Raw genomic sequence first — 56,893 nt, 5'->3', positions numbered from 1 at the left:
CCTCGATCTCGCCGGTGGACTGGTTGAGATAGCTCGACTGATAGCCTGGACGGGTGCCGCGCGCCGCAGCGAAGGTCGTTGAGAAGCCGTCCGTCCAGTTAAACATCACAGACGCCTTGGGAGAGATCAGGGTCTGTTCGAAGGTGGAGTTGGTATCTCCGGCTGTGCGACCGATCGCAGTCTCGTTTTCAAACCGTTCGACGCGCAGGCCGCCGCCGACCGTGATGAACTCGTCCATTAGCGGGAAGAAGATATCGCCATAGGCGGCCGCGATAGTGATGTCCTTGTTCCGGCTGGAAATGCTGCCCTGACTGACCGGGAAAGGATTGTTGTACGGATCCGAGACCACACCGAAATAGTGCAGGTTATAGGTGGAATCCATGTGGTCGTAGTACAGACCCGCCGCGCCGTAGAAACGCTCGAAATCAAACCGGCCCCGCAGTTCGGTTGCGAAAATCTGCTCGTCCGGAAATTCGCGATAGGTGCGGCCATAGGTGGGCTCGTTTGAGTAATCGACCTCGGCATAGGTGTCTTCCGCCGCGTCGGTATAGCCCGCCATGAAGCTGAGATCGAAGTGCTCGTTGACCCGGTAATTGGCGTTCAACTGAGCCGTGGTCATGCGGTATTCGCGGTCTTCGATGGTGTCCACGATGGATTTGCGACGATCGCCATGGTCTTCCATCAGGAAGATTTCGAGCGGTACGGAATCAAGGCCGGTGTCGAAATTGTAGGAGGCGAGGGAGATCGTGGCGTTGAAGTCCGGCGCGAACTCAGGCTGCCAGCGCAGCTTGCCGCGCACGTTCAGAATGTCGCGATAGTCCGGGTCATCCACATTGCGGGTCGTGTTCTCGATGGTTCCGTCCGTATGACCGGCTTCGAGAGACAGGCGACCGGTCAGGCCCAGCTGTTCGGAGATCGGGCCGCTGATCGCGAAGGCGCCGGAATAGGTATTGTAATTGCCGGCGATGACGCGGGCTTCGGCTTCGAACTCATCCGTCGGATCCTTGGTCTGGATGAAGACAGACCCCACCGGCGTCTGACGGCCGCGGGTGATCTGGACCCCGCGATAGATTTCAAGCTGCTGCACGTCCCAGGTCGATTGCGCCCCGGCGAACAGGTTCAGGCTGAAGGCGTCAGCGGGCACGATCAGGCCGTCGATATACACGCCCGACACCGGCTGGCCTGCGGTGGATGCGCCGCCGGTCTGGTTGGTGTTGTTGTTGATGCCGCGAATGTTGAAGTTCAGCTCGCCATTATTGGACGAGACGTTGGCGACCCGGCGCAGGGCGTCGAAATAATCGTCGAAATTGCCGTCTTCCAGCGTCAGGTCGCCAATGATGGCGACTGAGGTCGGTGTTTCCTGAACTGTGCGGTTCAGGCCCTCGCCATACACCGTGATGACATCGTCAGATGACCGGTTCCGAGCGGGTGCGGAGTCCTCGGTCTGCGCGGCGGCGGTGCTGGCGGCGAGCGCAATCAGCGCGGCCGAGCCAATGAATTTTTGGAACATGATCTACCCCTGTTGAGTGCGGCCTGAGTATCAGGGCTGCACAAGGGCAGTTAGCGAGTCTTCATGTCAGATTTTCAAAGTGCGGCTCATTGAATATTGAATAGATTAATGCAAAAATCCTGCAAAGGGAGTTTATCTCTATTCGGGGCACCCGTGGTTGGTTGTTGAAATATTTTAAACCAGTTTTGGTTTTCAGTTTTCACTTGCCAGTCTTGTTTCTTAACTTCGAGGTGTGCCGTATATCCCCCTTGCGGGAAGTGAGACGCGCCGATTACGACGCCATCATTATTTCATGATAGTTTGCATGTGAATGAAAAAATGAGTTCTAGCCGCTCGTTTTCACCGGCTTGATCAGGAAATGTCCGTGCAGATTGGCGATGGGCGCGGCGCGGCGGTCTTGCCAGGCGTCGACGCGGACATTGGCCACGCGGGAGCCCTGCCGGGTGATGGAGGCGCGGGCGTAAACGTCCTGAGGCTTGCCCGGACGCAGATAATCCACCGCCACATCAATGGGTTTGGGCAGGGCGGCGAGCTCGGTGAACGCCAGAAGCCCGGCCGAGGCCGTGATTTCCATGAAGGCCCCGATGACGCCGCCATGAAGCGCCGGGATCAGCGGGTTGCCGATCAGCCATTCGTCATAGGGCAGGATCGCGGTCAGCTCGTCGCCATGATCGTCAAAGCGCACGCCCATCCGGCTCACATAGGGGCTCGACTGAAGTTTCAGCAGACGCTCGTTCATGAGGATGCGCCTCCGGCTTTCGAAGCGGCGGCCTGTTGATCAAAATCGGCTTTGGCCCGCTCGGCGGCGGCCTGGCTGACCTTGCTCACCATGAAGGCGGCATGGGCGGTCGCCACAGGATCTTCCGTGTCGCCGTCATGGGCGATCGCGCTGACAAAGGCGATCAGTCCTGACACCTTGATGGTCTTGGCGACGGCGATCACGTCATGGCCCGGCTTGGCGGGGCGCATGTAATCGAGCCGCAAATCCAGCGTGGCGACCGCCTGGTCACCGCCGAGCCCGGCGAAGGCCGCGGTGCCGCAGGCATGATCAAGCAATGCGGTGACGACACCGCCGTGCATGACGCCGGTTTCAGGATCGCCGATGGAGGCCTCTTCATAGGGCGCGCGGATCACCGCTTCGCCCGCGCTGACGCTCACCAGTTTCAGGCCTAGCGCCACGGCGTGAGGGCTGCCATCGACCAGCAGGCCGGCCAGCGTGTCGAGTTTGTCTTGTAAAGGGTCGCTCATACGCCCGCTTGTAATCGGATGCGCCGGGGCTTTCCAGTCTGATCAGTCGCGGACCTTGCGTCGCACCAGCGTTTCCAGGCCTTGCACGACTTCCATGCGGGTGTTCATGGGTTCGCCTTGCATATCTGCAAGACGCCCCAGGGAGGCGCGGTGCAGCTGAATGATCTCGTGCTCACGTTCGCCAAGCGCCTCGACGCTGGACAGGAACCGTTCGAGCGAGCGGCCGATCCGGGCGGATAGCTCATCGCCCTTGCGCAGCATGTTGAAAATAATGGACTGGGCCTGTGCGCGGGCCGCCTGCAGCGGCGAGGTGAGGCCGGCGGCCACATCCATGTCCCGCTTGAACGTGCCTGCACGCTCTTCGCCGCGTACGCGGCGATCGGGGCCGTTATAGTTCAGTGTTTTCACGAAGGGGCGGGGACGCTGGGTAATTTCAGTCAGGCGTTCGGTCACGGCGCGCGGAGAGATCGGCCGCAGCGCCAGAGTGTCGGCGCCAGCGTCGCGCGCCGCCTCGATATCCAAAAGCGTGTTCTTGGTGGACAGGATCATCGCCGGGGTGCGGCTGGCGGCGGTTTTGGTCCGGCGCAGCTTGCGAATGGTGGTCGCGGCGTCCAGACGCTCGTCGCGCCAGTCCACCAGCATGACGGAATGGTCTGCATTTTCAGCAAACCAGATCGCAGAATCCGGTGTGGTGCAGGTCTGAATCCGCTCCGCGCCTGCATAGCGCAGGATGTCCACGGTCAGGCGGCGCGAGAAGGGAGTCGGGTCACAGACGATGACGGCGCGCTGGCGCCAGTCCAGAGCCTCGCCGGACTTCCCGTCGTCGAAATCAATGTCCAGTTCGGCCGCCACTTGTTCCCCCTCACAGGCATAGACACACATGCCTAGAGGAAAAAAGTGGATATTGTCTTATGAATTCGTGGGTTAGTCTTACCGGCGGGTAAACGCCCGGATCAGGTGAACCGCCAGCCAGATCGGCAGAACGATCACCGCGCCCAGGAAGAAATACCGCAAGGCCCAACGCAGGGACGCGCCGATGGAGTCAAAGAAAGACGCCCAGGCCTCGCCCACGGTCTGGAAGAAATCCACCCACAGATCAGCCGGGTCGACGCGAAACACCGCCAGGACCAGGCCCACCAGCACACACAGGAGAAAGACGACCATGAGGTCGGCGAACCGCACGCTCAGCACACGTTGCACCAGTGAATGGCGCTCTGAGGTCTTGGGGGTTTGTTCACTCATGATCGTCTGTGTCTCATGCAATTAGGGCGTAAACGCGGCGATCAGCCCTGTTTCTGGATTTCCACCTGGTGCGGATAGGGGATCTCGATCTCGTTGGTGTCGAACGCGATCTTGACCTTCTTGTTCATGTCAAAATGCAGGTCCCAGTAGTCTGACGCCTTGCACCAGGCGCGCACCACATAATCGACGCTGGACGCGCCATGGGCTTTGACTTCCACAAACAGGGCCGGTTCCGCCAGCACGCGGCTGTCCGCCTCGAACGTGGCGCGCAGAACGCCGATCACCTTGTCGATGTCATCATCATAACCGGCCGAGAACACGAAGTCGCAGCGACGGGTCGGGTAAGCGGAGAAGTTGGTGATCACATTGCCCCAGGACTGGCCGTTGGGGATGATGATCTGGCGGTTATCGGGGGTGTTCAGCTCGGTGTAGAACAAGGTGATGTCCTTGACCGACCCAGCGACGCCCGCCACCTCGACATAATCGCCGATCTTGTAGGGGCGGAAGAAGATGATCATCACGCCCGCCGCCACATTGGACAGCGTGCCCTGAAGGGCGAGACCAATGGCGAGCGAGGCGGCGCCGAGCACGGCGACCATGGAGGTGGTCTGAACCCCGAAGCGGGTCAGCACGGCGATGATGACGATCGCCAGCACCAGATATTTGGCGATGGAGGCGAAAAAGCTCGCCAGGGTCCGGTCCATTTTCGGATTGCGGTCCGGGATGGAGCGGATGGTGCGGCCGATCGCGCCGGCGATCATGAAGCCGACGATCAGGATGATCGCAGCCATTGCCACATTCATGGCCATCTGCAAGCCGATGGTGGTCAGGTATTCCTGAGCCCGTTGAAGATCAAAGGCGGAAGTGTCCATGAAAAGCGTCCCCGAATATCCAGACGAAAGTCTTCGTAGACGCCTTGGATATCACTGTTTCGCTGAAGGTGTGAGAGGTTTGGGAAGCATTTTTACAACCGTCTCGAGCGTATCCGCCTCGGCTGCAGGCTTGTCCCAGCGAATCCGGTGAATACGCGGAAAGCGCATGGCGACGCCGGATTTATGACGCGGCGAACGGTTCAGCCCTTCAAACGCGATCTCCAGCACCAGGCCGAAATCAGTCCGCGCGGCGACTGAGCGTACAGGACCGAAGCGTTCGATGGTGTTGTCGCGCACGAATTTGTCGAGCTTTTTCAATTCGTCGTCCGTGAAGCCGAAATAGGCTTTACCCACCGGCGTCAGAACCTGCTCGCCATCCTCCTCGCGCCAGACGCCGAAGGTGAAATCTGAATAAAAGCTCGAGCGTTTGCCATGGCCGCGCTGGGCGTACATCAAAACGGCGTCGATCAGGAACGGGTCGCGTTTGTGTTTCCACCACGGGCCTTTGGGCCGTCCCGCCAGATAGGGGCTGTCCTTGCGCTTGATCATCACGCCTTCAGCCTGAACATGGGGCGGATCAGCCCGCAGGGCGTCCAGGTCAGACCAGTTTGCAAAGGTCACTGTTTCAGAGAGGTCAATTCGCGCCGAACCGGTGCGCGACAGCATGCGCTCAAGCCGTTCGCGGCGCTCTGTCAGAGGCAGGCCGCGCACATCCTCCTCGCCCTCCACCAGGATGTCATAGGCCCGTATGAAGCCGGGAAGGCGGGTCATCATCGCCTTGGAGACAGTCTTGCGATTGAGCCTTTGCTGAAGATCAGAGAACGGCGCCACCTGGCCGTCCGGCGTGCGGATCAAGAGTTCACCATCGATCGCGCCCTCAAACTCCAGCGCGGCCAGCACGTCGGGGAAGGTGTGGGAGATGTCGTCCCCCGTGCGGGTGTAGAGCCGGCGCACGCCGTCTTCGCTGACGGCCTGGATGCGGATGCCGTCCCATTTGTATTCGGCGAGAAAGTCTTCGGGGGTCAGGCGCTCAAAGGCGCCGTCATCCACCGGATGCGCCAGCATGACCGGGCGGAAGGGCGCCTTGGCGGCGTTGACCGGTTTGTCCGCAATACCGTCGAGCCAGGCGAACAGGCTTTCATAGGGAGGCTCGAGCCCGTGCCACAGCTCTTCGATCTCGGTGATGTCCACATCGCCGAATTGCGCCAGGGCGGTTTTCGCGAGCCGGGCCGATACTCCGACGCGCAGCCCGCCCGTGACAAGTTTCAGAAGCGCCCAGCGGCTTTGCGCGTCCAGCGCATCCAGCCAGCTTTCAATCAGCGCCGGCGCGCCCGCGCGTGTCACCGTGCTTAACCCGTCGATGACCTCGACCAGATCGGGCGGACGGTTCGCGCCATGCTTTTGCGGCCAGATCAGCGCGGCGGTTTCGGCCAGATCGCCGACATAGTCATAAGACAGCTCGAACAGGACCGGATCGACCCGCTGGCTCACAAGGCTGCGGATCGCGGCCGCCTTGGCGGTCTTGAAGTCCAGCGCGCCGGTCAGCGCCGCCAGCGCGTAGCCGCGGTCAGGGTCAGGCGTCGTGCGGAAATGATCCGCCAACAGCCGCAGTTTGCCGTTGCGCTGGGGCGTATAGGACAATCGGTCCAGAAGGGTGGCGAAGCGTTCCATGCCCAGACCATATAGGATCGCAGTTCGCTTTTGCCGCCCGGCCGCCCATTCAGGTGATAACCCTATTCGCTTTGGGTTTTCGTTTGCGCCGAGGCCCTGTATCCCTGTTTGCAATGGATAAGTTTTGCGGCGCGCTCAGCGTAAAGAGCCGCTGTGGTGATGGGGAGCATCATGAGCGATCAAGAGCGCGCGAGCGCGCAGACCGAACACCAGACCGGCTTTCTGGGGCTGATTGAGCGAACGGGCAATCGCCTGCCGGACCCGGCCTTTCTGTTTTTGTATCTGATCATCGCCATGGTGGTCATCTCGGTGATCACCGCGATGCTCGGCCTGTCCGCCATCCACCCCACCCAGACCAATCCTGATGGCAGCGCGGTGATCGTCAACGCGCGCAGCGTGCTCAACTCTGAAAGCCTGCAACATCTGCTGGTCGAAATGCCGGAAATTTTCACCGGCTTCCACCCGCTCGGCTATGTGCTGGTTGTGATGCTGGGCGCGGGCGTCGCGGAACGTGCGGGCCTGTTCGGCACGGCCATGCGCGCCGCCGTGCGCGATGTTCCCAAAATGCTGCTGACGCCGGCTGTGGCGCTGGTGGCGATGATGGGCAATCTGGCGGCGGACGCGGCCTATGTGGTGCTGATCCCGCTGGCGGGCGTCATCTTCGCCGCCGCCGGTCGACATCCGGTTGCGGGCATCACGGCGGCTTTTGCGGGCGTGTCCGGCGGGTTCTCCGCGAACCTGCTGCCCGGTCAGCTCGATGCGCTCCTGTTTGGCGTGACCGAGGCGTCTGTGATCGCGCTGGTGCCTGAGTGGACCATGAACATTGTCGGCAACTGGTATTTCATCGCCGCGATGACCTTCGTCTTCATGCCGGTGATCTGGTATGTCACCGACCGCATCGTCGAGCCGCGTCTGGGTCCGTGGACCGGCGGCGCCTCGACCGCGGCTCAGGAGGGCGATGACGATCCCGAGGCGCCGCTGACCGAGGGCCAGAAAAAGGGTCTGTGGCGCGCGCTCTGGGCCGTTCTGGGCGTGTGTTTCCTGTGGCTCTTGATGGCGGTCGACCTGGTCGCGCTCTTCAGCTTTGGCGCGTTCTCCATGTATGGCGGCGACGTGCCGCTGCTGAACGAGGCCGCGCTGGAGGCGGGTCAGGGCGTCGCCATCGCCATGGTGCCGTTCTTCCAGTCTCTGGTGGCGGGCTTCATGATCCTGTTCCTGCTGGCGGGCGTCGCCTATGGCCAGGCCGCAGGCACGGTGAAAACCCATCGCGACGTGGTTTCGATGATGGCCGAAGCCATGAAGGATATGGGCTATTATCTCGTGCTCGCCTTCTTCGCCGCCTATTTCGTGGAGATGTTCAACCAGTCGAGCCTGGGCATCATCACGGCGGTGAACGGCGCGAACGCCATCGAGCAATCGGGCCTGCCGCTGCCGCTGGTCCTCGGACTGATCGTGTTGTTCTCGGCGGTGCTGAACCTGTTTGTGGGGTCGGCCAGCGCCAAATGGGCGCTGATGGCGCCGGTTCTGGTGCCGATGCTGATGCTCTTGGGCGTCAGCCCGGAAATGGCGACGGCGGCGTACCGGGTGGGCGACGGCTCCACCAACATCATCACCCCGCTGATGGTGTATTTCCCGCTGGTTCTGATCTTCTGCCGCCGCTGGGTGGACAATTTCGGCATCGGGTCGCTGACCGCCAGCATGCTGCCCTATTCGATCTGGCTTCTGATCTCGGGCATCATCATGACCATGGCCTGGGTCTTCCTCGGCCTGCCGCTGGGGCCGGGCGCGGAAGTGGGGTACGTCCTGCCGGTCGCCAACTAATCAGACAAACGCCGGGGGCTCAGCTCCCGGCGTTTTCATTTCAGTCCGGAGGCTCTGATGCCTGTTACGCTGCACCATCTCGAACTGTCCCGCTCCGAACGGATCATCTGGCTGCTGGAAGAGCTGAACGCGCCTTATGAGATCAAGCGCTACAAGCGCGACCCGCAAGTGCGCCTCGCCCCGCCCGAGCTGGCTGAGAAGCATCCGCTGGGCAAGGCGCCGCTGCTGGAGCTGGAAGACGGATCAGTGCTCGCGGAAACCGGCGCCATCGCGCAATACCTGCTGGACCGGTTTGACCCCGACCATGCGCTGCACCCTGCGCCGGACGCGCCGGGGCGCTTGAAATTCCTTGAATGGATGCACGCCTCTGAAGGCGCGGTCTTCCTGCCCTTCCTGATGAGCACCTATTGCGAGGCGACGGGGCTCAAGGACTCGCTGCTGGATCAGTTCATGGAGGGCGAGCGCGCCAAGGCCTTCGCCCATATCGAACGTCATCTCAGCCAGAATGATTATTTCGCAGGCGAACAATTCAGCGCCGCAGATTGCCTGATGGGCTTCCAGCTCGACGCGATCTCAAAACGGGGCGGCGTCAAGGACGGCTCGGCCCTCAAAGCCTGGCTTGATCGGGTGCAGCAACGCGAGGCCTACAAGGCGATGCGTCAGGTGACGGCGGAGGATTAGTCTGCGTCTGTCTCCGCCCAGGGCGCGGGAACGGGTGGTGTCGACCAGCACGGTTCCAGAGCCGCTATAAACGCATTGAAGCGGTTCGCGGGATTCCCCTCTGCTAGCCAACCGGTGAACTGCGCCTTTTGCAAATAGGTGTTGAGCGAAACCTCGATCGTGTCCGCATGGAGGACAAGTGTCAGTTCATCACTGGAATTTACAAAGGGGTGGTCGGTCGGAACCCAGGACACGTTGCGGAGGGCGTCGAATGCTTCTTGCGCAACAGGGCAAGTCGATAGACGCGCTTCACGCCAGATCAATCCGGCGTCGCGGGCGACCGCGTTCACATCTGCGTCCGCTTGCAGGCCTTCCTGCACGCGCCGAGAGAGTGAGGATCCGTTGTGTCTCGGGCGCGTACTATTTTCGACCTGAGGCGCCGCAGCTTGACGGATCACCCAGTCGCGTTGATCTGGCGCACAAGCATTAGGGTGCTCCATCCCATCTGGTGCCGGGCATATGAAACGACCAGCCACGGCCCAGACCGGCCAGTGATAATCATCGCCAAGATAGCGCGCCGTCAGGTCCGGTTCGCCAGGCTGCTCGGGAAAGAAAGTTCCAGTGTTAAATGGACCTTCCCATATCGCAGCGTTGGAGTCTGACAACGATAATAGTGGACCTGTCTCCTGAAGCCCCAACGTGATTGCAAGCATGGCTGAAATTAGCATGAGGGTCCCCTTCCTGTCCCTGCTGAAGGGTGCCTCTGAGGGGAAATGTCAGCAAGTTAATTGTATGACGTGTGATCATAGCGTCATCGCCTCAGCGATCAGGTCCTCGCTGGCGTCTTCTAAAATGGCGTCCATCGCCTCGCCGTGACGGATGGGCTCACGGCCCACTTCCAGCATGACGGGGACCGCCAGCGGGCTGATCTGATCCAGATGCACCGCCTCCACATGGCCCGCCACGCGCACCAGTGCGTCTGACAGGCGGCGCACGTCCAGCAGGCCCGCGGCCGCGTCCGCCCAGGCGGCCTGCATCAAGATGTGATCGGGCTCGTGATCGCGCAGCACATTATAGATGAGGTCAGCGGAGAAGGTGACCTGCCGGCCCGTCTTCTCCTGCCCCGGAAAGCGCCGCTCGATCAGGCCGGCGATCAGCGCGCAGTTTCGGAAGGTGCGCTTCATCAGATCGCTTTCGGCCAGCCAGGCGTCGAGATCGTCGCTCATCATGTCTTCGGAAAACAGCGCGCTCATATCCACGTCGCTGAGGTCTTTGCGCCCCCAGACCGCCAGCGCATATTCATTGGCTACAAAGCCCAAGGGCTGCTTGCCCAGCCGTTCGAGCCGCCGCGTCACCAGCATGCCCAGCGTCTGGTGGGCGAGGCGGCCTTCAAAGGGATAGCAAACCAGCCAGGATTTGCCCGCTCGCGGGAAGGTCTCCACCAGGAGGCTGTCCGGCGCAGGCAGCTTGGATTTGCGCTTTTGGATTTCCAGCCAGTCGCGCACCTGTTCGGGCAAAAGACTCCAGCGGTCGGGGTTATGCACCAGCTCGCGCACACGGGCGGCGAGATAGGTGGAATAGGGGAATTTGCCGCCCTCAAAGCTGGGGATTTTCGGGTCTTCCGCACTCGACCGGCTGACGAGGCAATCGCCGCCGCTCACTCCTTCAAAGCTCAAAATCTGCCCTGCAAACATGAAGGTGTCGCCGGGGCTTAATTGATCGGTGAACCATTCCTCGACCTGGCCCAGCATCTTGCCGCCCATCAGGCTGGCGCCCTGGGCGCCGCCTGCGCGCGCGACTTCGCCCGGCCGTACCAATCCCTGGTGACCGCGCCCGTGTCGGGGTTTCGAGGCGCCGGTCCTGCGCGCCAGTCGGACATTCAGCATGGGCGCTTCAATGATGGTGCCTACATTCATCCGGTGGCGCTGGGCCACATCGCGATTGCGAGCGCGCCAGAGCCCGTCGCGGGTCTTCACCAGGCGCTTGAACCGGTCATAGCTGCCCAGCGCATAGCCGCCATCGGCGATGAAAGTCAGCACCCGGTCAAAGGTCGCCCGGTCCAGCTCGGCATAGGGGGCCGCGGCGGTGATTTCGCAATAGAGCGTGTCGGCGTCAAACGGATCGCCGCAGGCGCGGCCCATCACATGCTGGGCCAGAACGTCGAGCGCTCCCGCTTTCAAGGGATCACCGTCGAGCGCGCCGGCCAGCACCGCTTCGCGGGCGCAGGCGCATTCCAGATGCTCGAACCGGTTTGTGGGAACCAGCACGGCGCGGCTTGCCGCATCCAGCCGGTGATTGGCGCGGCCCAGACGCTGCAGCAGGCGTGAGGTGCCCTTGGGCGCGCCCATCTGGATCACCAGATCCACATCCCCCCAGTCGATCCCCAGATCGAGGGTGGAGGTGCAGACCACCGCTTTCAGAACGCCCGCGCCCATGGCCGCCTCGACCTTGCGGCGCTGCTCGACGGACAGCGAGCCGTGATGCAGCGCGATGGGCAGATTGTCGTCATTGATGGACCACAGCTCCTGAAACACCAGCTCGGCCTGCGACCGGGTGTTCACGAAGATCAGCGCCGTGCCCGCGCCTTTGATCTGCTCATAGACATCGCGCATGGCGTGGCGGCCCGAATGTCCCGACCAGGGGATGCGCTCATCAGGCGTCATCACCTCGACCTCCGGCGCGGCGCCGGCGCTGCCGCGGACGATGCGGGCGAAGCGGGCATCCTCGCCTGGGCGCTGCGCCGTCAGCCAGCGCGCATGGCCCATCTCATCCTTCACCGTGGCGGACAGGCCCACCCGGCGCATCTTGGGCGCATAATGCTGGAGCGCGGCGAGGCCCAGCGCCAGAAGGTCGCCGCGCTTGGCCGGGGCGAGGGCGTGCACCTCGTCGATGATCACGCATTGCAGGTCTTCAAAGAAGGCGCTGGCGTTCTCCTGCGCGTAGAACAGCGCGATCTGTTCGGGCGTGGTCAGCAGGATATCGGGCGGCCGGGCGCGCTGGCGTGTGCGCTTGCTGGCGGGCGTGTCGCCGGTGCGGGTCTCGACCCGCAAGTTAAGCCCCATCTCCTCGATCGGCGTCATCAGATTGCGCGCCACGTCCTGGCTCAGCGCTTTCAGCGGGCTGACATAGAGCGTGTGCAGGCGGTGGGGGCGATCCTTGCCGCCAGCGTCTGCAATGTCAGCCAGATCCATCAGGCTGGGCAGGAAACCGCCCAGCGTCTTGCCGCCGCCCGTGGGCGCGATCAGCAGCGCGTCTTCGCCCGCTTGCGCGGCGGCGACCATCTCGCGCTGGTGCGCGCGCGGCGTCCAGCCCCGGCGTTCAAACCAGGCTTCAAAGCGTTCGGGCAGGGCGGGCAGGCGGGCGTGCTTCATCCGCGAAAGAGATAGCATGCGCGCAGGGCGGGCACAGTCTTTCCTCTGCGCGCGTCACGCCCTAGTCTCCTGCGCAACACAATAACCCTCGAGGAGACGCCCGATGCGCACCGCCCTGTTCGCCTTCGCATCCATTCTGGCCCTGACCGCCTGCAGCCAGCCCGCAGCCGACACGGAAGCGCCCGCCGAAACGCAAACGGCGGCTTCTGGTATTATGGCGCCGGCCTATCCAGAGAGCCGGACGGTGGACCAGGTGGATGTCTACGCCTCCGCCGCCGAGGGCGAGGTCGCGGTGTCTGACCCCTATCGCTGGCTGGAACAGGATGTGCGCGTCTCTGAAGATGTCGCGGACTGGGTGACCGCGCAGACCGCAACCACGAACGCCTATCTCGATCAGTTGCCTGGCCGTGAGCGCATCGCCGCGCGCCTGGCCGAGCTTTGGAATTATGAGCGCTATGGGCTGCCGACCTCGCGCGAGACCGCAGACGGGCTGCGCTATTTCTTCTCGCGCAATGACGGTTTGCAGGACCAGTCGGTCTTCATGGTGCAGGACGGGCTGGACGGTGAGGCGCGCGCGCTGATTGATCCCAATGAGTGGGCGGCGGACGGCACGACGGCGCTGGCCGGCACCGTGCCGAGCCCGGACGGAACCAGGCTCGCTTATCTGATCGCCGATGGCGGGTCGGACTGGCGCTCCATCCGCGTGATGGATGTGGAGACCGGCGAACAGCTCGGCGATGAGATCGAATGGGTGAAGTTCTCGCCCTTGAGCTGGGCCAAGGACGGCTCGGGCTTTTACTATTCGCGCTATCCTGCGCCCGAAGAGGGCGAAGCGTTCACTGCGCTCAATCTCAATCAGGCGATCTATTTTCACGCACTGGGGACCGATCAGAGCGAAGACGTTCAGATCATGGCTGATCCCGCCGCGCCGGATGTGGGCTGGCGCGGGTCTGTCAGCGATGACGGCCGCTATCTGATCATCAATTCCTCCACCGGCACGGACGGCAATGGCGTCCATGTTCTCGACCTTGAAGCCGACGACGCGACGCCGGTCGAGATTTTCGCAGGCTTTGGCAACAACCATGGCTATGTCGGCAATCAGGGCGAGACCTTCTTCTTCCAGACCGATCTCGATGCGCCCAATGGGCGGATCGTTTCGGTCTCTCTGTCTGATCCCCAAACCCTGAACGATGTGGTTTCCGAAGGCGACGGCCCGATCACCGGGGCGGACCATGTGGGCGGTCATCTGATCGTTGAAACCATGCGCGATGTGGCCAGCGCGGTCAGCGTCTACACGCCCGTGGGTGAGTTCGTGCGCGAGGTGGAGTTGCCGGGCCTTGGCGTGGCGTCGGGCTTTGGCGGCGACCCTGAACGGTCCGAGACGTTTTATGCCTATGAGAGCCTGAACCAGCCTGCAGCCCTTTACCGGTATGATGTGGAGACGGGTGAGAGCGAGGTGTTTCGCGCGCCGGACCTGACCTTCAACCCCGATGATTATGTGGTCAGCCAGACCTTCTATGAGAGCACGGGCGGTGCGCGCATCCCGATGTTTGTCGCTCATCATCGGGACGTCGATCCCAATGGCGTGCGCCCGACCCTGATCTATGGCTATGGCGGCTTCGCCATCACCCGTCGCCCGGATTTTGACGTGCGGCGCTTGCAGTGGATGGAGATGGGCGGGGTGTACGCAATCGCCAATCTGCGCGGCGGTTCGGCCTATGGCCGCGACTGGCATGACGCCGGGCGTCTCGCAAACAAGCAGAACGTCTTTGACGACTTCATCAATGCCGGTCACGCCCTGATCGATATGGGCTGGACCAGCCCCGATCATCTCGCCATCCATGGCCGCTCCAATGGCGGGCTTCTGGTGGGCGCGGTGGCCAATCAGGCGCCGGACCTGTTCGCGGCGGCCCTGCCGGCGGTGGGCGTGATGGACATGCTGCGCTTTAATCAGTTCACCGCAGGCCGGTTCTGGGTGGATGATTATGGCAGCCCGCAAGATCCTGAGATGTTTGACGTGCTCTATGGCTATTCGCCCTATCACAACATCCCGCAGACGGGCGAGTATCCCGCGACCCTGATCACCACGGCCGATACCGATGATCGCGTGGTGCCGGGCCATTCCTTCAAATACGCGGCCGCTCTTCAGGCGGCTCAGACGGGCGACGCGCCGACCCTGATCCGGATTGAAACACGCGCCGGCCATGGCGCCGGGACGCCGGTGTCGAAACTGATCGAGGAAGCGGCGGACCGCTGGGCGTTCATCGCCTATCACACCGGGCTCGAGATCGAAGACTAGGAACGCTGTCCAAGATTGACCTGAAAACCCCGGAGCCTGGCTCCGGGGTTTTTTTGTCTTCTGTACCGACGCGAGCTAAGATGGAAACTCAGTCATTTAGAGTGAGGCCATCATGAGCGACGCAGAAAACCTGGACCGCCTGGAAGCCCTGTTTGAGGCTTTGCGGTCCCAGCGTCCGCGTCCTGAAAAGCTGGCCGCCTGGCTGTCCGCCTCCACCTTGCTCACCCGCGAGGAAACGCCTGAAGTGTTGTCGACGACCGTGGGCGAGACATACGCTCAACTGCGCGCGGAGCTGGGCTGGCGTTCGCCGACCGGCGTTTTGCGCTGGCTGTACGCCGCCATGCTGAACCAGAGCGATGTGCCGGTGGAGCGCTTCCTGGCCGCGCGCGCAGCCATGCGCGGCGGTGCGAGCGGCTTCAAGCGGATGAGTCTTCATGCTGGCGGCGCTCGGGCGGCGCTTATGCTTTGCATCGGCTCGAAAGAGGACACGCCGGTCGAGCGCTTTTTCGAGATGCGCGACGCTTTGGCGCCGCCGTGGTGGCGGGCAAGCGCCGCGGTGACAGATACGTATGCCGCGATCCATGCAGCGCGCGGCGATGATCCGGCCGAGGTTCAGGCCGCTCGTAAAGCGGCGGAAGCGGTCTTTGGGGCTCATCCGCGCGCCCGGGGTCAGCGTCGCGACGGCGCCAAGCTGTGCGCCCTGCTCGGCGCGGACCCGAGGGAGGCGATGACGCGCTTTGAAGCTTTTGACGCTGCCCGGCAGGCGCACAAACCCTTGCGTCGGTATGCGTTTCGCCAGCGGTTCGTACTGTGGGCGGTGCAGGGACTGACAGTGGAGGACGCGCTCGCCATCAATGAAGTGCGAGAGGCTCTGCCGCGTTCTGTCAGTTCGACCGGCGGGGCGCGCACAGCCCTGGCGCATCTGGTCCACACGGCAGGCCGAAACGGCGCCCAGGATGGCGCGCTCAGCGCGATGGACGCCGTCATTGCGGCTCAGACGGCCATGATGGTGTCTGTCATCGCCGCGACCAGCGTCGTCACAACCACCAGCGCCAGCTCGAACGGATCAAGTACTTAAGGTCGTATTGACTCTAACGTTCGCAACTCTGTGACGAGCCGTTAACCGGAGCGGGGGGACACTTCGACCTGCACTGATTTGCGTGCGCTCAAGTCTACGGGACGGGTTGGAGTGGATTATGCGTAAGAGTTTCTTGAAAGCTGTGATGGCGACAACGGCATGTGTCGCGCTGGCAGGCGCAGCGAACGGCCTTGATCATCATGGCCATGCCTCCTGGGGGTATGACGGTGACGGCGGGCCGGAGCATTGGGGCATGTTGTCTGCTGACAACGCCGTGTGCGACAGCGGCCACGAGCAATCGCCGATTGACCTGCACGCTGTCAGCGACGCCGCTGATTTGGTACCTGCGTTGCACTGGGAAGCGGGCGAAGGCTCGGTGACTGATAACGGCCATACGATCAAGGTGGGTCTTGAGGACGCCGGCTCTCTGCATCTGGGCGACCGTGAATACGACCTGGTTCAGTTCCACTTCCACGCCGGCAGCGAACATACGGTCGATGGTCAGCAATATCCGCTTGAAGTTCACTTTGTGCATGCCTCTGAAGACGGCCATCTGGCGGTTGTCGGCGTGTTTTTTGAAGAAGGCGCCGTCAACCCCGCGCTCGACGCGCTCTGGGCTGCGATCCCCCATGAAGGCGAGCATCATGAGGTCGACGATGTCGATCCGCGCGCTTTCCTGCCGTCTGATCACCATGCCTGGCGCTATGCAGGGTCGCTGACCACGCCGCCGTGTTCAGAAGGCGTGGCCTGGACGGTGATGCAGACCCCGATCAGCGCGTCTGCGGCTCAGATCGAGGCCTTCACCGCGCATTATTCCAACAATTACCGACCGGTTCAGGCGCTTCATGCGCGCTCCGTGTCTGCGGGCGATTTGCACTAGCACAGCCCGTATTCGAGCGGCGCCGCTTTCTCTCCCCCCTCGAGCGGCGCCGCTCATTTCTCTCTCAGGTCACCGGTTTCCCGGTCTGCAAAGACGCCCTATGTCATGGGCATGATCCGACCTGATCAGCTTTTACGTGAAACAGAGCGCGGCCTGTGGTGCGAACCTGGCGGCTTTTTTATTGATCCCATGCGTCCCGCCGAACGGGCGCTGGTCACGCACGGCCATGCCGATCACGCTCGCGCCGGTCATGAGCGCGTCCTGGCCACGCCTGAAACCCTCGCCATCATGGCGGCGCGTTACGGCGAGACGTTCACGCCCGACCCCGTCTCCATCGCCTATGGCGAGCGTTTGAAGATCGGCGAGGTGGAGGTCAGCTTTCATCCCGCGGGGCATGTGCTGGGCAGCGCGCAAATCCGTCTTGACTGGAAGGGTCTGGTGATCGGCGTATCCGGTGATTACAAGCGCCGCCGTGATCCCACCTGCGCCGGGTTCGAAGTCTTTCCCGCCCATGTCTATGTGACCGAGGCGACGTTCGCCCTGCCGGTGTTCCGCCATCCAGACGACGCCGGAGAGATCGCCAAGCTGCTGACGAGCGTCAGGCAGAATCCGGATCGGGCTCATCTGGTCGGCGCCTATGCGCTGGGCAAGGCGCAACGGGTGATCTGTCTTCTGAGAGAGGCGGGCTATGAGGCGCCGATTTATATTCATGGCGCGATGGAGCAGCTGTGCGCGCTTTATGAAGATCACGGCGTCGCGCTGGGGCCGCTGGAAAAGGCGACGCTGAAAGACGGCAGCGGCGCCAAGCAGGACTTCGCGGGGAAGATCGTCATCGCGCCGCCCTCTTCGTTTCAGACCGCTTGGGCGCGGCGGTTTCCTGATCCGGTGATCTGCTTTGCATCGGGCTGGATGCAGGTGCGGGCGCGGGCGCGGCAGCGCGGGGTGGAATTGCCGCTGATCCTGTCAGACCATGCCGATTGGGATGAGCTGACCCAGACTGTCCGCGATGTGAACCCCGACGAAGTCTGGATCACCCATGGCCGCGATGACGCGCTGGCGCGCTGGGCGGAGCTGGAAGGATACAAGGCGCGTCCGCTTTCGCTCGTGGGCTATGAGGACGAGGATGACTAGCCGCTTGCCTCACGCCCCTGCGCCCGCCTAAGTGAGGTCATGACCGACGCCCTTCGTCCGCCGCTGGCCGATCCTGTCTTGATGACGGTGAACGGCGCCCGCCTGATCGCGGATCCGTCCGGCGTGGCCTATTGGCCCGATGAAAGCGTGCTGCTGGTCAGTGATCTGCACTTTGAAAAGGGCAGCGCCTATGCGGCGCGCGGCCAGCTCCTGCCGCCCTATGACACCCGCGCCACGCTCACGCGGCTCGCCGCAGCCCTTGCGCTCTATCAACCGCGCTCGGTGGTGGCGCTGGGCGACAGTTTCCACGATCTGGGCGCAGACGGACGCATGGCGCCTGCTGACGCGGACGCCCTGTCAACGCTCGTTGCATCGGTGGAGGACTGGCTGTGGATCGAGGGCAATCATGACCCGAAACCGCCCGCGCGCTTTGGCGGTCGGGCCGGGTTCGAGCTGGCGCTGGGGCCGTTGCATCTTCGCCATGAACCCCAGCCGGGCGCGCGGCCAGGCGAGGTGGCGGGGCATTTGCATCCGTGCGCCAAGATCAGCGGTCAGGGGCGCCGGGTGCGGCGGCGCTGTTTCGCCACCGACGGCGCACGGCTGATCCTGCCTGCGTTCGGGGCGTATACGGGCGGGCTCAATGTCTGTGACGCCGCCTACGCGCCGCTTTTCAAGACGCGGCCTTACGCCTACATGCTGGGCCGTGAGCGGGTCTACGCCGTCAACGGCGCAAAGCTGTTGGGGGATTAGAGGCTGAAGGTGGGCGAGCTGCGCACGAACGCGGTCAGCCCCAGGCACAATACCGCCACCGCAGTCAGCAGAAAGCGCAGCGGCAAGTACCAGCGCGGGAAGGTCGCGCCGCGAATGGCGCTGCGGTCCCACAGGAACTGGATCACAAAGCCTGCGATCAGCACGCCCCAGCCCGTCAGTTCCAGATCAAGCGGCAGTCCGGGGCGGTTCCACACCTGCATGACCACGGCGAGCCAGCCGGCAAGGCTGAGCGTGATGGACAAGAGCAGAACGCCCGAGCGGGGCGTATCTGAGCGGATCACCAGCTCGCTCGACCAGCGGCCGCCCGCCAGGAATGACAAGATCACGGCGGCGTAGACGGGTAGGGCGGTGGCGGCCTGGAGCGCGGCCTGACCGCCGACCATGACGCCAAGCGCGCCGGCGATGAAGGGCAGCAATCCGCCGAATCCCAAAATCAGAACCAGGGCGGGAGCTTCGCTAAGGCGTTGCATCGAGAGGCCTCGTATCACAATTGAGCCGGTTTAACGGCGCTGGGTGACCGCCGCTGCAGTCCATCCAGCCAGCATGGCCAACAGGACCGAGATCAAGGCGTACACGACCGGACGGTTCTGGGCCAGATCATAGATGGTGCGTTCCGCGCCCGCCTTGACCACCGTCAGTTCTGTGCGCCGGGTCGCTATGGGTTGTCCATCCCTGAACAGGTACACATCCGCGTTATACTGACCCGTGGGCGTGGTCGGCGGCAAGACGACCCGCGCCCGAAACAATCCGCCTTCCAGAAGCTCGACGCCGCCAGGCGCTTCGGCATAGAGCCCCCGCCGCGCCTTGTTGCGCACCAGGGCGGCGCGATACTCGACGATTTCCCCGCCAAGATCGGTCACCAGCACGTCGCGCACCCCGAACAGGGTTTCGCGGCGAATGCTTTCGGGCGCGAACAATCGCACATGGTCCATGCCGATCTGATTGCGGCGCAAGGCGGAAAAGCTCGCGAACTCAGCCAAGGGGCGCGTTGAGGCGACGGCGTAATACCCCGCCACATCTTCAAAGCGCACCGGGGCGGCGTTGATCCAGATGCCCAGAACCCGGCGTTTGCGCATGACGCGCAGATCGCCTTCCGGGCCGCGCACCGCCACCACAATGTCATCGCCGTCTTCAAGGCCGACGGCGGCGCCATACAGCGTCAACTCGGCGCCGGCGAAGGTCGAGCGGATTTCGACCACATCCTCAGTCAGCGCCGCCGCGATCTGGGCGGGCGGCTGCACCCCTTCGGGCGGCGCGGCGTGCGCGGCGGCGCTTGCGAGCACCATCGCCAGCAGACCTGTGATCAGCGCTCGGGCGGTCATCACATCCCCCCGCGCGCTTGCATCAGCACGAACATGTCCACCGGCGTGCTGGTCAGATCCCACAAGAGTTTCAGGCAGACGCTGACCACCATCAGCGCCAGCAAGGCGCGCAATTCCTCCGCCGGGATCTTGCTGGTGAACCGCGCGCCGATCTGCGCGCCGATCACCCCGCCCACGATCAGGATGCCCGCCAGCACCATGTCCACGGTCTGGTTTTGCACCGCCTGAAGAAAACTGGTCAGCGAGGCGACGAACAGGATCTGAAACAGCGAGGTGCCGATCACCACATTGGTGGGCATGCGCAACAGATAGATCATGGCGGGGACCATGACGAAGCCGCCGCCCACCCCCATCAGCGCCGCCAGCACGCCCACCAGAAAGCCGATGGCGATCGGCGGGATCACGCTCATGTAAAGCCCGGATACGGCGAAGCGGGTCTTGAAGGGCAGGGCGTCGATCAGGCCGCGCTTGCGGCGTTTGGGGCGGACGGGGCCGCCCGCGCTACGGCGCCTGCGAATGGCGTTGACGCTCTCAAACAGCATCAAGCTGCCGATGACGCCCAGAAAACCGACATAGCAAAGCGAGATGACCAGATCGATCTGGCCAAGCCTTTGCAGCAACCCAAATAGCTGAACGCCGGAGACGGAGCCGACAATGCCGCCCGCCAGCAGCACCAGCCCCATCTTGACGTCCAGCGTCTTGCGCCGGAAATGGGCGAGTGCGCCCGAGACCGAGCTCGCTACGATCTGATTGGCCTGGGTGGACACGGCCACGGCCGGCGGAATGCCCAGAAAGATCAGGATCGGCGTCATCAGAAACCCGCCGCCGACGCCGAACAGGCCCGACAGGAACCCCACGCCCAGACCCAGGCCGAGCAACAGCCAGAGGTTCAGGGAAATCTCGGCGATGGGCAGGTAGATCTGCACCGCCCCGCGCCTAGCCGGCGGCGGCTTGTTCAAGCCGTGAGATCAGCGTGCTGTCCACTTGATCTGACACCGTCAGGCCCTGGGCGCGACGGAAGCTGCGAATGGCGTCACGCGTCCGCGCACCCATCATGCCGTCCGCAGGGCCGGGCTGATAGCCGAGCTGAGACAACAAGGCCTGAGCGCGAGCGATCTGGGCGGGGCTGGCGAGCGCGCCGCTTTCCCAGGACTGGGGCGGATACTCGCCTTGCGCCTCGGGACTGCTGGCGCGCGGCGTGAAATTGCGCGCGACCGATTCTGCAGCGGCGCGTTGCTCGGGCGTCAGCATGGGGCGCAGTTCAGCAGCGGAATTGCGCGCTTCGGCATCGCCCGCGTTCGCCGCGATAGTGAACCAGGCATAGGCGTCTGCCGGGCTTTCAGGAACGCCGAAGCCTTCCTTGAACAACAGCGCGATATTGACCTGGCTGTCCACCAGACCGTGCAAGGCGCCTTGCTCGAACCAGCGCGCCGCGATCGCCTGAAAATCAGGGGTGGATTCCGCGTTGATGAACATGCCGCCGGCATCGTGCATGGCCTGCACATTGCCGTTCTCGGCGGCTCGCGCCATCCACTCTCGCGCCGAAGCGGGGTTGGCGGGCACGCCCTCGCCATTGGCCAGCATCAGGGCGAAACGGCGCTGGGCTGCGGGCACATCCTGTTCGGCGGCGCGGCGCATCAGGGCGGCGGCGTCGCTGAACCGGCCTTCGTCAAGTTGTTGCAGCGCCAGTTGGTAGCGCGCCACGGCGTCGCCATTGGCGGCGGCGCTTTCAAGGCTGGGCGCCGGATCGACGGAGGGACGCGGTGCAGGCGCCGGGGGCGCTGTCTGGGCCGCGGGGGGCGGCGGTGTCGCAGCCTGCGTTTCAGGCGCCGTCGTCTCAGGTTGTGACGGCGAAGGCGGCGCAGCCACGGGCTCAGACGCCACGCCCTCAGCGTCAGCGACGCGCAGATCAGGTGTCGTCGACGCAGACAAATCCGCCGGTTCCGAGAACAGGCTGGACAGGGTTGCGCTGGGGTCCGCATTCAAAGCAGAATCTTCGGGGCCGTTGATGGCCTCCATCACCAGCATGCCCGCCGCCGCCGCGACCGCCAGAAAGCCCAGCGCGCTGGCGCCCAGCAGCAAGGTGCGGTTAGAGCTGCGCTGCTCAGCTTCCACAGGCGGTGTCCAGCCCGCTTCGCCGCCGCGATTCGCGCGGACCTGTTTTCTGGCCTTGGCGAGGAAATCCGCATCCGCCGTCGCGCCCATGGCGGCCGGTTTGCGCGGCGCAGGCTCTGGCTGAGGCTCAGGCGCGCGATGCTGGGGCGCCGGCTGCGGCTTGGCGGACGGAGCGATAATGGGGTCCGGTTCAGCACGGGTGAAGGATGACGCGCGCGCCGGCTCCGCCTTGATGTCGAAATCGTCATGGGCGGGCAGCGTGAAATCGTCATCCGCTTCGGTATTGCTGACCCAGCTGTCGGGGGCTTCAGGCAGGGGTTTGCTGAAATCGTCTATGGCATCTGCGGCTTCGCGCACGATGGCTTTTGACGGGTCCTTGTCTTTGGACTTGCCCTTGCGGCCTTCGATGGCTTCCAGCCGTTCGGCCAGCGCATTCATCGCCTTCTGGACCGGCGACAGCGCCTCGCTTGTATCGTGTCGCGCCTGGTCGAGCCGCTCGTGCAGCCCCGTCATGGCCTTGTCGATACGTTCCGCCGTGCGCTCTTCAGAGGCGCGGATACGCGTTTCAAGATCCTGCTCGCCATTGGACGAGCGCGCGTGTTCTAGACGTTCTACAACCTGGGCCATGCGTTCGCCCGCTGCTTCGACCGCCTCGGCCGAGCGGTGCTCGGCTTGCTGGACGCGGTCCGCCAAGTTTTCCCCAAGCCTCGCCACCTGTTCTCCAATCCGCCGCACGGCGACCGTGTTGTCTTGGCGAACCTTTTCAAGACGCGCTTCGAGATCGGAACGGTCTTGTTTGGATTGGCGTTTGGCTTCGTCTTCGTCCAGACGGCGCTGAAGGCGCTGCTCGGTCCGATCCAGTCGCTGCTCCACGGCGCGCGCCATGCGCGCCACTTCGCCGCCAATGCGTTGCAAGGCGTCAGACTGGCGCTGTTCGGCGGCGCGAAGCCGGGTCTCAGCCTCCGCCAGCGCGCGCTCAAGCCGCGGGCTATCCGCGCTCTTTGAGACTTCTGCAATCTGGCGCGCGCATTCGCTGCGCGTTTCGCGGATCACATCAGCGACTTCGCGCGCCAGCGCATCGATGCGGCGCTGGACGTCTTCATCCTTGAGGGCCTGAGACTGGACGGTCTCAAGCTGGCGCAAACGATTATCGAGCTTTTCCTGCGATCCCGCCAGCGCTTCGGCGGCCCGCTGGGTGGCGCCTTCTGCGGAGATGATGCGGCTTTGCAGCGAGCGCGATGTGTCTTGCAGGTCGCTGAGCAGGGATTGAGTGCGCTGGTCACGCGTTTCCACCAGCTCGCGCAGGTCACGCGTTTCGCTGCTGAGCGTCTTTTCAGACTCTTCCAGACGCTGGCCGAGTTTTTCCAGCCCGCGTTCGGCGCTGTCGCGGCGACGCTCTTCCTTGTGGGCGAGATTGTCGAGCTCGGAGCGGACATCACGTTCGGTCTCGTAAAGCCGGCCCGCCAGCTTGCCCACCGTGGTTTCGACCGATTTCAGCGCAGCCGGATCAGCGCCAGCACCCGGCCCGGCGCGCTCCAAGCGGCGCACGCGCTCCAGAATTTCGTCCTGATGGGCGCGGGTGCGCTTGATGGCGTCCTGCGCGGTCTCGCCGTCTTCATCGACACTGTCCTCGATCAGATCGAGACGGCGTGAAATCGAGGTGACGGATTGATCAATATGAGAGAGCGCCTGGGTGGAGCGCCGTTCGGACGCCTCCATGCGGTCTGACAGGCGCTGCACAAGTTCGGTCAGCTGGTCGTCATGACCAGGGCCGCCATCATCGCCGCCGCCAAAACCGGGAAACCGGGAGAGCTGATCATCCCAGTCCTTGGCGTTTTCAGAAACGCCGTCATCGAGAATGACGCGGTTCAGCCATTCGCCCAGAGTCATGCCTTCACGCCTCGCCGCTGATTTGGCGAGGGCGCGGGCGCGGGGATCAATCCCCTTCACACTCCAAGGCGCCACAGGCGGCATGCCGACTCATCTCCACATTTCCATGGTCGACCCTATAGACGCGGTTAATATTGTGTAAACCAGTTCGGCAGGCGCCATATCTGGTATTCCACATGGAATCACCGCCCACGAGGCGAACGCATGGACTCAATTCTTAATCAAGAGCAGGTGATGCGGTTAACGCCTCGTAAATCTCTCTTAAACCGGAGAGAATCGTTTCAGCGGGCGATTTCGACATGGGGCAGCCAGTACGGCGCCAGGTCTGACATGCGGGCTTCCAGCGTATCGGCCTCCGCCAGGGGCGAGTCTTCGATGGGGCGAGGCAGTTGACGGCCAAGGTCAAAAAGCGACCAGGCCGGTCCCGGCGCCCCCGCCGCCAGATAGCGTTGCCCCAGATGCCAATAGGCGTCAGGGGCGAAAGGATCCATGATCAGCGCTTCCGCCAGCAATTGCGCCGGATCAAGGTCGGGCCGCGCCTGTAATCCGACCCGGCCCCAGGCGATCAAGGCGTTCGCTGTCAGCAGACGGGCGGCGGCGCCGGCATGGCCTTCGCGATCAATGAAGGGCGCGAAGCGCTCGACTGCGAGGGCTGGATTATTGCGTTTCAGCGCATCCAGCCCGGCGGCGAGCGCTTGAAAGCCTTCGTCCTGTCGACCAGCAAGGGCGAGGGCGCTTGCATAGGCGCAGGTCAGCCGGGCGCTGCCGATTGAAGCTTCAGGGCAGGGGCCGAAATGATGCGTTTCCTGGATTTGAACCAGCAAGGCGCCGGCAAAATCGCCTTCTTCCTGAAGGCGCTGGCTTTCTTCAAAAAAGTCAGCCGTATCGGGCCCGGCTCCATAGACGCCGTCCAGCGTGTCGGTCGCTGCGGTCAGAACGGCGTGCAGCCGGTCTGCGCCGGCATAAACCTGGACGCTGCCTTGCGGCAGGGGCGGCATGACAGGCTCAGCCGCGTCGGCTTCTGAAGTCCGGGTCCAGCGCTCCAGACGCCCGGCCGGGCTGTCGGGGCTGTAGACTACGAAAGAAAAAGCGCAGGGGAAGCGGGCGTCTTCAGCCAGGCGCGCCATAATGTCAGGGTGAATCGGCGCCACATAGGGCAGCCAGGCCAACGCGCTGGAGGCGTGCTCTGGCCCGATCGCAGGCGCGTCACAGCGCGAGCCGTCTGCGCCATAATCAGCGCTGAACACGACCTGATCGTCATAAAGGGCGATGAAGCCGGTCGGCGTATCCGTCATTGCAAGCGTTCCGGTCTGGCTCGCCACCCCGGTCGCCGCTTCCAGCCAGACCCTGTCAAACGTGCCGGCGTTTCCAAAGCTGATCACGTCCCGGCGGCCGCCCTCGCTCAGCGCGACATAGATGTCGAGATGACGGCGCGCTTCCGCATAAAGGCTGGTGCGGACCACTGCATCCTGATCCGCCGCCCGGGCGAACAGGGCGCCTTGGGACATGTCGAGCCACATCTGACCGTCTGCTTGCGTCACCCAGCTGGCCCAGTCGCGCCCATAGCGCGCCACGCGCGTCTGATCCCCGAGGATCTCAATTGAGCTCGTGCGCGATGTCTCGACTCGCCAGGCGGCCTGGATTTCATCAGGCGCCATGCGCACGTCCGACGCAGTCTGAGCGCCAGCAACGGGCGTCAGAAGAAGGCAGGCGGCGAACGCAAACAGGCGCATTTGCAAATCCTTGGCCGAGATATCGGCGAGTCTGCTTCAGTTAAGCGCCAAATCAATCGAGGAATGCGGCGCGGTCAAGGCGCCAGTTGGACAAGGTTGAGAGTGTCACATGTAAGCCAACAGATTGACGTTGACGTTCACGTCAAGCGGCATACACTCTCCCACATGACAGATGCTGTGATCCCAGAGGCCGATCTTTCCATCCGTGAAATCGCGGAGAAGTTCGACGTCACGCCTCGCACTTTGCGGTTTTACGAGCAGAAAGGCCTGCTCAATCCCAAGCGCCGGGGCGGGTCGCGTTGGTATACGGCGGGTGATGTGGCGCGCTTGTCGCTCATTCTGCGGGGGCGCCGCGTGGGGTTTTCCCTCGAAGAGATCGGCGAAATGCTCGACCTCGAAGCGCTGGCTACACGCTCTCATGAAACCTTGTCGCGCAATCTGGGGCGTTTTCGCGCCCGAATCGCCGCGCTTGAACAGCAGCGCAATGATATTGAAGATGCGCTGGCGGAATTGAATGCGGGCTGCGCCTGGCTGGAAGAACGCCTGGCTGATCGAGAGCCTTCTGAAGACGTCAAGCGGCGCGCCGCCGCGTTTGAGGCGCTGGCGTCCGCACGTTTGACCCAATGGTCCGGGCATCCGCCCGATGATCCCACATGACGCTTTCGCGAAGAGGCCGTGACAGGACTCGACGCGCACCGGCCGACATGGCCCCATACCTATAACCCCCTCGTTCCCTACGGAGACGGTTCAAATGCCCGATTACAAGGCCCCAAATCGCGATCAGAAGTTCGTCCTGAACGAGCTGCTCAACGTCCAGCAATACAATGACATCCCCGGCTTCGCGGACGCGTCCGAGGACATCGTCAACGCCATCCTGGAAGAGGGCGGCAAGTTCTGCGAAGGCGTGCTGCACCCGCTCAACATGGTCGGCGACCATGAAGGTTGCTCCTTGAAAGACGGCGTTGTCACCACGCCGACCGGCTTCAAGGGCGCGTATGACCAGATGACCGAAGCGGGCTGGACGGCTCTGTCTGCGCCGGCCGAGTTCGGCGGGCAGGCCTTGCCGCATTATCTCAACCTCGCCTTCAACGAGATGGTGACCAGCTGCAACATGGCGTTCGGCATGTATCCGGGACTGACCAACGGTGCGGCGCAAGCCCTGCTGGTGGGCGGCAGCCAGGAGCAGAAAGAGCTCTATCTGCCGAAAATGTTCTCCGGCGAATGGTCGGGCACCATGAACCTGACCGAACCCCATTGCGGCACCGATCTGGGTTTGCTGCGCACCAAGGCGGTTCCGAACGGCGACGGCAGCTACAAGATTTCCGGCCAGAAGATCTGGATCTCCGCCGGCGAGCACGAGATGAGCGGCAATATCGTTCACCTGGTGCTGGCGCGGGTCGAAGGCGCGCCGCAGGGCGTGAAAGGCATCTCGCTGTTCGTGGTGCCGAAATACCTGCCGGACGCGGACGGCAATCCGGGCGAGCGCAACACGCTTCAGTGTGGCGGCCTGGAAGAGAAAATGGGCATTCACGGCAACGCCACTTGCGTCATGAACTATGACGAGGCGACCGGCTGGCTCGTGGGCGAGGAGAACAAGGGCCTCAAGATCATGTTCGTCATGATGAACGAGGCGCGCCTGGGCGTGGGCCTGCAGGGTCTGGGCCTGGCGGAAACCGCGTATCAGTACTCGCTGGCCTTCGCGAAAGACCGCATCCAGGGCCGCTCCCTGACCGGACCGAAGAACCCCGACGGCCCCGCCGACCCGATCATCGTGCACCCCGATGTGCGGCGCATGCTGATGGACCAGAAAGTGTTCGTCGAGGGCGCGCGCGCCTTCACCTACTGGACCGCGCTGCAAGGCGATCTCGAGCATAAGGCCGAAGATGAAGCCGTCCGCGAAAAAGCGGGCGACTACATGGCGCTGCTGACCCCGATCGTGAAGGGCTACCTGACCGACAAGGGCTATGACAGCGTCTCCACCGGCCTGCAGGTTCATGGCGGTTCGGGCTTCACCCGCGAATGGGGCGTCGAACAGCTGCTGCGTGATGCGCGCATCACCTTGATCTATGAAGGCACGAACGGCGTTCAGGCGCTCGACCTGGTGGGCCGCAAGCTGGCCATGGCGGGCATGCGCCCGATCAACACCTTCTTCGCCGAGCTGGACCAGTTCATCGCCGACAATCAGGGCGACGCCGATCTGAAGATCTATGTGGACGGCCTGGCGGACGTGAAGGCCAAGCTGCAGACCGCCACCAACTGGCTGGTCGAAAAAGGTCTTGAGAACTTTGACAATGCCGGTGCGGCCTCGACCGATTACATGCACCTCTTCGGTCTGACCTGCTTTGCCTATATGTGGGCGAAAATGGCGAAGGTGGCCGCCGCCAAGAAAGGCGACAGCGACCCGATCTACGCCACCAAGCTGGTCACGGCGAAATACTTCGTCGAGCGCTGGCTGCCCCAGGCGGACGCGCATCTGGCCCGGATCGAAACCGGCGCCGAGACCATGATGACGCTCGAAGCCGAAGCATTCTGAGATTGACCATGAAAGCCCTCCGCCCCGCTGGCGGGGGGCTTTCATGCAAGAAAAACGTGGGAGGAAGACACCAATGACGGCGCAAGTGTTGAACGTGCCAAAGCCGGAATGGCTGGACCAGGAAGACGTGAATATTTTCGACGGGGCCGTTCGCGGCTTCATCGAGAAGGAATGCCTGCCGCACGGCGACCGCTGGGAGAAAGAAGGCTCGGTAGATCGCGAACTGTGGAACAAGGCCGGCGAAAGCGGCCTTTTGTGCCCGGCGGCTCCGGAAGAGTTTGGCGGCGCTGGCGGCGACTGGCGCCATGACTACGCCTTTCACATGGCGATCGCCGAGATGGGCGTGGATGGTTGGGGCGCCAGCCTGCACAACTCCATCGTCGCGCCCTATGTCTGGCATTACGGCACCGAAGAGCAGAAGAAACGCCTGCTGCCCAAACTCATCTCGGGCGAGTATGTCGGCGCCATCGCCATGACCGAGCCGGGCGCGGGGTCCGACCTTCAGGGCATCAAGACCAATGCCGTCAAAGACGGCAATGGCTACAAGATCAACGGCTCCAAAACCTTCATCACCAATGGCGGCATGGCGAACTTCATCGTCGTGGTGGCCAAGACCGATCCCAAGGGCGGCGCCAAGGGCACCTCGCTCTTCCTGATCGAGACCGACGGGCTGGAGGGCTTCCGCCGCGGCCGCAATCTCGACAAGGTCGGCATGAAGTCCCAGGACACCGCCGAGCTGTTCTTCGAGGACATGAAGGTGCCCGCCGAAGCGCTGCTCGGTGAAGAAGAGGGCCAGGGCTTCTTCCAGCTGATGGAGCAACTGCCCCAGGAGCGCCTTCAGATTGGGGTTCAGGCCGTGGGCATGATGAAGCGCGCGCTCCACGAGACCATCAACTACGTCAAGGAGCGTCAGGCGTTCGGCAAGCCGGTGATGGGCTTTCAGAACACCCAGTTCAAACTGGCGGAGCTCAAGACCAAGGCGACCATCGCTGAAGTGTTCGTCCAGCATTGCTCTGATCTTCTGATCAAGGGCCAGCTGGACGCTGCGACCGCGTCCATGGCGAAGTACTGGACGACCGACATCCAGTGCGAGCTGATCGACGAATGCGTGCAGCTGCACGGCGGCTACGGCTTCATGAACGAATATCCCATCGCCCGTATGTGGCGGGACTCGCGGGTGCAGCGTATTTATGGCGGCACCAACGAGATCATGAAGCTCTTGATCGCGCGGACGCTGTAGGTGATCGCGCGGCGTGTCATACTCTTCGCGGCGGGCGCCTTGCTCGCCGCCTGCACGCCGGACACGGCGGAACCTGAGGCGGCTGTATCTGAGCCGTCTCCGGTCCGCGCTTATTTCGAACAGACCTTCTCCGGACTTTGGGGCCTGGACGCCTCTTGCCCGGAGGAGGGGATGTTCCGCCTCTCGCCAGAGCGCCTCGAACTCTACGAGCGCTCTTGCGAGGTCCTGAGCCTGATCCGGGACGGCGACATGATCGCCGCACGCACCCGGTGCCAGGCCGAAGGCCAGACCATGGCGGACAACACGCACATGCTCACGCTCGTCAGCGAAGACACCATCAGCGTGTCTGACGGGCATTACGAATGGATACGCCACGCCTGCGGCGCGGCGCACGCCCCAACCCAGGGAGGATCCCTTTATGACTGACGCTTATATTTATGACGCCACGCGGACACCGCGCGGCAAAGGCAAGAAAAACGGTTCGCTGCACGAAATCACCGCGCTGCAGCTGGCCACCCAGCAGCTTCAGGCGATCCGCGATCGCAACAATCTCGACACCTCTTTCATTGACGATGTGGTGCTGGGCTGCGTGTCGCCGGTCGGCGAGCAGGGCGCCGATATCGCCCGCGCCGCCGCGCTGAACGCGAACTATGCTGAGACCGCGTCCGGTTTTCAGGTCAACCGCTTCTGCGCCTCCGGCCTTGAAGCTGTGAACCTGGCCGCTGCGAAAGTCATGTCCGGCGAAGCGGATCTCGCCATTGGCGGCGGCGTGGAAGCCATGTCGCGCGTGCCGATGGGCTCTGACGGCGGCGCCATGGCGGTCGATCCGGAAATGGCCTTTGACCATTACTTCGTGCCCCAGGGCGTGTCCGCGGACCTGATCGCCACCAAATACGGCTATTCGCGCGATGACGTGGACGCCTATGCGATCGAATCCCAGAACCGCGCCGAGAAAGCCTGGAAAGAGCGCCGCTTCGACAAATCTGTCGTGCCGGTGAAAAACCAGCTCGGCCTCGTCCAGCTTGACCATGACGAGCATATGCGCCCCGGCACCGACATGCAGTCGCTGGCGAGCCTGAAGCCGTCCTTCAAGGACCTCTCCGCCTTTATCGGCCTGGATAAGGTCGCCATGCAGAAATATCCCGATGTGGAGAAGATCAACTTCGTCCACCATGCGGGCAACTCCTCGGGCATCGTGGACGGCGCCGCCGCCATCCTCGTCGGCTCCAAGGAAATGGGCGAGAAGCTCGGCCTCAAGCCGCGCGCCCGCATCCGCGCCATGGCGTCCACCGGCTCCGAGCCGACCATCATGCTGACCGGCCCCGCGCCGTCCGCGCGCAAGGCGCTGAAGAAAGCCGGCATGAGCCCATCCGACATTGATCTGTTTGAGATGAACGAGGCGTTCGCCTCGGTCGTGCTGCGCTTCATGGAAGATCTGGGCGTGGATCACTCCAAGACCAATGTGAACGGCGGCGCCATCGCCATGGGCCACCCGCTGGGCGCCACCGGCGCGATGATCCTGGGGACCGTGCTCGACGAGCTGGAACGCACCGGCAAGTCCACCGGCCTCGCCACGCTCTGCGTCGGCGGCGGCATGGGCACCGCGACCATCATCGAGCTGGTCTGATCAGATGAGCCGCACTGAACCCGGCAATCCCGATCCAGAGACCGACCGGACACGGGCCTATTCGTCTGCCGTTCCGACCGGACTCGCATTGGGACTGGTGCTTGGGACAGGTGTCGGCGTCGCGCTTGATAATGTTGGCCTTGGTATTTCGCTCGGCCTTGCCATTGGCGCGGCTCTGGGCCTGGCCCAGGGGCAGCGCTCTAAAGAGAAACCGAAATCTGATCCGCTTTCTGAAGACGGATCTTCGGAGGAGACCTCCAAATGACCTACACGCATTTCAAATTCGAGGTGGACGGCGACGGCATCGCGCTCATCACTTTCGATTCCCCGAACGTCTCGATGAACGTTCTGTCCAATTCCGTCATGGAAGAGATGGGGCAGATCGTCGAGAAAATCAGCTCGGACGACGCCATCAAGGGCGCGGTCATCACGTCGGGCAAGAAAGCCTTCTGCGCCGGCGCTGACCTGTCAGAGCTGGGCGGCGGCATGGCCGATCTCAAGGGCATGTCCGAAGAAGACGCCAAGGCGAAACTGTTTGAGACCGCCTATCGTCTCAACCAGTCCCTGCGCAATCTCGAAACCTGCGGCAAGCCCATCGCAGCAGCGATCAACGGTCTGGCGCTGGGCGGCGGCTTTGAAGTCACGCTCGCCTGCCATTATCGCGTCATGGCGACCGATACGGGCGCCAAGCTGGGCCTGCCAGAAGCGCTTGTCGGCGTTCTGCCGGGCGGCGGCGGCACCCAGCGTCTGCCGCGCCTGATCGGCGTGATGAACGCAGCCCCGATCATGCTGCAGGGCAAACAGCTCGATGCTGAAAAAGCCAAACAGCAAGGCGTGGTCCACGAGATCGCTCCGCTGTCCGAAATCGTCGCCAAGGCCAAGGAGCTGGTCAAAGCGGACGCCATGGGCGGCAAACAGCCCTGGGATCAGGACAAGTTCAAAATCCCCGGCGGCGGCCCGTACCACCCTGCCGGCCTGCAGGTGTTCATGGGCGCATCCCCGATGCTGCTCAAGGAAACCTACGGCAACTATCCGGCCCAGCGTTACATCCTGTCTTGCGTCTATGAAGGCTTGCAGGTCCCGATGGACGCGGCCCTGCGCATCGAAAGCCGCTACTTCACCAAGCTGCTGATGCGTCCGGAGAGCCGGAACATGATCCGCTCGCTCTTCCTGTCCAAGCAGGCGCTTGAAAAAGGCGCACGCCGTCCGGCAGGCGAGCAGAAGGCCGAGATCAAGAAGGTCGCCGTCATCGGCGCGGGCTTCATGGGCGCAGGCATCGCCACCGTGTCGGCCCAGGCCGGCATCGAAGTGGTGCTGATCGACGTCAACCAGGAAGGCGCGGACAAGGGCAAGGCCCATGTGGCGGCGCACTTCGCCAAGGGCGTCAAGCGCGGCAAGCTCACCCAGGACGCGGCTGACGCCAAGACCAATCTGGTCACCGCGACGACCGATTATTCGATGCTGAAAGACGTCGATCTGGTGGTTGAGGCCGTGTTTGAGAACTCAGAACTCAAGCACAAGATCACCAAGGCGGCTGAAGAGCATATGCCTAAAGACGCGATCTTTGGGTCCAACACCTCCACCATTCCGATCTCTTCTCTGGCCGAGGCCTCCTCGCGTCCGGAGAACTTCATCGGCGTTCACTTCTTCTCGCCGGTCGAGAAGATGATGCTGGTCGAGCTGATCGTGGGCGAGAAAACCGGCGGCCGGGCCATTTCGATGTGTCTCGACTTCGTGGCCAAGATCAAGAAGACCCCGATTGTCGTCGCCGATACCCGCGGCTTCTACGCCAACCGCTGCGTCATGCGTTATATCGAGCAGGGCATGTACCTGCTGACCGAAGGCGTGAAGCCGGCCCTGATCGAGAACGCCGCCAAAATGGCCGGCATGCCGGTCGGCCCGCTCTCGCTGCAGGACGAAGTGGCGATTGATCTGGGCTACAAGGTGCTTCAGCAGACCAAGAAGGATCTTGGCGACGCGTTTGAAGACACCCCGAACGCTGAAGTCATCGAGAAGATGTACGAGCTGGGCCGTTATGGCCGCAAGAACCAGAAGGGCTTCTACGTCTATACCGACGAAGGCAAGCAGCTCTGGGACGAGCTCGATCAGTTCGCGCCGAACGGCAAGTTGCTCGACGAGCAGCCTGACGTGCAGGAAATCAAGGATCGCATCCTCTACGCCCAGGCCATCGAAGCGGCCCGGACGATGGAAGAGGAGATCGTTGCTGACCCGCGCGAAGCCGATGTCGGCTCGATCCTCGCCTGGGGCTTTGCGCCCTATACCGGCGGCGTGCTGAGCTTCATCGACACCATCGGCGCCAAGGCCTTCGTGGAACGCGCCGATGCGCTGAAAGCGAAATACGGCGCACCGTTCGAAGTCCCCGCCCTGCTGCGCGACATGGCCGGCAAAGGCGAGACCTTCTACGGCCGCTTCGCCCCGGCGAAAGCGGCGTAAGTCTGGTCACAGACCGAACTGAAAAGGCCGGGCGTTTCGCCCGGCCTTTTTAATTGTAACTCGTCTTCGCGTCGATGAGCTGTCACGCTGTCACGGCATCCAGTGGGACGGGATGCGGCATCTTCTGATGACAGCTGCAAACGGGGACACAGACGCCATGCTCACGACACTCACCGCCTTCGCCGCCCTGACGCTTGCTCAGGCCGCCGAGCCCATGATTGATTTCTCAGGCGTTCAGGACCCGCTGGGCGGGGAACCGACGCGGGTTCTGGTGCTGGGCACGGCGCACCTCAACCAATTGCCCGAGGGCGCGCTCAATCCCGGCGATCTTGAGCTGGTGCTGGAGCGGCTCGAGGCGTTTGAGCCTGACATCATCGCCATCGAAGCCATTGGCGGGCGCGGTTGTGACGAGCTGCGCCGCTATGCTGCGCTCTATGAAGGCCTCGCGGACACCTATTGCCGCGATCCTCAGCCTGCGCTCGATGCGCTGGGGATGAGCCAGCCTGAGGCCTTCATAGCCGCGCGCGCCCGTTTGGCGGACTTTCCCGACGCGCCGAGCGCATCGGAGCGCCGGGCGCTGGCGCTGCTCTTGTATGGCGCCGGGGAGCCCTGGTCGGCGGCCCTGCAATGGGCGCAACTTGAGCCGAGCGACCGCATTGCTGCAGACGACCTGACCGAGGCGCTGGCAGGCGAGTTGAACGCCATGCTCGGTTCACGCGGAGAGAATAACGCCATCGGCGTCGCGCTGGCCGCTCGCCTGGGGCTGGATTCGCTGGCGACCATGGACGATCACACCGCCGATTCCATCTACGCCCATGCGCCAGAGACGCTGGGGCCGACGATCCAGTCGGTCTGGGCGCAATCCGACCCGGAGACGGACGTCGTGTTTGAAGAGGCGCAGACCTATCTGGGCTCGCCCGAGCGGGTGCTCGCCGGATATCGCTTCATCAATGCGCCCGCCTATCAGCAGGCCACGATCAACGCCGATTTCGGCCTCGCCGCCGCGACGCCCGACAATGATGCGGTGGCCCGCCAATATGTCAGCTGGTGGCAGACCCGCGGTCTGCGCATGGCCGCTAATGTCGTCGAGGCGGCGGGCAATGAGCCGGGCGCGCGGGTGCTGGTGATCGTTGGATCGTCGCACAAGGCGTATTTCGACGCCTATCTTGATCAGATGCATGATTGGGAGCTGATCGGCGTGGACGCGGTCCTGCACGACTGATCTTTCGCGGAACGCGGCGGCTGTGTGTGCGTTGCTTTAAAACAAGCAACAGCAAAGAAGGAGGATCCCAATGGCCTCCCATTACAATACCGAGACCGCACCCGCCGATAATCAGGCGTTTTCTGAAGCGTTTGACGAAACCAAATCGGTGGACCGCAAGGGCCAGCTACGTCCCGATGACGCCAAGCTCGGCGACCAGACCGTGCCTGTTGATCAGGCGCTGGATGGCGGGCGAGGCGAGCGGTTCGGCGAGAAAGTTGCTCAGGATTCCGCCGGCCGGTTAGGCGCGCGTGAAGAGACTGTCGAGCGTGTGGCTGACGCGGATCGCGAGAACACGCCGAAAAAACCTGACCAGAGCGAAGACGAGAAAGACGACAAGCTCGACGAGGCGCTCGACGACACCTTCCCCGCATCCGATCCGCCGCCCATGCGGCCGGGACAAGACTAAAGCAGACGGACCTTGAAGCATTGAAGGAGGACGGTGTGAGCGACATATCTGACAAATCTGATCGGAAGGCGGAAGAAACCCTGGATCAGGAAGCCCAACGCCGTCGCGAGGCCGGTGCGGATGGCGCGAAAGCCGATCATCTCCCCGAGCCTGGGCCGTCTGAGCATTCCAGCAAAAAGTCGAGCTAGGGCTTCGTCGCACACGACCCATAGGGCCTGATTCCAGTCAGGCCCTATGGGTTGCTGGATCCGGAATTCCCGTGTGAGCCGAACCAAACAGGCATTGCTACCATTTGAAAGATTATGACTATTCCATTTATTAACATATTTGTTAACCAATGTGCTTGAGTAAAAGCGTCCCTATTGCTTAAATTTAATCGTCGGAAACAGACATTGTCTTGAGCAGAGTCTCTTTCAGCTTCGGGCCGATCTCCTCCGACACGTGTCAGGCTTCCCTCGGTCCTGACGGGCGGCTTCCCCTCAGCTGCCGCCCAACTACCGACCTCTCCCCTGGAGGTCGTCAGCCCTTGGGTCCCAGGCCATCGGCCGTTCCGGACCCGCGTGCGTCCACCGCCCGACGCCCCGCTCAATCCAGCGGGGCCGGGCGGTGGCTTTGCGATCTCGCATCATGGATCGGGTGACGCGTGCGCGCACCGGAGTGGTGATTGGTCATTCACCACCTTCTGAGTTTCCTGAGAACCGTGAGATGACAAAGCACTGTCTGGCTTATAATACGGGTGTATTCTTCTCGACTCTTTCCCTTAAGGAAACACATGGACCGGATCGACGCGCTTCGCCTGTTCGCCGCTGTGGCGGAACTGGAAAGTTTCACCCGCGCAGCGGAACGGCTCGGGATGACGGCGGGCGCCGCCTCCAAGCAGATCTCGGCTTTGGAAGATCGCATGCAAGCGCGACTTCTGGAGCGCACCACACGCTCGGTGCGGCTGACCGATGCGGGCCGCGCGCTGCTGGAGCGGGTCGGGCCGTGGCTGGCTGAGTATGACGCGATCGAAAACGGTCTGGTGGCCGAGCAGGCTGCGGCGGCGGGCGTGTTACGCGTCTCCGCGCCCGTTGATTTCGGCTCGTCGCGCCTGATCCAGCCCATCACGGCCTTCATGGCGCAATGGCCGGGCGTTGAAGTGCGTCTGGAGTTCTCCGACCGCATGGTCGATCTGGTGGATGAAGGCTTTGATCTGGGCGTCCGGATCGGCCAGCTGGGCGATTCCAGCCTGATCGCACGCCGCCTCGCGCCGGCGCCGCTCAAACTCGTGGCGAGCCCGGTCTATCTCAATGCGGCCGGCGCGCCCGAGCATCCCAATGACCTCGCGCGGCATGATTGCATTATCGACCGTAACAAGGCCGCCCCCAATCAATGGCGGTTCCAGCGTGGGGATGAGGCCGTCGAGGTGAAAGTGTCCGGTCGGTTGACTCTTCATGGCGCCCGCGCGGCGGTTTGCGCCGCAGCGAATGGAGCCGGGATTGCGTCCTTGCCGGCTTGGGCGGCGCATACGTCCCTGGCCGATGGCGGCGTGGTGGAGGTTCTGCCGGACTGGGCGCCGGATCACCGCGATCTTTGGGCGGTCTTCCCCTCCAATCGCTTCCTGGCGCACCGGGTCCGTTTGCTGGTCGATCATCTGGTGGATTGGTTCTCGGACGGGCTCTAGCCCAGAAAACCGCGCAGTCTCAGCGCCAGCGCGTCGCGATCTTTCAAGTCACATTCCCACAGCACCAGGGTTTTCCAGCCCTGCTCTTCGAGCGCCTTGAGCGCCGCAGCGTCCCGCGCAGCATTGCGGGCGATCTTGGCGCGCCAGTACTCCGCGTTGGTCTTGGGCTGGCGCGATCCGCGCGCGCAGTCATGACCGTGCCAGAAGCAGCCATGCACGAAGATCACGGCCTGCCTGCCTGCGAACACCAGATCCGGCGAGCCCGGCAGGTCCTTGCGATGCAACCGATAGCGATACCCGAGGGCGTGCGCCATCCGCCGCACGATCATTTCAGGTTTGGTGTCCTTGCCCTTCACCGCCCGCATCACCCGAGAGCGCTCGTCCGGGGTGAAGACGTCGTGAGGTGAGCGTGGTTTCACCATGGCGAACGACCGCGCCCGACCAGGGTCCAGCTCATCCAGTTGCGCAAGACCGGCAGTCGGCAGAACACGCCCATGAAAGTGTCGCGCAGCATCCCGATAATGCGAGAGCTCGACTGGAAGACGGGAGTGAGCGACCGGCTCATCAGCGAATAATATCGGGCGACGGGTTTGCGGTCCGCCTCAAAGGCTTTCAGGGCATGGGTGACGGGGGCGTGATCCTTGAGTTGCGCCGCCAGGCTGACGGCGTCCGCCAGCGCCAGATTGGCGCCTTGACCCAGTTGGGGGCTCATGCCGTGAGCGGCGTCGCCGATCAGGATCGAGCGCCCATTCCGCCAGTTGGGGCAGACGCAATCTCGATAGCGCGCCTCTGCGAACACGGCGGGGTCCGTGACAGGCTCGACCAGCTCTGCAGCGCGTGGCCAGAGGGATCGCAGGCGTTTCTTGAAGGCGTCCAGACCCTCAGCTTTCCAGAGCGGGATCGCATCCCCGCGCAAGGACCAGAAAAAGCTGACTCCCGGGCGACCGTGAGGGTCTGAAGGGTTTGCGCCGACAGGGAGCAGGCCGATCATGACGCTGCAACCGTCATAGATCTGGTCAAGCTCGCCACCGTGAGGACTTTGAGTCTCCGTCAGGATCGCCCACATCGCGCCCCAAGGGTAAACCGGGTCGTGCGCTTTCGGACAAATCTGACGGCGCAGGCTGGAATGTGATCCGTCCGCGGCGATGACGAGGTCGAAGCGTTCTGTCGCTTCGCCGTTTTCAAGCATCAGGCGAGGCGCATCCTCAAGGTCGACCAAACGCTCCACGCCTTGCCCCGGACGCCAGTCGATATCGGTTTCAAGCGCGCTTTCGTGCAGCAGGTTGAACAGGCTGGCGCGGTGAATGCCAACGCCCATATCGCCGGTCTTGCCGTCCGCGTATCTCAAATCCAGCACTGTGCGCCCTTTGGGGGTGCGGCCTATGAGACGGGAGACGGGCGCGCCTTGCGCGACCGCCTGGTCAAGCAGGCCCAGCTGATTGAGCGCGAGCAGCCCGGAGGGTTGCAACAATAGCCCTGCACCAAGCGGGCGGGGGGCGTCAAAGCGTTCAAAGACGCTGACGCTGTGGCCATCCCGGGAGAGCAGGGCGGCGCTCGCCAGTCCCGAGATCCCGCTTCCAATGATGGCGATCTTCATGATCTATTCCGCGGGTTCTTTCGCGAGCAGCACGGCCTGGGCGTGTTCGAGAATGGGTTCGAACAGGCCTTCGCGCAAGAACGCCACCACGGGAGCCGCGACCCCGTCGCCGGCCAGATGCAGGCCCGCGCTTTCGCGCTGGGGCAGCTTGTACTCATCCGGCAATCCCATCAGCCGGGCATATTCGCGCGCCGTCATGGGGCGGGTGCGGACCCGGCCAGAGCGCACCGAGACGATGAACTGACGGGATGAGCCGCCGCCGGGCGTGCGCAGGCATCCCGCCAGCCCGTCAAAACGGACCTCGGCGCGTTGTTTGCGCTCACCCTTTTCGATCCGCGTCCGGCGATACAGCGCCCCGATCATCGGGGTGTCTGACTGGCGCGCCGCCTTGAGCTTGGCCATGTTGGCCGGGCTCATCATGGCGAGCAGACGCCGGGTCTCTTCCGGGCTGTGCCAGGGCGTGCGCCGGCTTGGCTCGATCAGATCGCCTAGCGTTTGGTTCGGGATTGGCGGAACGGGCAGGGCCCACCACAGCCAGTTGGCTTTCAGGGCGTCGGGCAAGCGCTCTGCGGCGCGTCGCACGGCGCGGGTGTGGAAGGGCGAAATCCCGTCCGGCGCATCTTCCAGCACCAGCTCGTCGGGGATGGGAATATCCTTGCGCAAGGCCACCACGAACAGGCGCGGGCGCGATTGCGGCACGAACCAGCGCGCGTCGATCTCCATGGCTCCGACCCGGTAGCCGCCCTCGTCCAGGGTCCGGCACAGGGCTTCAAAGTCGGCGCCGTCCGAGCAGGTCAGAAGTCCGGTGACGTTTTCCAGCGCGATCAGCTTGGGCGCCCGGTCTTCGGCGTGGAGCGCCTCGATCAAACGCCAGAAGCCATAGAACACGCCTGATCGCTCGCCCGCCAGACCGCCGCGGTTTCCCGCCAGCGACAAGTCCTGACAGGGAAAGCTGGCCCAGGCGAGATCGGCTTCGCCCGGAAGATCAGCGGCGTTCAGCGCGCACACATCACCCTGGTTGAAGTGGTCATCGCCGAAATTGGCGCGATAGGCGCTCGCCTTGTCGGCGTCAATGTCATTGGCGAAACGGCAGCGCCAATGCGCGCCGAGACCCAGGCGCGCCATCCCGCCGCCACAGAAGAACTCGTAATAGCCGTATCGGGAATCACTGCGCATGGTCGCCAGCATACAGGCTTGGCTCTTGGAGCGAAGCCGGACTGAGCGCTAAAGTGCGCTGCGATTGTCAGGGGCTCGGCCCATTCGCGCCGGGAGCAATACTATGAAACCAGTCCTTTCTAATCTCGTCGGCCTGTGTGGTCTCGCCCTGCTTCTGACAGCCTGCGCGCAGACGTCCCAATCCGCTTTGTCATCCAGCGCCAGTTTCGCGCCCTCGACAGGGCGCGAAGCCGCGCCGTCGCCTTCATTGGCGCCGTCTGACCGACGCGGCGACATCCCGCGCTCCGGCTATCAGATCGACGGCGCCGGGTTTTACGGCGATTTGCATTATCTCGAAGAGGGCGACCGGGTTCGCGCGGTTTATGCGCATGCGGTTGAGGGGGAGGTGACCCGTCATGCCGATTTGCGCCCTGAAGCGGCCTGGCTTCATGACGGCGTGCGCCGTTTTGAAGGCCGGGAAGAAGACGGCGCGACCATGACTGTTGAGCTGGAGGCGGGCGTCTGCCGGATGAACGGGCGGGTCTATGCGCGCTTCGCCAGGATTGAGGCGGCCGACGGCTCGTATGAAGGCTGCGCCGCCGAGATCGGCCCGCATGTCAGCTGGAGCGAAGCCTTGCCGCGCTATCTGCCCCTGATCCGCACCTGCCTTGATGAAAGCCGGGCCTCGTCCATGACGTTTGTGCGCGGGGCGGGACGGGCTCAGGTGCTGCATGTGACCGATCACGGCGAGACGCCCGTCGTGCGGATGCGCTTTGGCGATTCAGGGCGCTGGGATTGCGTGCTTGAAAATGAGGCTGCCCGCTGGCGCGTCGTGGCTGAGGATGCGCCGCTTCAACCGGGCGAAGCTGATCCTTTCTTCATTGTGGACGCTGTACCGGAGGCCGGCGAAGCCTGCGCGGTTTATGAGCGCGTGCTTTCAGGGAGCGGCGAGACTTTGGGCGCGCTGGGATATGATGTGTGTCAGTCCGGCGCTGTCGCTTTACTGGCGCCTGGAGCCCGGTAAGCCCTGTTCCTCAGTGATGTCTGGCGCACGCCCAACGACTCGCGGCACAAGGACGCCATGATGATACGGCTTCTCACTGCATCGGCTCTGGCCGCTTTGTCCTGCACCGCCGCTCACGCGGAGCTGCGTGATGTCTCACTGCTTCAGTCGGAGGGGCGGACCCAGCTTTGGCTGGCCTTTGACAGCCAGCCGCAGAGCGTCGAAATCCAGCCTGGATCCGGGCTCGTCCTGCATGTGGACGGAGTGAGCCTCGACCGCTCGCGCCATATCGAACCGGCGGTGCGCGGACCGGTCTCCGCCCTGGCGCTGAGCCGGGCGCCCAACGGCGTTTCGATTTCGATGTCCGGCGCCTTTGCAGGCGGTGAGGCCGAAGTGCGAGAGGGCGGCGTGCTGGTCACGCTCTCAGGGGTCACCGGACAGTCTGCGCCGATCCGGCGCTCGCCGCCGCGCTCGCCGGTCAGCGAGCAGGGGGCGGCATCCGGCCCAACGGCTTCACCGGCGTCAGAGCCCGCCGCGTCTTCGGCTTCCTCTACGCCGTCCTCAGCATCGGAGCCTTCCGAACAGCACAGCGCTGGCGGCGCCGATGCTGCTTCGTCCGAGCCTCAGGATCTGGCGCCCACTCCCTCTCCCGCTCCCGCTTCGGCGGGCTCGGCCGCCGGCACACAGGCGCAAATGCGTGAGCTCGGCGGTGATCTGGTGATTGATGAGAGTGTCTGTCCGGACAGCGCGGCCCGGCTGGCGGATGCGCCCTGGGATCTGAACCTGCTCTCCACCCACGCGGATTGTCTGGTCAGTGTTGGCGACAGCGAGAGCGCAGTGTCGCTTTACCAGCGTGTGCTCGCCTTTGACCCGCGTCATTTTCAGGCGGCGCTCGGACTGGCCCGCATTCTGAGCGATCAGGGCGATCATCAGGCCGCGGCGGAACTGTTTGAAACCGCCGCCAGCGCCGCCCGCACCGATGGGCAGGCCGTGCAGGCCCGCATGGCGGCGCGTCGGGCGCGTGAGCTGGCGGGATCGGGCGGGTAACGGATCGGGCCGCGCGTTTAATACGCCAGTTCCGGCTGCGTTTTTGATTGCAGCTCTGCGAGACGCGCCGCTGAAACCGGCGCCAGCCTGCGTGTCTCAAGATCCAGCATGCAGGCGACCGCTTCCATGCTCCACAAAGGCTTGCCCGAAACCGGATCGAGCGCCCAGTGAACGAGGGTGCGTACCTTGTCCGTTACAGATTTCAGTCCTGAACGCAGCACATAGCCCTCGCCTTGTGCGGGGAAGCGGCGGAAATTCAGACGTGCTTCCAGCACGGCGCTGGCGACGGTCAGCGGCTCGCCTTTGGCGAAGGCCTCCCATTGCTCGGGAAAGCCGTCGCTGAAATGAATGACGCTGTCTGAGACCTTGCCGATGCCGAACTCGGCGCGCATGCGTCCGAAAGCGTCCAGCTCGTCGCGATTGATGCGACCGCGTCCGATCTCCTGCAGCCCCAGCGCGTTCGCCGTCGCGACCGACAGCGTCGCGCTGGGCGGCGTATCGCTCAGGCTGCGCGGGGTCATCAGCGCGGGGCGCTCCACCTCGTTCAGGCTCAGCGCCTTGAGGCTGCGCGCGGGCCAGTTGAACGCCCGGCCCGTGGCGGCGGCGCAATGTTCGGCGCGGATTTCAAACGTGGCCGCCGGCGTGTCGCTGGCGGCGTGATACAGGATCATGGCCACGGTGAGGCTGGCGCCGTCATGGCTGGTCACCCCGCCCGAAATCCGTAACGGCGCCCCCGGGCGCGCTTCGGCGAGAAACCGGATGACGATGTCGCGCGGGATCAAGGTGGCGGTGGCGTCCGGAGCGAAGGCGAGATGCATGCCCAGCCGATCCGCAAGTCCGGCCAGCGCTTCTTGCGCCTTGGCCATGTAGAAGCGGACATTGAGATGGCCCAGCTCGTCACATTCCCAAGAATTCGCGTTGCCGCGCCACAAAATCTGCATCCGCTAGGCTCCATGATGATGGATTGAAAGGCTAGGGCGCTTCGCGCGATCTGTCAGGCGCTGTGGCGAAGGCGGACGATCGCGGGCTCAGCTCACACAATTGCGGCACTGGCCGTAGTGTTCGACGACGCTGCGGGTGATGACAAAGCCTTCAGGCGTATCCATCACAGGCCGATGCATATGGCGCTCGTCCACACTGCCGCAGGCTTCACAGATGAACAGCTCGGCGGAGCCTGTGCACGGATCATGCTCGTCGCCGTTCAGGCACGCGGTGTAAGCGTTTAACGCCTCGACCTTGTGGGCCAGTCCGGCGCGGGTCAGAAAGTCCAGCGCGCGATAGACGGTTGGCGGCTGGGCCGCGCCGCCCGGTTTGAGCGCGGATAACAGGTCATAGGCTTTCACCGGCCCGCCTGCCTCCACCAGCAATTCCAGAACCCGCCGACGCATGGGCGTCAGCGACAGACCGCGTTCGGTGCAAAACCGTTCTGCGGCGTCAAGCGTTTGAATCGCACTGGTCATGGTTTCATCCTAGCGGCTTTCGACAAGTAGGGCGAGCCTGAGGGCCAGCCCGGCATCCGGCGGAAGGCCGGAGCGTCTTCTACATGTAAGTGGGACTCCGGACTTGATGCGCCAAGAGGGTGACGTTATGACATAACGCAGTGCGATACTATAACATTACGGGGTCTTCATCATGTCTGCATTCTCACCCTCGGCTCGCCGGCTTGGCGCAGTTGTCAGCTTGCTGGCGCTGACTGCGCCACAGGCTTTCGCCCAGACCGGCGCGAACCAATCGTCCGAGGACCTCATCGTGGTCCTGTCCGCCCCGATGCAGCTGCAAAGCGAAGAGATGGTGGGATCAGTGGACCTGGTGTCCGCACAGGAGATCGAACGCAATCTCAATGGCAATATCGCAGACACGCTGAGCCGCATGCCAGGGGTGAACAGTACGTATTTCGGTCCTGCCGCAGGGCGTCCGATCATTCGCGGCCTGGGCGCTGACCGGGTGCGCATGCTGGTGAACGGTCTTGGCGCGCTCGACGCCTCCAGCGCCAGTCCGGACCACGCTGTTTCCGCCGAAGCGCTGGGCGCGCGTCAGATCGAGGTGCTGCGCGGCCCCGCGGCGATCGCTTATGGCGGCGGCGCTGTCGGCGGCGTGGTGAATGTGCTGGACGGTCGCATCCCTTCAGAACGCAATGACGATGTCCTTGACGGCTTTGCCTATCTGGGCGCCACAAGCGTGGATGAGGGGGTTCAGGCTGCAGGCCGCGTCACCGCCGATTTCAACGGGTTGATGCTTCAGATTGATGGGTTGCGCCGGGAGGGAAGTGATTTCGACATTCCCGGTTTCGCCGAGACCGAAGCCCTGCGCGAGGAGCATCACGAAGACGAGGATCATGATGAGGGCGAAGATCATCATGACGAAGATGAACACGAGCATGACGAAGAGTCGGCTTATGGCGAGGTTCCGGGCTCTGATTACACCTTCGAGACCTATTCCGGCGCTGTCTCTCTTGTGCGTGACTGGGGCTTTGTCGGCCTTTCCGTAAAAGAAACCGACGCCGAATATGGTCTGCCGGGTCATAGCCATGCCCATGAAGACGAGCATGATCATGAAGACGAAGATCATGAGGGCGAAGAGGATCATGATCATGAGGGCGAGGAAGAGGCGCCACGCCTGGTGCTTGACCAGACCCGGATTGACCTGCGCGGAGAGCTGAACCGGGACGCGACCTTCAACCGTATCCGCTGGAGCTTCGCCCACGCCGATTACACCCACGCCGAACTGGAAAACGGTGACATCGCCACCCTGTTCAAGAAGGACGGCTTTGAGGGACGGGTCGAGCTGGCGCATGACCATGGCGACAACCGTCAAGGCGCCTGGGGCGTGCAAGTGCTGACCCAGGATTTCTCAGCCGAGGGCGAGGAAGCCTATATCGAACCGGTCACCACCCAGGACTGGGGCGCGTTCATCACCGAACGCTGGGATAATGGCGTCTGGGGTGTGGAAGGCGGCTTGCGCGCCGAAACCCGCGAGTTGAGCGGTCAGCGCGCGAACCGGTCCTTTGACACCTATTCAGGGTCGGGCTCGATCTTCATGCGTCCCACCGACGCCTGGTTCCTGGCCGCGACGCTGTCACGGACCGAACGGGCGCCCACGGATGCAGAAGTCTTCGCGGACGGCCCCCACGCCGCAACGCGCGCGTATGAGCGCGGCAGCCTGGACCTGGACACCGAGGTCGCCTGGTCCGGTGAAGTGACTGCGCGGTATGCGTTGAACCGGGTATCGGCGGAAACCAGCATATACTTAGCTGATTATGACGGCTTCATCGGCCTGTTCCCGACCGGTGAGGAAGAAGACGGGTTTGACGTCTTTGAGTATCGCCAGGCGGATGCGCAGCTTTATGGCTTTGAAGCGCAGCTGAACGCCGAGCTGGGCGAGGTTCGCGGCTGGGATCTGTCGGGTGAGGCGAGTCTCGATTATGTGCGCGGCGAGCTTGATGACGGCGGAAACCTGCCGCGCATCCCGCCTCTGTCTTCAAATCTGGCCCTGATCGCCGAGCGCGGCGTCTGGTCGGTGCGCGGTGAGGCGCATCTGGTCGCGGAGCAAGATGACACAACCTCCTTTGAAACCAAGACCGACGGCTATGTGATGTACAACGCCGATCTCGAGGTCACTCCGTTTTCCGATCGAGACGTGCGCGTGATCCTGGGGGTGCGAAACCTCAGTGATGAGGAAGGCCGGGTGCACTCCTCTTTCCTCAAAGACATGGTTCCGCTGCCGGGGCGCTCCTTCCGGATCGCGGTTCGCGCCGGCTTCTGATCGCGGGGATTTCCCCTCCCTGCGGCAGGGCGCCGCGCGTCAGCCGGACGCGCGGCGCCTTGCCATATATCCTGCGCGCGAAAGCGGGCGCAGAAAGTCCCCATCCAAACTATGGGAAAGGGGACGAACCCATGAAAAAGCTACTTCTCGCAGCCGCTGGCGTTGTCGCACTGACCGGCATGACGGCTCCTGCCGCACTGGCCGAAAAAGGCGACTGGCAGTTCCGCGTGCGCGCCATCACGGTCCAGCCTGATGAAGGCGCAGACATCCAGACTATTGGCGGCGATGTCGACATCGACACCTCGGTGGTGCCGGAATTCGACATCAGCTATTTCTTCACCGACAACATCGCAGCTGAGCTGATCCTGGGCGTGACGCCTCATGACGTCATGGCTGTGGACACCGCCGTCGGCGATCTGGATCTGGGCGACGTCACCTTGCTGCCGCCGACTCTGACCCTGCAATATCACTTCAATCCCGAAGGTCAGGTCCGACCGTATCTGGGCGCAGGCGTGAACTACACGATCTTCTTCAACGATGATCTGCCTTCAGGCACCATTCTGGACGGCATCGACTATGACCCGTCTTTCGGCCTCGCGCTGCAGGCTGGCGTCGATTACGCCCTCAATGAACGTTGGTTCCTGAACTTCGACGTGAAGAAGGTCTGGATCAACACGGATGTGGAAGTTGACGCGACCACGGCGCTGAGCGCTGTCGTCAACGCGGACGTGGATATTGATCCGTGGATCGTCGGCGTCGGCTTCGGCTGGCGCTACTAGGCCCGTTTCGTCGGCCAGGTTCTGGACGGGCGTCCCGCTGCGCGGGGCGCCCGTCTTGCATTGGGACGAATGATCGTGGCGCGTGTGTCCCGTTATGTTGCCTCAGGGGCAGGTCTGCGCTAACGATCCATCAACGTTTCAAGAGGGGGAGCCCCATGGCTGACGCCGCCGCCAACAAGCCGACCTTGTCCGGGTCCTTGCCGCTTTACAAAAATCCTGAGCCGCTGAACCCGCAAGAGCATCAGGGCAAAGGTCTGCGCTATAGCGACCGCCCGTTCGATTTCCTGAAGGACTCGCACTTCGTGCCTGTCACTCTGGGCGAATTCGGCGCCGCCAGCGCCCGTTTCCCGATCATCTTCCTGGGTGAGACCAAGACCCCGGTCGCCGCCATGGGCCTTCAGGCGGGCGCGAACCTGTTCGTGGATCCGGAGACCGGTGATTACGAGCGTTTCGCGTATCTGCCGGCGTTCGTGCGTCGCTATCCGTTCGTGGCCGCCAATCATGGCCCGGAGAGCGATCGCTTCACCGTCTGCGTGGACACCGGTTCGCACCTGTTCTCGGACAATCCCGAGCAGCCCTTCTTCAACGACAAGGGCGAGCCGACCGAATTCACCAACCGCGCCATCGATTTTGTGCGCCGGTTTGAATCCGATGTGGCTTTGACCGAAGCGTTCGTGAAGCGCCTGAACGAGCTGGACCTGTTTGACCAGCAGCAGGCCACCTTCCAGCCGCGCAACGCCAATGGCGAGCCGCAAGGCGAACCGCAGGTCGTCGCCAGCTATTGGGGCGTCTCTGGCGAGAAACTGCAGAAGCTTGATCCGAAGGTTCTGGCTGAGCTGCGCGACAACACCTATCTGGGCGCAATCTACGCGCACATGCTGTCCATGCCGCAGTGGGAAACGCTGATCGCACGCGCGTCCTTCCGCAACACCGGCGCTGGCGCTCCGCCGCCGCCCGCAGCGCCTGAAGCCTAAGCGCTTCAAAAGCTGAGAGTATGAAACCGGCGGGGGCGACGCTCCGGCCGGTTTTTCTTTGCGCGCTCATGCCGGTTTATCACAACCCCGTCAGAGTGGTTTCGCCCTGCAGGGTGAAGCGGCTATATCAGGGCTGACATGATCAGACCGCTGATCAGTGACGCGACCCAAGGAGTCCCCCGACGTGTTCCGACTGCTCGCAGTACTTTTGATCCTGATGACCGGCGCACCAGCGTTGGCCCAGTTCGGCTCAGGCGACCCCATGGTGGACGCACGGCTGGTCTCTGACCGGCGCGCGGTCGAACCTGGCGAGACCTTCCATCTCGCCCTGCACCAGACGATCACGCCTGGCTGGCACACCTATTGGCGCAATCCGGGCGATTCAGGTGAACCGACCCGTCTTGACCTGTCGCTGCCGGACGGCTGGCGCGCGGGCGACATGATCTGGCCGGCGCCGCACAGCTATGATCTCGGCCCTTTGACCAATTATGGCTATTCCGCCGAAGTCACCTTGCCGGTTCCGGTGACCGTGCCAAGCAACGCCGCGCCGGGACCGCTGACGATCACCGCATTCGCCACCTGGCTCGTCTGTGAAGATATCTGCATCCCCGAAGAGGCCGATGTCGCAATTACGCTTGATGTGGGCGGGTCCGTCACAGATCCGGCGGGTGAGGCGCTGATCACCCAGGCTCTGGACCAGGCGCCGGTCCGTGATGACGCTTTGCGCGCCGGGCTCGACGGCGACAGCAACGGATTGGTGCTGACCCTGAGCGGGCCGCGGTTTGCGGATGCAGTGCTCTCGGATCTGACATTTTACCCGTATGAATCCGGCGTGATCGACCACGCCGCCGATCAGGCCCTTGTTCATGAAGGCGAAGAACTTCGTCTGGACCTGACCGCTGGATATCTGAGCCGAAACGGCGTGGATCAGGCGCGGTCCGGCGTGCTCGTCTATACCGCGCAGCGCGGTGATGTCTGGACAGAAGAAGCGGTGGTGATAACGGCGCGCAACGGAGTGCGGGTCAATGACCTGAACGCCGTGACCGCAGCCCCGCTGAGCCCGGCCTCCGGCGCCGAGGAACCGCGTACGCCAGCGCCGCAATCCGTGAGCTTCCTGCAGGCCGCCGGTCTGGCGCTGCTGGGCGGGCTGATCCTCAATCTGATGCCTTGCGTCTTCCCGGTGCTGTCGATGAAGGCGCTGACGCTGGTTGAAAAACGCGGCGCGGAGAAACGTGAAGCGCGGATGCTGGGCCTGGTGTTCGCTGCGGGCGTGATCGGGACATTCCTGGCGCTGGGCGGATCGCTTTTGATCCTGCGCGTCGCGGGCTTGCCTGCGCTTTGGGGCATGCAGCTGCAGGCGCCGCTTGTCGTGGCGGGGCTCGCCACCTTGCTGTTCCTGATCGGTCTGAACTTCATGGGCGCGTTCGAGTTCGGCACATCGCTTCAGTCTGTCGGCTCGGGCATCAAGGATAGCGGACGCAAAGGCGCCTTTCTGACCGGCGTGCTCGCGGTCTTTGTCGCCGCGCCGTGTCTGGCGCCGTTCATGACGGGCGCGCTGGCCTTCGCCTTGACCCAGCCGGCGCTGGCCTCGCTGACAATCTTCGTCTTCCTCGGTGTCGGCCTCGCTTTTCCCTTTGTGCTGGTCAGCTTTATGCCGGGGCTTCTGGCGCTGCTGCCAAAGCCGGGGCCCTGGATGATCCGGTTCCGGCAGATTCTGGCCTTTCCGATGTTCGCCACGGCGATCTGGCTGGTCTGGGTGCTGACCGCCCAGCTGGGCCCCAATGGCGCGCTCTGGTTGATGCTGGCCTTGCTGGCGGCCAGTTTTACGGTCTGGGCGCTGGGCTTGTCAGGCCTGGCGGGCCGCGCGACGGCGCTTCTGGGTGTCGTATTGACGCTAGGCGCCTTGTCTGTCACGGCCCGGATGGAGCCGGTCAGCCAGACGGTCCAGGGGCAAAGCGAGTGGGCGGTCTGGAGCGAAAGCGCCGTGAGGGAGGCGCAATCCGCCGGGCGTCCGGTGTTTGTGGAGTTCACCGCCGCCTGGTGTGTGTCCTGTCAGGTGAACAAGCTCGGCGCCCTGTCTGAAAGAGGCGTGAAGGCGGCGTTCGCCGAGCATGATGTGGCGTTGTTTCGCGCTGATTTCACGAATAGAGATCCAGAAATCGCCGCTGCTTTGGCGCGTCACGGCTCGGCGGGCGTGCCGCTTTATCTGATGTATCCCGCCAATTCCGGCGCGCCTGAAGTTTTGCCGCCGCTCTTGACCGGGGGATTGGTGATCCGATCTGTGAACGAGGCCGTACAATAGGCCGAACACCAGGGGAGTTAATCTGATGCTAACCATGTCTCGTCGTTCGCTGGGCCAGCTGATGAGCGTTTGCGCCGCCGCCGCCCTGACGATCACCGCTTTCACACTCGAAGCCCGCGCCGATGTCGTCACCGGTGAGGCTGCGCCAGCTTTCAGCGTGCAGACGGCGACAGGCGAGGCGCTGTCACTTGAGAACCTGTCGGGTCAGACGGTTGTTCTGGAGTGGACCAATCATGGCTGCCCCTATGTGCAGCGTCATTACGGCTCTGAGCATATCCAGAACCTGCAGTCCGCGGCCGCTGAAGACGATGTGGTCTGGGTTCAGATCATTTCCTCGGCTCCGGGCGAGCAAGGCTATGTCGAGGCCGAAGAGGCTCTGAGCCTGAATGAGGAGCGCGGCGCCGCGCCTGCTCATGTGGTTCTCGATCCGTCGGGCGATCTGGGCCGTCTTTATGATGCGCGCACGACCCCGCATATGTATGTGATCGATGGCCAGGGCGTGCTGCAATATGCCGGCGCGATCGATGATCAGCCGCGTCCACGAGCGGATTCCCCTGAACCCACGGATTACGTGACGATGGCGCTTGCGGCGGTCAGTAACGGCGAAAGCCCCGATCCCGCCCAGACCCAGCCCTATGGCTGCAACGTCAAATACGCTTACTGATCGCTTGCCTCGACCGGACAGGAATAGGCGCTGATCGCCGCCGCCTCCGCGTCGGGCGTGGCGGCGATCTCGGCGGCCTGTCCGGTCAGGCGTGCGATTTCCTGATAGACCCTGGCATGATCAGCGCGCGTCGCTGTGTGTGACAACAGGTCGGCGCGATGCTGGGCATCCTCGCTCATGCCCCGGAAAATGCATCGTAGATCGGTCGGACCGCCGCTCTCATCCACAGCGCGTGACAGCTGATGAGACCGCAAGCTGAACTCGCTCAGCTCGGTGAGGAACGGATCCTGGACCGGTAGAGCGTCCACCGGGGCTGCCGGGCTGCGCGCCATATCCTGCGCGCGGCGTTGCGCTTCCGCCTCAAGACTGTGCGACAGCGTCACCAGCGCCTGGGCGGCGTCCGGCGCAATCTGCGGCGTGCTGGCGGCCTGAACAATGATCAGAAGCGTGTGAGCGAACATGGACGACATCCGGTTTTTCGTGCTTAGAGCGCCTTGCAAACCCGGCGCCGCTTGATCCTTGTCTCTGGCAAGGCTAATTCGCAGGCCCTTCGATACCTTTAATCTGAGCGAGCATCCTCATGGCCAAGACCAAGGCGTTCCGTCCCAAAGCCCGTCGTCCCCGCGGTTTTGAGGATCGCTCCGCCCATGTGCTGCGCGCCGAGCGCGCCCTCGTGAGCGCCGCCAGCGCGGTTTATGAGCAATGGGGCTTCGAGCCGCTCGAAACGCCCGCCTTCGAATACGCTGATGCGCTTGGCAAATTCCTGCCCGATGAAGAGCGTCCCAATGAGGGCGTCTTCGCCATGCAGGATGATGACGAGCAATGGATGGCGCTGCGCTATGACCTGACCGCGCCGCTGGCCCGCTTCGCCGCCGAGAATTTCCAGGATCTGGCCAAACCCTTCCGCCGCTATCAGTTCGGCGAAGTCTGGCGCAATGAGAAGCCGGGACCGGGTCGTTTCCGCCAGTTCGTTCAGTGTGACGCCGACAGCGTCGGCGCGCCGGGACCTGCGGCGGATGCGGAGATGATTGCGCTCGCCAGTGAAGTGATGGGGGCTGCGGGGCTGTCCGGGGATGAGTTCGTCATCCGCGTCAATGACCGCCGCCTGCTGGACGGGGTTCTTGAGCGCCTTGGGGATGCGGCGAGTGAAAAGCGCCTGCGGGTCCTGCGCGCCATCGACAAGATGGACCGGCTGGGCCTTGAGGGCGTTGAGCTCTTGCTGGGCGAGGGCCGCAAGGATGACAGCGGCGATTTCACCGAGGGCGCAGGCCTGGACGCCGATCAGCGCCGCCATGTGCTCAGCTTCATTGAGGCGGGCCAGGTGGATGACGCGCTGACGGGCGCGGCGCGCAATACCGAAGTCCTCAAGCGCCTGACGCAGGCGCTGGGCGATACGGACGCCGGCAAGCTGGCGGTCGCCGATCTTGAAACCATCACCGCGGTGCTGGATGCGCTGGGCAAGTCCGATAACTGGACGCTCGACACCTCCGTCGTCCGGGGTCTGGGCTATTACACCGGCCCGGTGTTTGAAGCCGAACTTCTGGCCGAGGCCACGTATGACGACGGCTCGCCGATCCGGTTTGGCTCTGTGGGCGGCGGCGGCCGCTATGACGATCTGGTCAGCCGCTTCACCGGTCAGGCCGTGCCGGCCACCGGGTTTTCGTTTGGCGTCAGCCGCTTTGCGGCTGCGCTGTCCGCGCTCAAGCGTCTGGACGCGGCCAAAGCCGATCCGCTGGTGATCATCGTGGCGGCGGAGAAAGACCGCATGGCGGACTATTTCGCCTTGGCGGCTGACCTTCGGGGCGCCGGGTTGCGGGCGGAAGCCTTCATTGGCGGCGGCAATATGGGCAAACAGCTCAAATACGCCGATCGCCGGGATGCTGATTTTGCAGTGATTATTGGCTCTGACGAACGCGAAGCGGGCGAGGCCCAGATCAAGGATCTCAAGCTGGGCGCACGTCTGGCGGCCGAGATCACTGATAACAAGGCCTGGCGCGAGGATCAGCCCGCCCAGTTCACCGTGTCACGCGATCAGGTCGTGAGCGCCATAAAGGCGCGCCTGAGCGGCGGCTAATTGTGTCGAAATTGCAGCAGAGCGAAACATCGCCTGACTCTAGGGGCTTGACGTTCGTATGACGGTTAGGCCAACGTTTGATCAGACAGGGCCTGACCGTCTTGTCTCTTAAGTGGTGTCTCTGGGGAGGAGACGTCTCTTAATCGACCAACCAGAATCTTTAAGCCCGGCGTCTTTCGACGCCGGGCTTTTTTTGTTCGAGATACACTCAGTAGTTTGACCATCGCGGCCGGTGCGGATTGTTATCCAGCGGCTCTTCTGTTTCAGCGGACTGGCTGGATGGTGTGTTGGTTTGTGTTGTGGCGCATGCAGTGAGCGTGAGTGCGAACAAGCTGACGCCCAGAGCAGCGAATAGAGTTTTCAAAGACATACTCTTACTCTCCCGGAAATGCTCCGTTCATGAGAGGTGTCGCAGTCGCCATACGGAGCTGACGGCGCTGCGCAAGCCCGTTATCGGCGTGGAGGAGTCGGCGGTGTGGGAGCATCCGGCGCGCCTTCAAGCCCTTGCGCCTGTTCCGAACTGCGCCAGGCGTCCAGCCAGGTGTCTTTCTCGGCCCCGACAAGCTCGCGACCATTCACCCAGACACGGGTTTCGCCGTCCCGTTCGATGATGCGCACCTGCCGGTCTTCATATGTGTGCTCATGACGCGATGAAGTGTGATGGCGTGTCTCGCGCCACTCCGCCCGCTCGTCTCGCATTTCGTGGAGACTGTCTTGCAGTTCCTCGCGCGCGTCGCGCAGTTCCCGCCGGTCCTCAGCGGTCAGGGGAACCCGGACGCCGTCCTCGGTCTTCCACCCACGCTCCAGCGTGCGGTCAATCGCGCGCAGTCCGGCTTCAAGGCCATGCTCGGCGGCGGCGAGGCCCGCCTGCGCGATGGAGTCAGCGTCGATGGAAATGGACAGCGCCTGGCGCTCGGCGAGATGCGCTTGTTCTTCTGCGCGCCGGGCGGCGCGTTCCGCCCGATGTTCTGCGCGGCGGACCATGCGTTCGGCGTCACGTTCGGCGCGCTCTGCAGCGCGCTCGGCGAGCCGCTCCGCGCGCATGGCGCGGCGTTCGGCGTCCTCGACGATGACTTCGATCCGCGCCTGGAGTTCGTCTTGGTCGAGATTGAGGCGGTCGAGCTGGATGTGAAAGTCGGAGCCTTCGGCGAAATGCTCGACCAGGGTCTCAGACAAAGCCTCCATTTCTTCTGTGAAGGCGTCCAACTCGTCTTCGTCCCATCGGTCAACGTCGATGTCGAGATCAAGGGTGATTGAAGCGTCCTCAGCGCCATCCAGCGCGGTTTCAATCACCCGGACAGCGTGCGCGCCGTCATGGATGACGACCCGCTGGCCATTGACGACCAGCACATGACCATTGCGGTCATCGGCTTCGGCATAAGGTGTTTGCGTAGCCCCGGCCGAAGCGCAGGCGACCAGCAGTGGTGCGGCGGCGACGGCGGCGGCGGTGGCGATCCAATGTTTCATAAAGCGTCCTCCCTTTGCGTGAACTGTGGGTGAACGCGCCTTACGGCAGCACGTCTGCAGGCTTAAGTTTTCGTCATTCTCGTATTCAGAGCTTTTGCCTTCGTCTGGACAGATGGCCGGCGGCGCTCTAGCAATCAGCTCTAACAATGAGGGATTTCAGGGACACCCATGATCATTTCACGACGCGGGCTGATGGCCGGCATGGCGGCGCTTTGCACCGCGCCTGCATTCGCAACATCGGCCTCTCTGGATACGCTGGTCGGCAATTGCCTGATCCTGGGGTTTCTCGGCGATCATGCTCAGGCTGACGGCGCGTCGCGGCTTGAGTCCGATCTGGCCGCTGGCCGCGTCGGCGGCGCTTTGTTCCTGCGCCATAACGCCCGCAGCCGCGACGGCGTGCTGGGGCTCTCAGAACGCTTCCAGTCTGCAGCGCCGGACGCCTGGCTGGCCATTGATCAGGAAGGCGGCTTCGTCCAGCGCCTGACAGACGAGATGGGCTTCACCGACATTCCAACCGCCGAGGCGTTGGCGGAGATGGGGCTCGACGCGGCCCGTCCGGTCTTCGCCCAGGCGGCGCGTGAGCTGGCGCAAAACGGGTTTTCCATGAACCTCGCCCCGGTCGCGGACCTGCGCCATGACGGCAATCAGGTGATCGACCGCTGGGCGCGCGCTTTTGGAGATGATCCGGACACGGTCGCAGCCTATTGCGGCGCCTTCATCGACGCCATGGAGGCGGAGGGTGTCGCCTGCGCCATCAAGCATTTCCCCGGTCACGGGCGCAGCCAGGGCGACAGCCATGACGGGTTCGTCGACATTTCAGACACATGGGGCGAGGTGGAAGCCGCGCCCTTTGAGCGCCTCATTGAGCAAGACAAGGCTCATCTGATCATGGGCGGGCACCTGATCAATCGCCGTCTGGACCCATCGGGTCATCCGGTCACTCTGTCGCGTCCGATCCTTCAAGGGCTGTTACGCGAACAGATGGGCTATCGCGGCGCGGTGATCACCGATGACCTCGATATGGGCGCGATCCGGAACCAGTATTCGCGCGAGCAAGCCATTGTCGAGGCGCTGGCGGCGGGCAATGACCTGTTGCTGATCTCCAACTCGGCGGACGCCGATCCTGATCTGCCCCGGCGCGCCGTGGAGTGGGTCGGGCAGGCGATCGAGGACGGGCGGCTCAGCCTGGACCGTCTGATCGACGCCAACGCCCGGATCGCCGCTCTGAAGGCGCAAGTGGGGCGGGGCTGACGCCGCCCGCACTGCGTCGTCCTTTATCGGAAGCGATAGCTCATCCGCAGGCCCAGCTCGTCCAGGCCCTGATTGCGGCCGCTGGCGAGGATTTGTCCGTGGGAATGATGCTCGTAAAACACGCCTAGCGACCAGTGCTGATTGAGCGCGTAATCGGCGGCGAAGCCGGTGCGGAACAGCCAGTCAGACCCCAGAAGGGCGCGGGTGTCCTTGATGCGCTGGGCCTCCACGGGGCCGTCGCGGTCGGGATACACTTCCAGCACGCCGTCATTATAGCTCAGCCCGAACGAGGCCTCGAGGCTCAGCCGGTCGGTGACGCCATAGTCCCAAGCGAGCCCGGCCGTGACCAGATTGGTGTAGCCCTGGGTGCTGATGTTTGCGGACAGGAAAGGCCGAGGCGACCAGATGCGCTCCAGGAAGTCCGGGCTTGAAAACATCAGGTCGCCAACGATTTGCGGCCCGTCTTCGCTGTGATCGGTCAGGTCATGCGCCGCGACGCCCAGGCGAATTTCCTCAAGACCGAAACCGGGGCTTTGTGCGCTGGCGGCGCCGGTGAGGGAGATAGCGGCGAGCGCGACGGCGAAACGAAGCATTGTGTATTCCTTTAACTCAGATGGTTTTGGAATAGCGCCCAGCTGAAATGTTGACCAGTGCGTTGACGAGGCTATGAGCCGATTGTCTGCGACCTGTTGGTTTCGCGCCGCTTTGTCGGGCAGAGAAACCTTTTGTTAAGCCAAAATTCCCCCATAGGCAGATTTTATGGCTCGTAATTCCCTTTTTGAGATAGCCTCCTTGCTGCGCAAGATTGCGCCAAAATGGAGGAGACTTTCATGAACAAACTGTCTGTAGCCGCGATCGCATCGTCCGCCTTGCTGGGGCTCTCAACTTTGGCCACTGGGTCTGCAATGGCCGATGATTCCATCCGCTGCCAGGAGCAGGCGGAAGAAACCTGCGCGATGTTCGTGCCGCGTGGAACCGCCCAATGGGCAGGCTGTGTCGAGAACCTGTTTGCGCTGTGCATGGGGCAGCTGCCAGATGCTGGTTTTGATGGCGCCAAAGGCCTTCGCAAAAGCTGCGACCTGTCCTGACGCCGCGGCGGGGAGGGCGCGCGCCACTGCGCCCTCCCACCTATTGCCTATTGCAGAAGGCGGCGCACCAGTTGACCGGCCAGATCCGGACGGTCTGCGCTCAGATGCACGATGATGATCATGCCGGTGTTGAGCTCATACAGCGCCAAGCTGGCGTATCCGGCGATCGAGCCGCCATGCATGATGACGTCCAGTCCGCGCGGGTCTCGAATGCGCATCGGCCCCAGAGCGCGGCTGCGCCCGTCGCCGCGATCAATCTCTTCGCTCAGCATCAACCGGCCCAGCTCTGACAGTTCGCCCTCATGTGAGAACAGGGCGATCAGCGTATCCGCCAGATCGCTGGCGCTGGTGAAGACGCCGCCGTCGGGGCCATGGTTTTCAATCAGCGCATAGACGTCTCGCTCCGGCTCGTCTGGCGAACCATAGCCGTGAATGGGATCGCCGCCGTGCAGCGCCTGATCATAGCTTGTCGCTTCTAGGTTCAAGGGGGCGATGAGGCGCGCCTGCATCAAGGCGCCAAAGCTGTCCCCGGTCACGGCCTCGGCGATCAGCGCCAGATACTGATAGTTCGAGTTTGAATACTCGTACCCTTGCCCTGGCGGGAACTCGGCGGGACGGCCATGGATATACCCCAGAGTGCGTTGCGGGGTGTTGCCCTGGACCGTATTGACCGTTTGAAACCAGACATCGTCATAATAATCGGGAATGCCGCTGGTGTGGGTGAGCAGCTGGCGCACAGTCGCGGTCTGCGCATTGGCGATCCCGTCCACCCAATGAGGCGCGACGTGGTCGGCCAACCTGTCGTCCAGCGAAAGCAATCCCTCCGCGATCAGGCTGTGAATGACGGCGGCGGTGTGGACCTTGCCGATGCTGGCGATCCGCAATTGCGCGTTTTCAGGGATAGGGGCGCCCGTCTGGCGGTTCGCGAC

Annotated in this window: 51 protein-coding genes (2 of these 51 only partly in view); 28 read left to right on the top strand and 23 right to left on the bottom strand. The window is 63.3% G+C overall.

Features of this window, described 5'->3' with window-relative positions; translation table 11 throughout:
* From ACTIGF_RS02890 to ACTIGF_RS02860, 7 genes are all read right to left on the bottom strand, one after another.
* A protein-coding gene (locus tag ACTIGF_RS02890; protein WP_439635442.1) for a TonB-dependent receptor crosses the window boundary here: on the bottom strand, positions 1 to 1,510 show its 5' portion. The gene continues 728 nt to the left of window position 1, outside the view; the window shows 1,510 of its 2,238 coding nt (coding positions 1-1,510); its start codon is at positions 1,508 to 1,510; the stop codon falls past the left edge of the window.
* Between the two features lie 325 nt (positions 1,511 to 1,835).
* Positions 1,836 to 2,249, bottom strand: coding sequence for a PaaI family thioesterase (locus tag ACTIGF_RS02885; RefSeq protein ID WP_439635441.1), 414 nt, complete (start codon positions 2,247 to 2,249; stop codon positions 1,836 to 1,838).
* On the bottom strand, positions 2,246 to 2,758 hold the full coding sequence (locus ACTIGF_RS02880; protein WP_439635440.1) for a PaaI family thioesterase: 513 nt from the start codon (positions 2,756 to 2,758) through the stop codon (positions 2,246 to 2,248). The genes ACTIGF_RS02885 and ACTIGF_RS02880 overlap by 4 nt, the downstream gene beginning before the upstream one ends.
* 42 nt (positions 2,759 to 2,800) lie before the next feature.
* Positions 2,801 to 3,610 carry a response regulator gene (locus ACTIGF_RS02875; protein WP_439635439.1) on the bottom strand — a complete coding sequence of 270 codons (810 nt, stop codon included), beginning with the start codon at positions 3,608 to 3,610 and terminating at the stop codon, positions 2,801 to 2,803.
* A gap of 78 nt (positions 3,611 to 3,688) precedes the next feature.
* Positions 3,689 to 4,000 carry a DUF6460 domain-containing protein gene (locus ACTIGF_RS02870; protein ID WP_160092431.1) on the bottom strand — a complete coding sequence of 104 codons (312 nt, stop codon included), beginning with the start codon at positions 3,998 to 4,000 and terminating at the stop codon, positions 3,689 to 3,691.
* A 41-nt stretch (positions 4,001 to 4,041) separates the two neighbouring features.
* Positions 4,042 to 4,872: a mechanosensitive ion channel family protein gene (locus ACTIGF_RS02865; RefSeq protein WP_439635438.1), complete on the bottom strand. Its 831-nt coding sequence runs from the start codon at positions 4,870 to 4,872 to the stop codon at positions 4,042 to 4,044.
* Positions 4,873 to 4,923: 51 nt separating this feature from the next.
* Positions 4,924 to 6,543: a cisplatin damage response ATP-dependent DNA ligase gene (locus tag ACTIGF_RS02860; RefSeq protein ID WP_439635437.1), complete on the bottom strand. Its 1,620-nt coding sequence runs from the start codon at positions 6,541 to 6,543 to the stop codon at positions 4,924 to 4,926.
* Positions 6,544 to 6,714: 171 nt separating this feature from the next.
* Here ACTIGF_RS02860 and ACTIGF_RS02855 point away from each other — a divergent pair, with 171 nt between their 5' ends.
* Positions 6,715 to 8,364, top strand: a complete 1,650-nt coding sequence (locus ACTIGF_RS02855; RefSeq protein WP_439635436.1) for an AbgT family transporter — start codon at positions 6,715 to 6,717, stop codon at positions 8,362 to 8,364.
* A 57-nt stretch (positions 8,365 to 8,421) separates the two neighbouring features.
* Positions 8,422 to 9,045, top strand: coding sequence for a glutathione S-transferase family protein (locus ACTIGF_RS02850; RefSeq protein WP_439635435.1), 624 nt, complete (start codon positions 8,422 to 8,424; stop codon positions 9,043 to 9,045).
* Here the strand turns inward: ACTIGF_RS02850 and ACTIGF_RS02845 are convergent.
* Positions 9,042 to 9,752, bottom strand: coding sequence for a hypothetical protein (locus tag ACTIGF_RS02845; protein ID WP_439635434.1), 711 nt, complete (start codon positions 9,750 to 9,752; stop codon positions 9,042 to 9,044). The two genes, ACTIGF_RS02850 and ACTIGF_RS02845, sit on opposite strands and share 4 nt — an antisense overlap.
* 75 nt (positions 9,753 to 9,827) lie before the next feature.
* Positions 9,828 to 12,395: a ligase-associated DNA damage response DEXH box helicase gene (locus ACTIGF_RS02840; RefSeq protein WP_439635433.1), complete on the bottom strand. Its 2,568-nt coding sequence runs from the start codon at positions 12,393 to 12,395 to the stop codon at positions 9,828 to 9,830.
* A gap of 103 nt (positions 12,396 to 12,498) precedes the next feature.
* On the opposite strand from ACTIGF_RS02840, the gene ACTIGF_RS02835 reads away from it, so the two are divergent.
* The 5 genes from ACTIGF_RS02835 to pdeM all read left to right on the top strand — a co-directional run bounded on the left by ACTIGF_RS02835 (position 12,499) and on the right by pdeM (position 18,533).
* Positions 12,499 to 14,694, top strand: coding sequence for a prolyl oligopeptidase family serine peptidase (locus ACTIGF_RS02835; RefSeq protein ID WP_439635432.1), 2,196 nt, complete (start codon positions 12,499 to 12,501; stop codon positions 14,692 to 14,694).
* A gap of 112 nt (positions 14,695 to 14,806) precedes the next feature.
* Complete coding sequence (locus ACTIGF_RS02830) at positions 14,807 to 15,772, top strand: hypothetical protein (RefSeq protein WP_439635431.1); 966 nt, start codon at positions 14,807 to 14,809, stop codon at positions 15,770 to 15,772.
* 118 nt (positions 15,773 to 15,890) lie between these two features.
* On the top strand, positions 15,891 to 16,652 hold the full coding sequence (locus ACTIGF_RS02825; RefSeq protein WP_439635430.1) for a carbonic anhydrase: 762 nt from the start codon (positions 15,891 to 15,893) through the stop codon (positions 16,650 to 16,652).
* 111 nt (positions 16,653 to 16,763) lie between these two features.
* Positions 16,764 to 17,783 (top strand): ligase-associated DNA damage response exonuclease, encoded by a 1,020-nt coding sequence (locus ACTIGF_RS02820; protein ID WP_439635429.1) that lies wholly within the window; start codon positions 16,764 to 16,766, stop codon positions 17,781 to 17,783.
* A gap of 39 nt (positions 17,784 to 17,822) precedes the next feature.
* Positions 17,823 to 18,533, top strand: coding sequence for a ligase-associated DNA damage response endonuclease PdeM (pdeM, locus tag ACTIGF_RS02815; protein ID WP_439635428.1), 711 nt, complete (start codon positions 17,823 to 17,825; stop codon positions 18,531 to 18,533).
* Here the strand turns inward: pdeM and ACTIGF_RS02810 are convergent.
* The 5 genes from ACTIGF_RS02810 to ACTIGF_RS02790 form a co-directional block, all read right to left on the bottom strand.
* Positions 18,530 to 19,024 (bottom strand): DUF3429 domain-containing protein, encoded by a 495-nt coding sequence (locus tag ACTIGF_RS02810; RefSeq protein ID WP_439635427.1) that lies wholly within the window; start codon positions 19,022 to 19,024, stop codon positions 18,530 to 18,532. The genes pdeM and ACTIGF_RS02810 overlap by 4 nt on opposite strands.
* A gap of 30 nt (positions 19,025 to 19,054) precedes the next feature.
* On the bottom strand, positions 19,055 to 19,876 hold the full coding sequence (locus tag ACTIGF_RS02805; protein WP_439635426.1) for a TIGR02186 family protein: 822 nt from the start codon (positions 19,874 to 19,876) through the stop codon (positions 19,055 to 19,057).
* Complete coding sequence (locus ACTIGF_RS02800; protein ID WP_439635425.1) at positions 19,876 to 20,802, bottom strand: sulfite exporter TauE/SafE family protein; 927 nt, start codon at positions 20,800 to 20,802, stop codon at positions 19,876 to 19,878. The genes ACTIGF_RS02805 and ACTIGF_RS02800 overlap by 1 nt, the downstream gene beginning before the upstream one ends.
* A gap of 10 nt (positions 20,803 to 20,812) precedes the next feature.
* Complete coding sequence (locus tag ACTIGF_RS02795) at positions 20,813 to 23,965, bottom strand: peptidoglycan-binding protein (protein WP_439635424.1); 3,153 nt, start codon at positions 23,963 to 23,965, stop codon at positions 20,813 to 20,815.
* Between the two features lie 197 nt (positions 23,966 to 24,162).
* Positions 24,163 to 25,614, bottom strand: coding sequence for a hypothetical protein (locus ACTIGF_RS02790; RefSeq protein ID WP_439635423.1), 1,452 nt, complete (start codon positions 25,612 to 25,614; stop codon positions 24,163 to 24,165).
* A gap of 165 nt (positions 25,615 to 25,779) precedes the next feature.
* Here ACTIGF_RS02790 and ACTIGF_RS02785 point away from each other — a divergent pair, with 165 nt between their 5' ends.
* The 11 genes from ACTIGF_RS02785 (at position 25,780) to ACTIGF_RS02735 (ending at position 36,801) form a co-directional block, all read left to right on the top strand.
* Positions 25,780 to 26,271 (top strand): MerR family transcriptional regulator, encoded by a 492-nt coding sequence (locus tag ACTIGF_RS02785; RefSeq protein ID WP_439635422.1) that lies wholly within the window; start codon positions 25,780 to 25,782, stop codon positions 26,269 to 26,271.
* A 94-nt stretch (positions 26,272 to 26,365) separates the two neighbouring features.
* Entirely contained in the window at positions 26,366 to 28,147 is a 1,782-nt protein-coding gene (locus ACTIGF_RS02780; RefSeq protein ID WP_439635421.1) for an acyl-CoA dehydrogenase C-terminal domain-containing protein, read from the top strand.
* A gap of 73 nt (positions 28,148 to 28,220) precedes the next feature.
* Entirely contained in the window at positions 28,221 to 29,387 is a 1,167-nt protein-coding gene (locus ACTIGF_RS02775) for an acyl-CoA dehydrogenase family protein (protein ID WP_439635420.1), read from the top strand.
* Positions 29,388 to 29,813 (top strand): hypothetical protein, encoded by a 426-nt coding sequence (locus ACTIGF_RS02770; protein WP_439635419.1) that lies wholly within the window; start codon positions 29,388 to 29,390, stop codon positions 29,811 to 29,813.
* A complete protein-coding gene (locus ACTIGF_RS02765; protein ID WP_439635418.1) occupies positions 29,806 to 31,014 on the top strand; it encodes an acetyl-CoA C-acetyltransferase in 1,209 nt (402 codons plus the stop codon). The genes ACTIGF_RS02770 and ACTIGF_RS02765 overlap by 8 nt, the downstream gene beginning before the upstream one ends.
* Before the next feature lie 4 nt (positions 31,015 to 31,018).
* Positions 31,019 to 31,279, top strand: coding sequence for a hypothetical protein (locus ACTIGF_RS02760; protein ID WP_439635417.1), 261 nt, complete (start codon positions 31,019 to 31,021; stop codon positions 31,277 to 31,279).
* Positions 31,276 to 33,468 carry a 3-hydroxyacyl-CoA dehydrogenase NAD-binding domain-containing protein gene (locus ACTIGF_RS02755; RefSeq protein WP_439635416.1) on the top strand — a complete coding sequence of 731 codons (2,193 nt, stop codon included), beginning with the start codon at positions 31,276 to 31,278 and terminating at the stop codon, positions 33,466 to 33,468. Before ACTIGF_RS02760 ends, ACTIGF_RS02755 begins: the two co-directional genes overlap by 4 nt.
* Positions 33,469 to 33,625: 157 nt before the next feature.
* Positions 33,626 to 34,690 (top strand): DUF5694 domain-containing protein, encoded by a 1,065-nt coding sequence (locus ACTIGF_RS02750; protein WP_439635415.1) that lies wholly within the window; start codon positions 33,626 to 33,628, stop codon positions 34,688 to 34,690.
* A 70-nt stretch (positions 34,691 to 34,760) separates the two neighbouring features.
* A complete protein-coding gene (locus ACTIGF_RS02745) occupies positions 34,761 to 35,138 on the top strand; it encodes a hypothetical protein (RefSeq protein ID WP_439635414.1) in 378 nt (125 codons plus the stop codon).
* A gap of 35 nt (positions 35,139 to 35,173) precedes the next feature.
* Entirely contained in the window at positions 35,174 to 35,326 is a 153-nt protein-coding gene (locus ACTIGF_RS02740) for a hypothetical protein (RefSeq protein ID WP_439635413.1), read from the top strand.
* A gap of 584 nt (positions 35,327 to 35,910) precedes the next feature.
* Positions 35,911 to 36,801: a LysR family transcriptional regulator gene (locus ACTIGF_RS02735; RefSeq protein WP_439635412.1), complete on the top strand. Its 891-nt coding sequence runs from the start codon at positions 35,911 to 35,913 to the stop codon at positions 36,799 to 36,801.
* On the opposite strand, the gene ACTIGF_RS02730 is transcribed toward ACTIGF_RS02735, so the two are convergent.
* From ACTIGF_RS02730 to ACTIGF_RS02720, 3 genes are read right to left on the bottom strand one after another with little or no spacing between them, the layout of a single operon-like run.
* Positions 36,798 to 37,223, bottom strand: a complete 426-nt coding sequence (locus ACTIGF_RS02730) for a very short patch repair endonuclease (protein ID WP_439635411.1) — start codon at positions 37,221 to 37,223, stop codon at positions 36,798 to 36,800. The two genes, ACTIGF_RS02735 and ACTIGF_RS02730, sit on opposite strands and share 4 nt — an antisense overlap.
* Complete coding sequence (locus ACTIGF_RS02725) at positions 37,217 to 38,398, bottom strand: FAD-dependent oxidoreductase (RefSeq protein WP_439635410.1); 1,182 nt, start codon at positions 38,396 to 38,398, stop codon at positions 37,217 to 37,219. Before ACTIGF_RS02725 ends, ACTIGF_RS02730 begins: the two co-directional genes overlap by 7 nt.
* Positions 38,399 to 38,401: 3 nt before the next feature.
* On the bottom strand, positions 38,402 to 39,586 hold the full coding sequence (locus tag ACTIGF_RS02720) for a DNA cytosine methyltransferase (RefSeq protein ID WP_439635409.1): 1,185 nt from the start codon (positions 39,584 to 39,586) through the stop codon (positions 38,402 to 38,404).
* Between the two features lie 91 nt (positions 39,587 to 39,677).
* On the opposite strand from ACTIGF_RS02720, the gene ACTIGF_RS02715 reads away from it, so the two are divergent.
* Both ACTIGF_RS02715 and ACTIGF_RS02710 read left to right on the top strand, forming a co-directional pair.
* Complete coding sequence (locus ACTIGF_RS02715) at positions 39,678 to 40,577, top strand: hypothetical protein (protein ID WP_439635408.1); 900 nt, start codon at positions 39,678 to 39,680, stop codon at positions 40,575 to 40,577.
* 57 nt (positions 40,578 to 40,634) lie between these two features.
* The gene (locus ACTIGF_RS02710; RefSeq protein ID WP_439635407.1) at positions 40,635 to 41,603 is read left to right on the top strand and encodes a tetratricopeptide repeat protein; all 969 of its coding nucleotides are present in this window, start codon (positions 40,635 to 40,637) and stop codon (positions 41,601 to 41,603) included.
* 17 nt (positions 41,604 to 41,620) lie between these two features.
* Here ACTIGF_RS02710 and ACTIGF_RS02705 read toward each other — a convergent pair whose 3' ends face one another.
* Positions 41,621 to 42,544 (bottom strand): thioesterase family protein, encoded by a 924-nt coding sequence (locus ACTIGF_RS02705; RefSeq protein WP_439635406.1) that lies wholly within the window; start codon positions 42,542 to 42,544, stop codon positions 41,621 to 41,623.
* An 87-nt stretch (positions 42,545 to 42,631) separates the two neighbouring features.
* On the bottom strand, positions 42,632 to 43,063 hold the full coding sequence (locus ACTIGF_RS02700) for a transcriptional repressor (protein WP_439635405.1): 432 nt from the start codon (positions 43,061 to 43,063) through the stop codon (positions 42,632 to 42,634).
* 172 nt (positions 43,064 to 43,235) lie between these two features.
* Between ACTIGF_RS02700 and ACTIGF_RS02695 the strand changes: the two genes are divergently transcribed.
* From ACTIGF_RS02695 to ACTIGF_RS02675, 5 genes are all read left to right on the top strand, one after another.
* On the top strand, positions 43,236 to 45,365 hold the full coding sequence (locus ACTIGF_RS02695) for a TonB-dependent receptor (RefSeq protein WP_439635404.1): 2,130 nt from the start codon (positions 43,236 to 43,238) through the stop codon (positions 45,363 to 45,365).
* Positions 45,366 to 45,496: 131 nt separating this feature from the next.
* Positions 45,497 to 46,144: an OmpW/AlkL family protein gene (locus ACTIGF_RS02690; protein ID WP_439635403.1), complete on the top strand. Its 648-nt coding sequence runs from the start codon at positions 45,497 to 45,499 to the stop codon at positions 46,142 to 46,144.
* A gap of 155 nt (positions 46,145 to 46,299) precedes the next feature.
* On the top strand, positions 46,300 to 47,118 hold the full coding sequence (locus ACTIGF_RS02685) for a SapC family protein (RefSeq protein ID WP_439635402.1): 819 nt from the start codon (positions 46,300 to 46,302) through the stop codon (positions 47,116 to 47,118).
* 184 nt (positions 47,119 to 47,302) lie between these two features.
* Positions 47,303 to 49,420: a protein-disulfide reductase DsbD family protein gene (locus tag ACTIGF_RS02680; protein ID WP_439635401.1), complete on the top strand. Its 2,118-nt coding sequence runs from the start codon at positions 47,303 to 47,305 to the stop codon at positions 49,418 to 49,420.
* A gap of 25 nt (positions 49,421 to 49,445) precedes the next feature.
* Positions 49,446 to 50,084: a redoxin domain-containing protein gene (locus ACTIGF_RS02675; protein WP_439635400.1), complete on the top strand. Its 639-nt coding sequence runs from the start codon at positions 49,446 to 49,448 to the stop codon at positions 50,082 to 50,084.
* Here ACTIGF_RS02675 and ACTIGF_RS02670 read toward each other — a convergent pair.
* Positions 50,078 to 50,545: a hypothetical protein gene (locus ACTIGF_RS02670; protein ID WP_439635399.1), complete on the bottom strand. Its 468-nt coding sequence runs from the start codon at positions 50,543 to 50,545 to the stop codon at positions 50,078 to 50,080. The two genes, ACTIGF_RS02675 and ACTIGF_RS02670, sit on opposite strands and share 7 nt — an antisense overlap.
* 119 nt (positions 50,546 to 50,664) lie before the next feature.
* Here ACTIGF_RS02670 and hisS point away from each other — a divergent pair, with 119 nt between their 5' ends.
* A complete protein-coding gene (gene hisS, locus ACTIGF_RS02665; protein ID WP_439635398.1) occupies positions 50,665 to 52,158 on the top strand; it encodes a histidine--tRNA ligase in 1,494 nt (497 codons plus the stop codon).
* Positions 52,159 to 52,608: 450 nt separating this feature from the next.
* On the opposite strand, the gene ACTIGF_RS02660 is transcribed toward hisS, so the two are convergent.
* A complete protein-coding gene (locus tag ACTIGF_RS02660) occupies positions 52,609 to 53,625 on the bottom strand; it encodes a hypothetical protein (RefSeq protein ID WP_439635397.1) in 1,017 nt (338 codons plus the stop codon).
* Positions 53,626 to 53,793: 168 nt separating this feature from the next.
* Here ACTIGF_RS02660 and ACTIGF_RS02655 point away from each other — a divergent pair, with 168 nt between their 5' ends.
* Positions 53,794 to 54,876 (top strand): glycoside hydrolase family 3 N-terminal domain-containing protein, encoded by a 1,083-nt coding sequence (locus ACTIGF_RS02655; RefSeq protein ID WP_439635396.1) that lies wholly within the window; start codon positions 53,794 to 53,796, stop codon positions 54,874 to 54,876.
* Positions 54,877 to 54,899: 23 nt separating this feature from the next.
* Here ACTIGF_RS02655 and ACTIGF_RS02650 read toward each other — a convergent pair whose 3' ends face one another.
* Complete coding sequence (locus ACTIGF_RS02650; protein WP_439635395.1) at positions 54,900 to 55,469, bottom strand: acyloxyacyl hydrolase; 570 nt, start codon at positions 55,467 to 55,469, stop codon at positions 54,900 to 54,902.
* Between the two features lie 237 nt (positions 55,470 to 55,706).
* Here ACTIGF_RS02650 and ACTIGF_RS02645 point away from each other — a divergent pair, with 237 nt between their 5' ends.
* Entirely contained in the window at positions 55,707 to 55,964 is a 258-nt protein-coding gene (locus ACTIGF_RS02645) for a hypothetical protein (protein ID WP_439635394.1), read from the top strand.
* Between the two features lie 47 nt (positions 55,965 to 56,011).
* Here the strand turns inward: ACTIGF_RS02645 and ACTIGF_RS02640 are convergent, their stop codons facing one another.
* Positions 56,012 to 56,893: the 3' portion of a serine hydrolase domain-containing protein gene (locus tag ACTIGF_RS02640; RefSeq protein ID WP_439635393.1), read on the bottom strand. It continues 183 nt past the right edge of the window; 882 of the gene's 1,065 nt are visible here — the last part of the coding sequence; the start codon falls outside the window, past its right edge; the stop codon is at positions 56,012 to 56,014.

It is taken from the genome of Oceanicaulis sp., assembly GCF_051859625.1.
In the GTDB taxonomy this organism is placed as follows: Bacteria; Pseudomonadota; Alphaproteobacteria; order Caulobacterales; family Maricaulaceae; genus Oceanicaulis.
Note: the sequence above shows the minus strand (reverse complement) of the source record. Positions and strands in the feature narration are given on the sequence as shown.

Coding starts and splice junctions, on each gene's coding strand:
- ACTIGF_RS02885 (WP_439635441.1), bottom strand. CDS start 2,249: ATGAACGAGCGTCTGCTGAAACTTCAGTCGAGCCCCTATGTGAGCCGG.
- ACTIGF_RS02880 (WP_439635440.1), bottom strand. CDS start 2,758: ATGAGCGACCCTTTACAAGACAAACTCGACACGCTGGCCGGCCTGCTG.
- ACTIGF_RS02870 (WP_160092431.1), bottom strand. CDS start 4,000: ATGAGTGAACAAACCCCCAAGACCTCAGAGCGCCATTCACTGGTGCAA.
- ACTIGF_RS02865 (WP_439635438.1), bottom strand. CDS start 4,872: ATGGACACTTCCGCCTTTGATCTTCAACGGGCTCAGGAATACCTGACC.
- ACTIGF_RS02860 (WP_439635437.1), bottom strand. CDS start 6,543: ATGGAACGCTTCGCCACCCTTCTGGACCGATTGTCCTATACGCCCCAG.
- ACTIGF_RS02855 (WP_439635436.1), top strand. CDS start 6,715: ATGAGCGATCAAGAGCGCGCGAGCGCGCAGACCGAACACCAGACCGGC.
- ACTIGF_RS02850 (WP_439635435.1), top strand. CDS start 8,422: ATGCCTGTTACGCTGCACCATCTCGAACTGTCCCGCTCCGAACGGATC.
- ACTIGF_RS02845 (WP_439635434.1), bottom strand. CDS start 9,752: ATGCTAATTTCAGCCATGCTTGCAATCACGTTGGGGCTTCAGGAGACA.
- ACTIGF_RS02840 (WP_439635433.1), bottom strand. CDS start 12,395: ATGAAGCACGCCCGCCTGCCCGCCCTGCCCGAACGCTTTGAAGCCTGG.
- ACTIGF_RS02835 (WP_439635432.1), top strand. CDS start 12,499: ATGCGCACCGCCCTGTTCGCCTTCGCATCCATTCTGGCCCTGACCGCC.
- ACTIGF_RS02830 (WP_439635431.1), top strand. CDS start 14,807: ATGAGCGACGCAGAAAACCTGGACCGCCTGGAAGCCCTGTTTGAGGCT.
- ACTIGF_RS02825 (WP_439635430.1), top strand. CDS start 15,891: ATGCGTAAGAGTTTCTTGAAAGCTGTGATGGCGACAACGGCATGTGTC.
- ACTIGF_RS02820 (WP_439635429.1), top strand. CDS start 16,764: ATGATCCGACCTGATCAGCTTTTACGTGAAACAGAGCGCGGCCTGTGG.
- pdeM (WP_439635428.1), top strand. CDS start 17,823: ATGACCGACGCCCTTCGTCCGCCGCTGGCCGATCCTGTCTTGATGACG.
- ACTIGF_RS02810 (WP_439635427.1), bottom strand. CDS start 19,024: ATGCAACGCCTTAGCGAAGCTCCCGCCCTGGTTCTGATTTTGGGATTC.
- ACTIGF_RS02805 (WP_439635426.1), bottom strand. CDS start 19,876: ATGACCGCCCGAGCGCTGATCACAGGTCTGCTGGCGATGGTGCTCGCA.
- ACTIGF_RS02795 (WP_439635424.1), bottom strand. CDS start 23,965: ATGCCGCCTGTGGCGCCTTGGAGTGTGAAGGGGATTGATCCCCGCGCC.
- ACTIGF_RS02790 (WP_439635423.1), bottom strand. CDS start 25,614: ATGCGCCTGTTTGCGTTCGCCGCCTGCCTTCTTCTGACGCCCGTTGCT.
- ACTIGF_RS02785 (WP_439635422.1), top strand. CDS start 25,780: ATGACAGATGCTGTGATCCCAGAGGCCGATCTTTCCATCCGTGAAATC.
- ACTIGF_RS02780 (WP_439635421.1), top strand. CDS start 26,366: ATGCCCGATTACAAGGCCCCAAATCGCGATCAGAAGTTCGTCCTGAAC.
- ACTIGF_RS02775 (WP_439635420.1), top strand. CDS start 28,221: ATGACGGCGCAAGTGTTGAACGTGCCAAAGCCGGAATGGCTGGACCAG.
- ACTIGF_RS02765 (WP_439635418.1), top strand. CDS start 29,806: ATGACTGACGCTTATATTTATGACGCCACGCGGACACCGCGCGGCAAA.
- ACTIGF_RS02760 (WP_439635417.1), top strand. CDS start 31,019: ATGAGCCGCACTGAACCCGGCAATCCCGATCCAGAGACCGACCGGACA.
- ACTIGF_RS02755 (WP_439635416.1), top strand. CDS start 31,276: ATGACCTACACGCATTTCAAATTCGAGGTGGACGGCGACGGCATCGCG.
- ACTIGF_RS02750 (WP_439635415.1), top strand. CDS start 33,626: ATGCTCACGACACTCACCGCCTTCGCCGCCCTGACGCTTGCTCAGGCC.
- ACTIGF_RS02745 (WP_439635414.1), top strand. CDS start 34,761: ATGGCCTCCCATTACAATACCGAGACCGCACCCGCCGATAATCAGGCG.
- ACTIGF_RS02735 (WP_439635412.1), top strand. CDS start 35,911: ATGGACCGGATCGACGCGCTTCGCCTGTTCGCCGCTGTGGCGGAACTG.
- ACTIGF_RS02730 (WP_439635411.1), bottom strand. CDS start 37,223: ATGGTGAAACCACGCTCACCTCACGACGTCTTCACCCCGGACGAGCGC.
- ACTIGF_RS02725 (WP_439635410.1), bottom strand. CDS start 38,398: ATGAAGATCGCCATCATTGGAAGCGGGATCTCGGGACTGGCGAGCGCC.
- ACTIGF_RS02720 (WP_439635409.1), bottom strand. CDS start 39,586: ATGCTGGCGACCATGCGCAGTGATTCCCGATACGGCTATTACGAGTTC.
- ACTIGF_RS02715 (WP_439635408.1), top strand. CDS start 39,678: ATGAAACCAGTCCTTTCTAATCTCGTCGGCCTGTGTGGTCTCGCCCTG.
- ACTIGF_RS02710 (WP_439635407.1), top strand. CDS start 40,635: ATGATGATACGGCTTCTCACTGCATCGGCTCTGGCCGCTTTGTCCTGC.
- ACTIGF_RS02705 (WP_439635406.1), bottom strand. CDS start 42,544: ATGCAGATTTTGTGGCGCGGCAACGCGAATTCTTGGGAATGTGACGAG.
- ACTIGF_RS02700 (WP_439635405.1), bottom strand. CDS start 43,063: ATGACCAGTGCGATTCAAACGCTTGACGCCGCAGAACGGTTTTGCACC.
- ACTIGF_RS02695 (WP_439635404.1), top strand. CDS start 43,236: ATGTCTGCATTCTCACCCTCGGCTCGCCGGCTTGGCGCAGTTGTCAGC.
- ACTIGF_RS02690 (WP_439635403.1), top strand. CDS start 45,497: ATGAAAAAGCTACTTCTCGCAGCCGCTGGCGTTGTCGCACTGACCGGC.
- ACTIGF_RS02685 (WP_439635402.1), top strand. CDS start 46,300: ATGGCTGACGCCGCCGCCAACAAGCCGACCTTGTCCGGGTCCTTGCCG.
- ACTIGF_RS02675 (WP_439635400.1), top strand. CDS start 49,446: ATGCTAACCATGTCTCGTCGTTCGCTGGGCCAGCTGATGAGCGTTTGC.
- ACTIGF_RS02670 (WP_439635399.1), bottom strand. CDS start 50,545: ATGTTCGCTCACACGCTTCTGATCATTGTTCAGGCCGCCAGCACGCCG.
- hisS (WP_439635398.1), top strand. CDS start 50,665: ATGGCCAAGACCAAGGCGTTCCGTCCCAAAGCCCGTCGTCCCCGCGGT.
- ACTIGF_RS02660 (WP_439635397.1), bottom strand. CDS start 53,625: ATGAAACATTGGATCGCCACCGCCGCCGCCGTCGCCGCCGCACCACTG.
- ACTIGF_RS02655 (WP_439635396.1), top strand. CDS start 53,794: ATGATCATTTCACGACGCGGGCTGATGGCCGGCATGGCGGCGCTTTGC.
- ACTIGF_RS02650 (WP_439635395.1), bottom strand. CDS start 55,469: ATGCTTCGTTTCGCCGTCGCGCTCGCCGCTATCTCCCTCACCGGCGCC.
- ACTIGF_RS02645 (WP_439635394.1), top strand. CDS start 55,707: ATGAACAAACTGTCTGTAGCCGCGATCGCATCGTCCGCCTTGCTGGGG.